At 58.2% G+C, this 57,671-nt stretch carries 43 protein-coding genes (2 of these 43 cut by a window edge); 29 read left to right on the top strand and 14 right to left on the bottom strand.

From position 1 onward, the window contains the following. Window positions 1–1,745, bottom strand: the 5' portion of a protein-coding gene (ligA, locus tag AB1805_00790; GenBank protein MEW5743962.1) for an NAD-dependent DNA ligase LigA. Its footprint begins 304 nt before the window's first position; 1,745 of the gene's 2,049 nt are visible here — the first part of the coding sequence; the start codon lies at window positions 1,743–1,745; its stop codon lies beyond the left edge, outside the window. A gap of 37 nt (window positions 1,746–1,782) precedes the next feature. Then, on the bottom strand, window positions 1,783–2,277 hold the full coding sequence (locus AB1805_00785; protein MEW5743961.1) for a CinA family protein: 495 nt from the start codon (window positions 2,275–2,277) through the stop codon (window positions 1,783–1,785). A 151-nt stretch (window positions 2,278–2,428) separates the two neighbouring features. Here AB1805_00785 and AB1805_00780 point away from each other — a divergent pair, with 151 nt between their 5' ends. The 4 genes from AB1805_00780 (at window position 2,429) to AB1805_00765 (ending at window position 8,085) form a co-directional block, all read left to right on the top strand. Further along, window positions 2,429–3,385, top strand: coding sequence for a 1-phosphofructokinase family hexose kinase (locus AB1805_00780; GenBank protein MEW5743960.1), 957 nt, complete (start codon window positions 2,429–2,431; stop codon window positions 3,383–3,385). A gap of 31 nt (window positions 3,386–3,416) precedes the next feature. Beyond that, on the top strand, window positions 3,417–5,354 hold the full coding sequence (ftsH, locus tag AB1805_00775; GenBank protein MEW5743959.1) for an ATP-dependent zinc metalloprotease FtsH: 1,938 nt from the start codon (window positions 3,417–3,419) through the stop codon (window positions 5,352–5,354). 210 nt (window positions 5,355–5,564) lie between these two features. Further along, window positions 5,565–6,779 carry an ABC transporter permease gene (locus AB1805_00770; GenBank protein MEW5743958.1) on the top strand — a complete coding sequence of 405 codons (1,215 nt, stop codon included), beginning with the start codon at window positions 5,565–5,567 and terminating at the stop codon, window positions 6,777–6,779. Window positions 6,780–6,855: 76 nt separating this feature from the next. Then, a complete protein-coding gene (locus AB1805_00765) occupies window positions 6,856–8,085 on the top strand; it encodes an ABC transporter permease (protein ID MEW5743957.1) in 1,230 nt (409 codons plus the stop codon). A 7-nt stretch (window positions 8,086–8,092) separates the two neighbouring features. Here the strand turns inward: AB1805_00765 and AB1805_00760 are convergent, their stop codons facing one another. Next, entirely contained in the window at window positions 8,093–8,944 is an 852-nt protein-coding gene (locus AB1805_00760; protein ID MEW5743956.1) for an EamA family transporter, read from the bottom strand. A 79-nt stretch (window positions 8,945–9,023) separates the two neighbouring features. Between AB1805_00760 and AB1805_00755 the strand changes: the two genes are divergently transcribed. Both AB1805_00755 and AB1805_00750 read left to right on the top strand, forming a co-directional pair. Beyond that, entirely contained in the window at window positions 9,024–10,265 is a 1,242-nt protein-coding gene (locus AB1805_00755) for an HD-GYP domain-containing protein (protein ID MEW5743955.1), read from the top strand. 100 nt (window positions 10,266–10,365) lie between these two features. Further along, the gene (locus AB1805_00750) at window positions 10,366–11,619 is read left to right on the top strand and encodes a replication-associated recombination protein A (protein ID MEW5743954.1); all 1,254 of its coding nucleotides are present in this window, start codon (window positions 10,366–10,368) and stop codon (window positions 11,617–11,619) included. Window positions 11,620–11,830: 211 nt separating this feature from the next. Here AB1805_00750 and AB1805_00745 read toward each other — a convergent pair whose 3' ends face one another. Beyond that, window positions 11,831–13,447: an AarF/ABC1/UbiB kinase family protein gene (locus AB1805_00745; protein MEW5743953.1), complete on the bottom strand. Its 1,617-nt coding sequence runs from the start codon at window positions 13,445–13,447 to the stop codon at window positions 11,831–11,833. A 350-nt stretch (window positions 13,448–13,797) separates the two neighbouring features. On the opposite strand from AB1805_00745, the gene AB1805_00740 reads away from it, so the two are divergent. The 3 genes from AB1805_00740 (at window position 13,798) to AB1805_00730 (ending at window position 17,299) form a co-directional block, all read left to right on the top strand. Continuing rightward, a complete protein-coding gene (locus AB1805_00740) occupies window positions 13,798–14,646 on the top strand; it encodes a 4Fe-4S binding protein (protein ID MEW5743952.1) in 849 nt (282 codons plus the stop codon). Window positions 14,647–14,807: 161 nt separating this feature from the next. Next, window positions 14,808–15,461, top strand: coding sequence for a response regulator transcription factor (locus AB1805_00735; protein ID MEW5743951.1), 654 nt, complete (start codon window positions 14,808–14,810; stop codon window positions 15,459–15,461). Between the two features lie 233 nt (window positions 15,462–15,694). Beyond that, window positions 15,695–17,299, top strand: a complete 1,605-nt coding sequence (locus AB1805_00730) for a methyl-accepting chemotaxis protein (protein MEW5743950.1) — start codon at window positions 15,695–15,697, stop codon at window positions 17,297–17,299. A 47-nt stretch (window positions 17,300–17,346) separates the two neighbouring features. Here the strand turns inward: AB1805_00730 and AB1805_00725 are convergent, their stop codons facing one another. Further along, on the bottom strand, window positions 17,347–18,165 hold the full coding sequence (locus tag AB1805_00725; GenBank protein MEW5743949.1) for an ion transporter: 819 nt from the start codon (window positions 18,163–18,165) through the stop codon (window positions 17,347–17,349). Window positions 18,166–18,430: 265 nt separating this feature from the next. Here AB1805_00725 and AB1805_00720 point away from each other — a divergent pair, with 265 nt between their 5' ends. The 10 genes from AB1805_00720 to AB1805_00675 all read left to right on the top strand — a co-directional run bounded on the left by AB1805_00720 (window position 18,431) and on the right by AB1805_00675 (window position 28,984). Further along, window positions 18,431–19,222 carry a metallophosphoesterase gene (locus AB1805_00720; GenBank protein ID MEW5743948.1) on the top strand — a complete coding sequence of 264 codons (792 nt, stop codon included), beginning with the start codon at window positions 18,431–18,433 and terminating at the stop codon, window positions 19,220–19,222. A gap of 22 nt (window positions 19,223–19,244) precedes the next feature. Further along, the gene (locus AB1805_00715) at window positions 19,245–20,003 is read left to right on the top strand and encodes a hypothetical protein (GenBank protein MEW5743947.1); all 759 of its coding nucleotides are present in this window, start codon (window positions 19,245–19,247) and stop codon (window positions 20,001–20,003) included. Between the two features lie 58 nt (window positions 20,004–20,061). After that, entirely contained in the window at window positions 20,062–20,592 is a 531-nt protein-coding gene (locus tag AB1805_00710) for a hypothetical protein (protein ID MEW5743946.1), read from the top strand. A 186-nt stretch (window positions 20,593–20,778) separates the two neighbouring features. Further along, window positions 20,779–21,789 carry an ABC transporter substrate-binding protein gene (locus AB1805_00705; GenBank protein MEW5743945.1) on the top strand — a complete coding sequence of 337 codons (1,011 nt, stop codon included), beginning with the start codon at window positions 20,779–20,781 and terminating at the stop codon, window positions 21,787–21,789. 7 nt (window positions 21,790–21,796) lie between these two features. After that, complete coding sequence (locus AB1805_00700; GenBank protein ID MEW5743944.1) at window positions 21,797–23,335, top strand: ATP-binding protein; 1,539 nt, start codon at window positions 21,797–21,799, stop codon at window positions 23,333–23,335. Then, window positions 23,308–23,760 carry a response regulator gene (locus AB1805_00695; protein ID MEW5743943.1) on the top strand — a complete coding sequence of 151 codons (453 nt, stop codon included), beginning with the start codon at window positions 23,308–23,310 and terminating at the stop codon, window positions 23,758–23,760. The genes AB1805_00700 and AB1805_00695 overlap by 28 nt, the downstream gene beginning before the upstream one ends. Before the next feature lie 10 nt (window positions 23,761–23,770). Further along, on the top strand, window positions 23,771–26,242 hold the full coding sequence (locus tag AB1805_00690) for an EAL domain-containing protein (protein ID MEW5743942.1): 2,472 nt from the start codon (window positions 23,771–23,773) through the stop codon (window positions 26,240–26,242). 86 nt (window positions 26,243–26,328) lie between these two features. Further along, window positions 26,329–26,739, top strand: coding sequence for an HIT family protein (locus tag AB1805_00685; GenBank protein ID MEW5743941.1), 411 nt, complete (start codon window positions 26,329–26,331; stop codon window positions 26,737–26,739). A 1-nt stretch (window position 26,740) separates the two neighbouring features. Then, on the top strand, window positions 26,741–27,061 hold the full coding sequence (locus AB1805_00680) for a hypothetical protein (protein MEW5743940.1): 321 nt from the start codon (window positions 26,741–26,743) through the stop codon (window positions 27,059–27,061). Between the two features lie 33 nt (window positions 27,062–27,094). After that, window positions 27,095–28,984 (top strand): ATP-binding cassette domain-containing protein, encoded by a 1,890-nt coding sequence (locus AB1805_00675; protein ID MEW5743939.1) that lies wholly within the window; start codon window positions 27,095–27,097, stop codon window positions 28,982–28,984. A 14-nt stretch (window positions 28,985–28,998) separates the two neighbouring features. Here AB1805_00675 and AB1805_00670 read toward each other — a convergent pair whose 3' ends face one another. The 4 genes from AB1805_00670 to AB1805_00655 form a co-directional block, all read right to left on the bottom strand. Further along, window positions 28,999–35,886, bottom strand: a complete 6,888-nt coding sequence (locus tag AB1805_00670) for a chitobiase/beta-hexosaminidase C-terminal domain-containing protein (GenBank protein ID MEW5743938.1) — start codon at window positions 35,884–35,886, stop codon at window positions 28,999–29,001. Window positions 35,887–36,306: 420 nt separating this feature from the next. Continuing rightward, window positions 36,307–36,906 (bottom strand): tetratricopeptide repeat protein, encoded by a 600-nt coding sequence (locus tag AB1805_00665; GenBank protein ID MEW5743937.1) that lies wholly within the window; start codon window positions 36,904–36,906, stop codon window positions 36,307–36,309. Next, window positions 36,903–43,280 (bottom strand): C1 family peptidase, encoded by a 6,378-nt coding sequence (locus tag AB1805_00660; GenBank protein ID MEW5743936.1) that lies wholly within the window; start codon window positions 43,278–43,280, stop codon window positions 36,903–36,905. The genes AB1805_00665 and AB1805_00660 overlap by 4 nt, the downstream gene beginning before the upstream one ends. Before the next feature lie 176 nt (window positions 43,281–43,456). Next, complete coding sequence (locus tag AB1805_00655) at window positions 43,457–44,233, bottom strand: DNA-binding response regulator (protein MEW5743935.1); 777 nt, start codon at window positions 44,231–44,233, stop codon at window positions 43,457–43,459. A 217-nt stretch (window positions 44,234–44,450) separates the two neighbouring features. Between AB1805_00655 and AB1805_00650 the strand changes: the two genes are divergently transcribed. The 3 genes from AB1805_00650 to AB1805_00640 all read left to right on the top strand — a co-directional run bounded on the left by AB1805_00650 (window position 44,451) and on the right by AB1805_00640 (window position 46,476). Beyond that, window positions 44,451–45,602, top strand: a complete 1,152-nt coding sequence (locus AB1805_00650) for an FAD-dependent oxidoreductase (GenBank protein ID MEW5743934.1) — start codon at window positions 44,451–44,453, stop codon at window positions 45,600–45,602. 16 nt (window positions 45,603–45,618) lie between these two features. Beyond that, window positions 45,619–45,840, top strand: coding sequence for a rhodanese-like domain-containing protein (locus AB1805_00645; protein MEW5743933.1), 222 nt, complete (start codon window positions 45,619–45,621; stop codon window positions 45,838–45,840). A 69-nt stretch (window positions 45,841–45,909) separates the two neighbouring features. Further along, a complete protein-coding gene (locus tag AB1805_00640; protein MEW5743932.1) occupies window positions 45,910–46,476 on the top strand; it encodes a ferritin family protein in 567 nt (188 codons plus the stop codon). 60 nt (window positions 46,477–46,536) lie between these two features. Here the strand turns inward: AB1805_00640 and AB1805_00635 are convergent, their stop codons facing one another. After that, window positions 46,537–48,090, bottom strand: a complete 1,554-nt coding sequence (locus AB1805_00635) for a S1 RNA-binding domain-containing protein (protein MEW5743931.1) — start codon at window positions 48,088–48,090, stop codon at window positions 46,537–46,539. Between the two features lie 203 nt (window positions 48,091–48,293). Here AB1805_00635 and AB1805_00630 point away from each other — a divergent pair, with 203 nt between their 5' ends. The 7 genes from AB1805_00630 (at window position 48,294) to AB1805_00600 (ending at window position 54,235) form a co-directional block, all read left to right on the top strand. Next, the gene (locus AB1805_00630; protein ID MEW5743930.1) at window positions 48,294–48,461 is read left to right on the top strand and encodes a hypothetical protein; all 168 of its coding nucleotides are present in this window, start codon (window positions 48,294–48,296) and stop codon (window positions 48,459–48,461) included. A 163-nt stretch (window positions 48,462–48,624) separates the two neighbouring features. After that, window positions 48,625–49,329 carry an FKBP-type peptidyl-prolyl cis-trans isomerase gene (locus tag AB1805_00625; GenBank protein MEW5743929.1) on the top strand — a complete coding sequence of 235 codons (705 nt, stop codon included), beginning with the start codon at window positions 48,625–48,627 and terminating at the stop codon, window positions 49,327–49,329. A gap of 133 nt (window positions 49,330–49,462) precedes the next feature. Continuing rightward, the gene (locus AB1805_00620) at window positions 49,463–50,695 is read left to right on the top strand and encodes an HD domain-containing phosphohydrolase (protein MEW5743928.1); all 1,233 of its coding nucleotides are present in this window, start codon (window positions 49,463–49,465) and stop codon (window positions 50,693–50,695) included. A gap of 7 nt (window positions 50,696–50,702) precedes the next feature. Continuing rightward, window positions 50,703–51,413, top strand: coding sequence for a 16S rRNA (uracil(1498)-N(3))-methyltransferase (locus tag AB1805_00615; GenBank protein ID MEW5743927.1), 711 nt, complete (start codon window positions 50,703–50,705; stop codon window positions 51,411–51,413). A gap of 175 nt (window positions 51,414–51,588) precedes the next feature. After that, complete coding sequence (locus AB1805_00610; GenBank protein MEW5743926.1) at window positions 51,589–51,960, top strand: TraR/DksA family transcriptional regulator; 372 nt, start codon at window positions 51,589–51,591, stop codon at window positions 51,958–51,960. A 234-nt stretch (window positions 51,961–52,194) separates the two neighbouring features. Beyond that, entirely contained in the window at window positions 52,195–52,896 is a 702-nt protein-coding gene (locus AB1805_00605; protein MEW5743925.1) for a response regulator transcription factor, read from the top strand. After that, window positions 52,889–54,235, top strand: coding sequence for an ATP-binding protein (locus AB1805_00600; GenBank protein MEW5743924.1), 1,347 nt, complete (start codon window positions 52,889–52,891; stop codon window positions 54,233–54,235). Before AB1805_00605 ends, AB1805_00600 begins: the two co-directional genes overlap by 8 nt. A gap of 14 nt (window positions 54,236–54,249) precedes the next feature. Here the strand turns inward: AB1805_00600 and AB1805_00595 are convergent, their stop codons facing one another. From AB1805_00595 to AB1805_00580, 4 genes are all read right to left on the bottom strand, one after another. After that, window positions 54,250–54,405 (bottom strand): hypothetical protein, encoded by a 156-nt coding sequence (locus AB1805_00595; GenBank protein MEW5743923.1) that lies wholly within the window; start codon window positions 54,403–54,405, stop codon window positions 54,250–54,252. A 179-nt stretch (window positions 54,406–54,584) separates the two neighbouring features. Next, window positions 54,585–55,073, bottom strand: coding sequence for a signal peptidase I (gene lepB / locus AB1805_00590; GenBank protein ID MEW5743922.1), 489 nt, complete (start codon window positions 55,071–55,073; stop codon window positions 54,585–54,587). A 57-nt stretch (window positions 55,074–55,130) separates the two neighbouring features. After that, entirely contained in the window at window positions 55,131–56,993 is a 1,863-nt protein-coding gene (locus AB1805_00585) for a right-handed parallel beta-helix repeat-containing protein (GenBank protein ID MEW5743921.1), read from the bottom strand. A 130-nt stretch (window positions 56,994–57,123) separates the two neighbouring features. After that, window positions 57,124–57,671: the 3' portion of a hypothetical protein gene (locus AB1805_00580; GenBank protein MEW5743920.1), read on the bottom strand. The gene runs 253 nt beyond the window's last position; 548 of the gene's 801 nt are visible here — the last part of the coding sequence; its start codon lies off the right edge, out of view — the gene reads right to left on this strand; it ends in the stop codon at window positions 57,124–57,126.

The following is a 57,671-nucleotide window of genomic DNA, read 5'->3' as shown; positions in this document are numbered from 1 at the left end:
AGCTCCTTGAGGGTCTTGAGGGTATGGATATTGTCCCCGGTGTTGAAGAAGTCGGCTACCGAGCGGGCGGTCTTGTCCCCCATCTGTTTGATCGCGATGATCCGCTCGGGCTCGACATGGTAAAGATCCTCGAGCCTCTTGAAATGCTTCGCCAGCAGCCGCGCCGCATACTCCCCCACATGGATGATGCCGAGAGCGAAGAGGAAGCGGGCGAGCGTCGTTTTTTTGCTCCGCTCGATGGCAGCGATAAGATTGCGGGCCGATTTCTCGGCGAACCGGGGGAGCTCGAGAAGGGCCTCCTCTTTCAGCCGGTAGATATCGGTGAGCCTGCGGACGAGGCCCTGTTCATACAGCAGCTCGACATTCTTCTCGCCGAGGCCCTCGATATCCATGGCAGCCCTCGAGGCGAAATGCTTGATGCGCTCCTGCGCCTGGGCAGGGCACTCGAGCGAGACGCACCGGACCGCCACCTCGCCGGGCTCGCGCACCAGGCCGGAGCCGCAGGCAGGGCACGTTTCAGGAAGGCGAATCGGCCGCTCCTTCCCGGTCCTCTTCTCTTTGACCACGCCGGCGATATGGGGGATCACGTCGCCCGCCCGCTCGACGATCACCATATCGCCGATCCGCACATCCTTCCGCTCGATCTCGTCCCAGTTATGGAGCGTCGAGCGTGAGACGATGACCCCGCCGATCCGGACCGGTTCGAGCACCGCGATCGGGGTGACCACGCCGGTCCTGCCCACGCTGGGAATGATATCGAGCAGCTTCGTCGTCCCCTGATGCGCGGGGAACTTGTAGGCGATCGCCCACCGCGGCTCCCTGGTCTTTGCTCCCAGGAGCTTCTGGAGCCCGAAGTCGTTCACCTTTATTACGGCGCCGTCGGTCTCGAAGGGAAAGAGCCGCCGTTTTTCCTCGATCTCCCTGATGACCTCGATGGCCCGGCCGATTCCCCTGACCAGGCGCACGTTGACGGGAATGGGGAGACGCACGCGCTTCAGCCAGGCGAGGAGCTCGTCCTGGCTCCCGAAGGTCATGCCGCTCACGGCGCCTGCTCCGTAGCAGGTGAGATAGAGTCTCCTCGCCGCGGTGATCGAGGGATCGAGCTGGCGTACCGACCCTGCCGCAGCATTCCTCGGATTGGCGAAGAGCGGTTTGCCCTCCTTCTGCCGCTCCCTGTTGATGGCTTCGAACTCATCGATATTCATGTAGACCTCGCCGCGCACATCGATCCTCTCCGGGACCGCAGCGGCCCCCTCGAGCTTCAGCGGCACGGCGCGTATGGTCCTGATATTCTGCGTAACGTCTTCCCCTTCGTAGCCGTCGCCCCTCGTCGAGGCGCGTTCGAGGAGCCCGTCCCGGTAGGTGAGCTCGATCGCGAGGCCGTCGTACTTCGGCTCCACCGTATACTCGATCTCGCCCTCGGTCCTGAGGAGCCGCTTTATTCTCTTCTCGAACTCTTCGACCTCCGCGTACGAGAAGGCGTTGTCGAGGGAGAGCATCGGCTCCTCATGCCGCACCTTCCCGAACTTCTCGAGAGGCGGGGCGCCGACCCGCCGCGTCGGGGAGTCGGGAGGCACATAGCGGTAGCGCTCCTCGAGTCCTTTGAGCTTGTGATACAGCCGGTCGTACTCGGCATCGGAGATGACCGGCGCATCGAGGACGTAATAGAGATAAGAGTGGTAGTTGAGCTCCCTCGCGAGCTTCTCGATCTCGTGCTTTATCTCTTTCGGCAACGCTTCAGACATACCCTCTCCGCAAAGTCGAAACCCGGAATTCGAAACCCTAATCCGCCCGAGGCGGACTCGCACTTTCAAGAAGAAATCTCAGCGCCTCGAGGGCAGCCGCCTCCTTGTTCTCCGTCCGGTCGCCCGCGAGATGCAGCGTTTTCGAGAATGTGCCGCTGCCGCTGCTGACGGCGAGATAGACGAGCCCCCGCTCCTTGCCTTCGAGCGCTTCGGGGCCGAGGTTTCCGGTGGTCGAAAGCCCGAAGCCGGCGCCCAGCAGACGCCGCACCCGCTCCGCCATCTCCCGCGCCGCCTCCCCGCTCACGGCGCCGTACCGCGCAATCAGGTCCGGCGCAATGCCGAGAACCATCTGCTTTGCCGCGTCCGCGTAGGTCACCAGGCCGGCAATGAAAAAGAGGCTTGCGCCCGGGATCTCGGTAAGGCAGTGGCTCACCAGGCCCCCGGTACAGGATTCGGCGACGGCAAGGGTCGATTCCCTTTCCTTGAAATATGCATGGACCAGCGCCGCAGCTTCCCGCAGTTCACTCCTCATCCCTTACCGCTCCCTCCACGCAGAGAATATACTATAAAAATGATACCGGCACAACCGAAAAATTTCCTCTCCTGTCGAGGAGTTCTCGAATCGTCCCTTGTTTGACAAGGTGGGGGAAATGGGCTACCCTTGAGGTAGGAGAGGGACCGTCATGAAGACTATCGTCACCCTTACCATGAATCCCGCCATTGATACGAGCACCTCTGTCGATCAGGTACTTCCCGAGAGAAAGCTGCGCTGTGCTCCTCCTCATTACGATCCGGGCGGCGGCGGTATCAACGTATCGCGCGCCATGCACCGGCTGGGAGGCGAATCGGCAGCGCTGTTTACCGCCGGCGGGCCGACGGGGCAGATGCTCAAGGGCCTGCTCGACAGCGAGGGAATCATCAATTACCCTGTCCCGGTGCAGGGATGGACGCGGGAGAACATGATCGTCCTCGAGACGGGCTCGGGCAGGCAGTACCGCTTCGGCATGCCCGGTCCCCGGCTCACTCCCGAAGAGAGCGAGCGCTGCCTCGAACGGCTCTCCTCGTTTACTCCCGCTCCCGACTGCATCGTCGCGAGCGGCAGCCTCCCTCCGGGGATGAATGACGATTTCTATGCTGCAGTGGCGCGCCAGGCAGCCATACTCGGCAGCACGTTCATTCTCGACACTTCGGGAAGCGCCCTCGAAAAAGCGGTGCGCGAAGGGGTCTACCTGCTGAAACCGAACCGCCGGGAGCTCGGCGAGCTCGTTGGCCGGGACATCATCGATGATGAGGACGTAATGGCAGCAGCGCGCGGCCTCGTCGATGAGGGATTCTGTACCGCTGTCGTCGTCTCACTCGGCGCCGAAGGCGCCGTACTGGTCACTGCCGAACAGCAGGAACGTGCCAGCGCCCCTCCCGTGCCTGTCGTAAGCGCCGTGGGCGCGGGCGACAGCATGCTCGCCGGCATCGTGCTCGGTCTTGCGAGGGGGCGTCCCTTATCCGATGCGTTCAGGTTCGGCATCGCCGCCGGCGCCGCAGCCGTCATGACCCCCGGCACCGAGCTCTGCCGCAGGGAGGATACGGAGCGTCTCTTCGCGGAGATGCTCAAGCAGACTCCCGCCCCTGCCGGACAGGCATAGCCCGGCGTTCAAATTCCCCTCAGGAAGTACCATGAATCAGCAAAATACCGACAACCGTAACAATAAAGAGCAGAATTCCGAAAGCATGGGTAGTCCCCTGTGGCGGCTCGTTATCGTCTCCCTCGTCATCATCGCCATCATCTATATGTGGCAGCAGCGGACGAACGTGGCAGAGAATCCCCCGTACCAGACCATCACCTACAGCAGGTTCATCAGCGAGCTCGACGCAGGGAATATCCAGTCCGTAACCATCAAAGAGCTGAATGTCCAGGGAGAGCTCATCAAACCGATTTCCGTTACCCCGCCGGAGCAGCAGCGGTCGGTTACGATAAAACAGTTCCAGACCTATCTTCCGGCATTCCAGGGAGAAGAGCTCCTCGACCGGCTCCAGAAAAGAAACGTCGACATAAGCGTGAGGCCTGCGGAACGCACTTCCTTCTTCTGGCAGCTGGTGCTGGGCATCCTCCCCTGGGTGCTGATCATCGGTTTCTGGATACTGATAATGCGCCGGGCGCAGCAGCAGATCCATGGAGGGGCCGGCGGGCTCTTCAGCTTCGGGGCGAGCAAGGCGAAGCTCTATGACGTGAAGAATCCCAAGGTGACCTTCAGGGATGTAGCGGGCATGGAGAATGTAAAACAGGAGCTGCGCGAGACCATAGAGTTCCTCAAGAATCCCGCACGGTTCAAGGTGTTCGGCGCCAAGGTCCCCCGTGGGATACTCCTCGTTGGTCCACCGGGCACGGGCAAGACGCTCCTTGCGCGGGCGACGGCCGGGGAGGCGGGGGTGCCGTTCTTCAGCATCAGCGGCTCGGAGTTCATCGAGATGTTCGTGGGAGTGGGCGCCTCACGGGTGAGGGACATGTTCCAGAAGGCCAAGGCAGCGCAGCCCAGCATCATCTTCATCGACGAGATCGACGCAGTGGGACGCACCAGGGGGGCCGGACTGGGCGGAGGACACGACGAGCGGGAGCAGACCCTTAACCAGCTCCTGAGCGAGATGGACGGATTCGCCCCTCATGAGGAGGTCATCATCATGGCCGCTACGAACAGGCCCGATGTGCTCGACCCTGCCCTGCTGAGGCCGGGACGGTTCGACCGCCATATCGTCGTCGACAGGCCGGGCTGGAAAGAGCGAAAATCGATTCTCGAGGTGCATACGAGAAACAAACGACTGGATGCGGATGTCAATCTCGAGCGGATAGCGAAAGGCACCCCCGGCATGACCGGCGCCGACCTCGAAAATCTCGCCAACGAAGCGGCCCTCATCGCGATCAGAAAGGGGAAGGACCGCATCTATATGGAGGACTTCGAGGAGGCGAGGGACATTATCCTGATGGGCTCGGTAAAGGAAGAGGCGATGAGCGACCTCGAGAAGAAGATCACCGCATACCACGAGGCGGGCCATACGCTGGTGGCATGGGAGCTCCCGAATACCGACCCTATCCATAAAGTCAGCATCATTCCCCGGGGCATGGCGATGGGAGTGACACAGCTCCTGCCCGAAGAGGACCGCCACTACTATCCCCGCTCGTACCTCATCAACAAGCTCAGCGTCGCGCTCGCGGGCAGGGTCGCCGAGCTCCTCGTCTTCAACGACCTCAGCACCGGCGCACAGAACGACCTGAAGGAGGCGACCGCCCTCGCCGAAAAGATGGTCGCCCAGTGGGGCATGAGCGAGAAGGTCGGACCGATCAATCTCGGCAGGGGAGAGGAGCACCCCTTTCTCGGCAGGGAGCTCTCGCAGCAGAAGCGGTACAGCGACGAGATGGCCTGGCTCATGGACCAGGAGATCCGGAGGATCATGAACGAAGCCGAATCGAGGGCCGGGGAGGTGCTGAAGAGGCATATGCCCGTTCTCAACGATCTTGCCGGGGCGCTGATAAAAGAGGAGGTGCTCGACCGCGAGAGCATCGAGCATATCATCGGCGAATCGAAAAAGAGAACCGAAGAATCCCTCGCGCCGGCATAGCACTCAACCATCAGCAATCAGCAATCAGCAATCAGCAATCAGCAATCAGCTATCAGCTATCAGCTATCAGCCGTCAGTGTAACTGGCCCGCCGTCCACCGCCGGAAGTATTTACTTGTCGACCATAACGTTATGCTGTTTCTTACTGCCGTTTGCTGATGGCTGAGAGCTGACGGCTGACAGCTGACAGCTGTCTTTTGTAATATACTGAATGGACCGGCTCTCGATGATCCTTTCACAGTCCTGGCGTGCGGTGCGGTCGTTCAAGCTCCGCACGCTCTTCTGCCTGGTCAGTGTCGCCCTCGGTATCGCCTCGATCACAATCATCGTCGCCGCCACGGAAGGGGCCTACGAGAGGGCGCTCCGGATGGTCGCCCGCTTCGGCCACGATTCGCTGCTCGTCTTCGGCGGCAGCGAGGAGGCGCGCGCGACCGGCATGCGGCCCAAAACCCTGACGCTGGACGATCTCGAGGCGGTGCGGCAGAGCTTCCCGACCATCTACATCGCCATACCGATGGTTTCCGAGAGAGAGGTCACGGTCTCCTACAGGGATAAAAAGTACCAGACGCAGGTCATAGGCTCGACGAGCGACTACAGCCGTGCCTGGACCTGGCCGGTCATCCAGGGCTCGGACTTCAGCGACGATGACGTGCGGGGGCTCCGCAACAGGGGGCTCATGGGGCAGCACCTGCTCAAAGAGCTCTTCGGCGAGGAGGACCCGGTCGGGAAGTATGTCCTGGTGAAGGGGATCCCGGTACAGATCGTCGGCGTTCTTTCGGAGCGGGGGACCGCTGCCGCGGGGCAGAACCTCGACGACCGGATCGTGATGCCCCTCACCACGGTGATGCGCAAGATCCAGAACGAGACGACCTATGTCTCGGCATTCAGGGTGCGCTTCCTCGACCAGGAGCAGCTCTATACCCGCGCGGAAGAGCTCCGGACCTTTCTCAGGCAGCGCCACAGAATCCCTGCCGGAGAGCCCGATGACTTCACGATCGTGACGCCCAAGGAGATCGTCAAGTTCCTCGTGGCGCTCACCGGCTCCCTCGTGCTCTTTCTCGGCGTTACCGGGACCATATCGCTCGTGGTCGCCGGGTTTGTCCTCGCCAACCTCTTCCTCCTTTCGGTAAAGGAAAGGACTTCCGAGGTCGGCATCAGGAGGGCTGCCGGAGCGAAACGTCGCGATATCCTGTTCCAGTTCCTCGGCGAGGCGGTGATCATTACCACGGCGGGCGGCCTCATGGGGTTCGTGCTCGGGCTCGTCTCCTCCCGGCTCCTGATGCTGGTAGCGGAGTTCCCCCTCCGCTTCTCCTGGCGCGCCTTTGCCGCAGGCGTCGTGCTTTCGTGGATCGTCGGCATCGTCTTCGGCCTCCAGCCGGCGCGGCGCGCAGCCTACCTCAATCCCATCGAGGCGATACGGGGGTAAAACCGTGATGCGTAATCCGTAACGAGTAATCGGTAACCACTTCTTTAACTCGTTACACATCACGAATAACAGATTTATGAAGAGAGTATCCATTAATCTCAAGATAGCGACGCGCTCGCTCTGCAGCTTCAGGGTACGGTCGCTGCTCGCCGTCTTCGGCGTCTTCCTCGGGACGCTCTCCCTCATCGTCGTATCGAATCTCTCGGGAGCGCTCGCAAAGAAGACCGAAGCGGAGATCTCGAGCCTCGGCAACAACCTGCTCATCGTCCGGAGCGGGGTGGTCAGGCGTTTCGGCTCGGGCACGCGCCTCCTGAGCGAGGCGACGAACCTCACCCGCGAGGACGCCGATGCGATCGCCCGGGGCTCCCGCTTCATCAACGAAGTCTCTCCGTCGGGCAACAAGAACTTCCCGGTGCGGTACCGGCATACGCTCCTCTCGTCGGTGCTCGTGACCGGCGCTATGCCGAACTTTACCGACGTGCGGAACTTCCGTGTACAGGCGGGGAGCTTCATCACCGATGACGATAACCGGGGGCTCCGCAAAGTCGCGGTGCTCGGCAGCCGGGTCGCCGAGAAACTCTTCGGCAGCGAAGAACCCCTGGGCAAATATATTCTCATCTTCCGGGTGCCCTGCCAGGTCATCGGCATCATGGAGGGGAAAGGCGTCGATATCTCGGGCGTGGACCAGGACAACCAGATATTCGTCCCCCTTGCGACGTTCCAGCGCAGGCTCGTGAACAAAGACTTCCTCAACAGCGTCTACGTGCAGACCGTCGATGCCCGGGCCATACCCGCGGCCAAGGCCGAGATAGAAGAAATCATCAGGAAACGCCACAAGATAGGGCCGGGACAGAAAGACGACTTCACCGTCATCGATCTGAAAGACGTCCTCTCGCTCAAGACCCAGGCCATGTCGATGATCACCGTGCTGGGGAGGATCTCCGCAGGGGTCTCTTTCCTGATCGGCGGGCTCGGGATCCTCTCGATCATGATCCTCATCGTCAACGAACGGAAGGTCGAAATCGGCATCAGGAGGGCCGCGGGCTCCAGGAAGCGGGACATCGTCCTGCAGTTCCTCCTCGAATCGTCCTTCATCTCCCTCACCGGCGGCATCGCAGGAGCCGTTGCCGGCTTCATCATCAGCGCCGTTATCTTTGCCGCCTCCGACCTCCCCTTCAGCATGTCCTTCGCCGGCGTGCTCCTCTCCTTTGCCGCTTCGGTGACGGTGGGCGCCCTCGCAGGAATATACCCGTCGAAGAGGGCGATAGCGATTCAGCCGGTGGACATTATCCGGGGCATCAAATAACCGGACCTCAGCTCCCCCGCTCCCTTACGATGAGATACCCTGAGAGGAGGATCAACGCCCCGCCGGCGACGACGCGGAGAGTGACCGTTTCGTTCAGGAAGAGCATCCCGAGGAGAATGGCGCAGAGGGGTTCGAGATAGCCGAGGATCGCCGCCCTGCTCGAGGTCACCTGCTGCAGCCCCTTGAAGTAGAGGAGCGGCGCGACCGTCGAATGGACCGTTCCCGTAAGCAGCAGGAGCCACAGCTCGGACAGCGGTACCGCGGACCATGCGGCGAACGGCAGCAGCAGCAGGCAGACGACGATATTCTGGAACAACGTCATGATCAGAGGCCGGGAGCTCAGGGCGACCTTCCTGAAGACGATGATAAGGACCGCGTAGGCGAATCCCGAAAAGAGGCCGGCCACGATCCCGGCGGTATTGCGATCACCGGCGAGAAGGAGTCCGATGAACGTCCGGGCCGAAAGGTCGAGCATGATCCATAAGCCGGCGCCGCCGGCGAGTATCGCAAAAAGAATCCTCCTCGTCACCTTCTCCTTGAGAAAGACCGGGGCGAGGAACGCGACGAAGAGCGGCGCCGTGTAGTGGGTCAACACGGCATTGGCGATCGTCGTCGTTCGATAGGCGTAGAAGAAGGAGAAGGTGTTCACCAGTGCTATGGGCCCCAGTACCAGGAGGACGCGCCTGTTTCCTATGCGGGTGACCTCATCCCGCTGCGGGGATGCCGCAACCAGGAGCCCCAGAAGGAGGGAGGATATGAGGTTCGAATAGAATATCAGGACATGGACCGGGAGAGCGGAGAGCCTGATGACAAGGCCGAGAGAGCTCCAGAGGATTATGGCGGTGATTATGTAGGCCATCGTTCAGCGGTTAGTATAGCACGGAGCCGGCGCTGAGGAGACTCAAAGTTTCTGCCGGGGCACCGATAATATAGTATCCATGGGGACGAAGGTCAAGGAGATCGAAGAGCCTGACGTGCCGGTTCAGGCTGAACACCTGGTCATAGGCACGCGGCTGCCCTGCACCCTGTTCATTACGGACAAAGGCGAGAGGAAACCGATCTTCAGCAGGGATATGCTGTTCACTGCCATCTCGAAGAGTCTCCTCAAGGAAAAAGGGATAGCCGAGCTCTATATTTACCTCAAGGATGTCCCTGATTTTGAATCGTATGTGGCACGGCACCTCCCCGGCAAGGGCGCCCGCTACACCGATACCATCCGCGTCTACAGGGAGTACGCCTTCTCGAAGGAACAGTACCACCAGGTGGACCGGGCGCTCATCATCCCCGGATCGAAGATTCCCTTCACCCTCTATCTCCTTAACAGGTTCAGCTTCATCCCTCTTTACGAGATTGCGGGAGGGGTCGCTGCAGAGGTGGATCAGTCAGTCCTTTCCGCAGACGGCGATCTGGTAATAAGAAACTCCGATATTCCTCTTTATCATGACTATATCAAGTCCCTGTGGCAGGCCGCTGCCCCGCTCCGTGAACACCATCTGAAGATGAAGTCCCTGGCAGTAAAGGAGACCTCGAAGATAATCCTGAAAGACCTCCTCGACGACCCCCGAAGCGGTGAAAAGATAAAGCAGATCGATCCCCTCGTCAACGAGATGATCGACTGCATCCTCGAGAACAGGGACGCGATCTACGATCTGCTATCCCTGGGGGGGTACGACTACTACACCTACACCCACTCGGTGAACGTGGCGGCCCTCAGCATCGGCCTGGCCATCGGGGCCGACGTGAGACGGCAGGAGGTCGAGAAGCTCGGCATCGGGGCGATGCTCCACGATGTCGGCAAGAGCGCCATCTCCCACGAGATCCTCCATAAGCAGGGCAAGCTCGATGACGCCGAGTACAGGACCATCCAGAACCATGTCATTGAAGGGGAGCGCATCCTGAAGACCCATAAGGAGTTCCCCCGGGAAGCCTTCAGCGCCGTGCTGCAGCACCACGAGAAGCTGTCGGGCAAGGGCTATCCCCTGAAGCTGTCGGGTGAGCAGATCGACCTCTTCGGCCGGATCACAGCCATTGCGGACTGCTACGACGCCCTCACCACGCGGCGGCCCTACAAGCCCGCCCTGACTCCCTTCTACTCCCTCTCCATTATCGCCAAGGAGACCGGCGACTACGATCCCGACCTCCTCAAAGTCTTCATCAAGATGCTCGGCAAAATCAAATAGCTCATTGCTGACAGCTGATAGCTGACGGCTAATGGCTGAAGAGTTTTTTACGGATTCCGGTCTTTTGCAATTTGGAATCCGGTTATTGTAACGTAAAGAGGTGGATCTCTTTGACCGTGAAGAAGCAGGAAATGATGGTCCCGACCGTAACGCCCCCCTCGCCTACCGGATGGCGCCGCGGGCGCTCGAGGAGTACGCAGGCCAGGGCCACCTCCTCGGCGAAGGCAAGCTGCTCCGCCGTGCTGTCGAGGCAGACCGGATCACCTCGCTCATCCTCTTCGGCCCGCCCGGCACGGGAAAGACCGCGCTCGCCCGCGTCATCGCAGCAAAGACAAAGGCGCATTTCGAGTGGCTCAACGCCGCCACCGCAGGGCTCGACGACATCAGGAAGGTCATTACGGCTGCCAAGATGCGCAGGGCCAACGGGGTCCGCACCATTCTCTTTCTCGACGAGATCCATCGCTTCAACAAGCTCCAGCAGGATGTGCTGCTTCCCGACGTGGAGGAAGGCACGATCGTGCTGATCGCGGCCACGGTCGAGAATCCTTTCTTCTATGTGAATGCAGCCCTCCTCTCGCGGAGCCAGGTCTTCGAGCTCAAGCCGCTCACCGAACAGGATCTGGTAGCGATTCTGCGCAGAGCGCTCGCGGATAGGGAGCGTGGATTGGGCATGCTCCCGGTCGCTGCCGATGACGCCGCCCTGCACCATATCGCGAAGATCGCGGACGGCGATGCGCGCAGGGCGCTCTCCGCACTCGAAATCGCCGTGCTCACTACCGCCCCCGACGAGGAAGGGGCCATCGCGGTCACACTCGCTATAGCAGAAGAATCGATTCAGAAGAAGGCGGTCCTTTATGACAAGAAGGGAGACCATCATTACGATACCATTTCGGCCTTCATAAAGAGCATGCGCGGCTCAGACCCCGATGCCGCAGTCTACTACCTCGCCAAAATGCTCTATGCCGGAGAGGACCCGCGCTTCATCGCCCGCCGGATCGTCATCTGCGCCTCTGAAGATGTGGGGAACGCCGACCCCATGGCCCTCGTGCTGGCCACCTCGGCGTTAAAGGCGGTCGAGTTCGTCGGCATGCCCGAGGCGCGCATCCCCCTCGCCCAGGCGGCGATCCATGTCGCCCTGGCGCCGAAGAGCAACGCGAGCTACAAAGCGATCGAGGCGGCCATGGCGGATGTGGAGCATGAGCCGGCCCGGCAGGTCCCCGACCATCTGAAGAACGCGCCCCATCCGGGCATGAAGAAGCTGGGAAGGGGCGAAGGATACAAATACCCTCATGATTACGGCGGCCGCGTCGAACAGGAATACCTGCCGAAGAAAAAGAAGTACTACAACCCCTGATCCCGTTTCTAAGAGCGTCTGACAAAATGAAAGAACTTAGAGTCGGACGAGGCATAGTACATGAGCGGCTTGGGCAGCCCGAGCGGAGCCAGGATGGCGGAGCGGGCTGCCCCGCCTCGGAACAAGGCGTGGATGCCTTGCGAGAATGAGCGAATGTACTGTGCCTTGTCTGACTCTCTGTGCTCATTCTATTAGACGCTCTAAGTCGGGCTCATCCCCTCATCAACTTGATGACCGCGAGCAGACCGAGGAAGATCGATGTCCCTGCGGCGAGAAGGGTGAGCGGCCTGTTGTCGAGGATGATGAAGAGGAGGGACGAGGTCGCGGTCGTTACCGTCAGGACCACGAGCATCATCACCGAGGTCATCGTCTTCAGCTGCCCCGTAAGGTGGTGCATCTCCCCCCTGGGCAGTCTGAAGAGAAGCTCTCCCCTGTTCGCCTTCGAGAGGAAGTCGCCGAGCAGGCCGGGGAGCTTCCAGAGGTCGATCAGCCGGTCCCGGAGTCCGGCAAGGAGGTGCCCGACCTCTTCGCGCCGCGTCCCCCTGAGGAATTGGCGTATATAGGGAGTGCCGATCTCGATAATATTGATATCGGGGTTCAGCTGAAAGGCGATGCCGTTGAGCATGCTGATGGTCCTGCCGAGGAGGATGAAGTTGTTCGGGATCTGGAGGTAGTCGACCACACCGATAATGCGCTCGATCTCCGCGCCGATATCGTCGACAGTGAGGGCTTTCAGCGCGGTCGGACTGATATCGCGGTAGCGCTCGAACAGCGACCGGGCCACCTCCCGCACCGCGCTGTAGTCGGCGCCCGCAATGATGAACCCCATCCGCTCCATGGTATCGAGTATGCCCGCCACATCGCGTTCCACCACGGCGAGGGCGAACCGCCGCAAGAGCCTCCTGGTCTCCCCGGGGATGGCCTGGACCATGCCGAAGTCGACAAAGACGAGCTTCGGCCCCTCCCGGACAAAGATATTTCCGGGATGCGGGTCGCCGTGGAAAAAGCCGTGGACAAAGATCATCGTTGCGTACGTCTCGGCGAGGAGGTTGACGACCTCCTTGCAGTCGAGCCCGGGCTCTCGTGCAGCGCCGCAATCGGTGATCTTGACGCCCTCGACGAATTCGAGGGTCAGGACCTGGGAGGTCGTATGCTCCCATTTCACCTCGGGGATGACGACCCGATCGTCGTCCTTGAAGTTATCCCCGAAGCGCTCGGCGTTCCTCCCCTCCTGGAGGTAGTCGAGCTCGCTCCGGACAATACGCGAGAACTCGTCGTGGAGGACTTTGAGGTCTATCCTGCCGTAGCGTCCTCCCAGCAGGGCGACGAGGCTCCGGAGCATCCTGATATCGGTCTCGATGATCGGACCGATAGCGGGGTACTGCACCTTCACGGCCACGGGCTCGCCGCTCTTCAGCACCGCGCGGTGGACCTGTCCCAATGAGGCGGCGGCGAGGGGCGTTTCGTCGAACTGCAGGAAGACCGTCTCGGGCGGAGCGCCGAGGGAGCGGACAAGCTGCTGCCGTATCTCGGCGTAGTCGTGCGGAGGGACCCGATCCTGGAGCTGGGAGAGCTCTGCAATATACTCGTCGGGAAGAAAGTCGATCCGCGAGCTGAGGAATTGCCCCACCTTGATCATGAGGCCCTTCATCTCGAGCGCCTTCTCCCTGAGCAGAACGGCATTGCGCCGGTGAAGTCTGCCGAGGAATGCCGACGACCGTTCCGGGGACATGAAGGCGGTTATCGCCGAGGCGAGCTTGTAGGACAGGACTATCCTCAGCGCGATGACAAGGCCCTTAAGGAATCGTGTGCAGTAGCGGATCTTCATGGCGGCGCCGGTGTACGTACCTTTCTAAAGAATACATCACTTTGCCCTCACGCGCTATTGAAAATCCGGATACGTACGTAATCCCGGAGGGGGCGAGGCGGGGCATTTGGAGCGGCACGGGCAGCCCGAGCGGAGCCAGGACGGCGGAGCGGGCTGCCCCGCCTCGGAGACGGGCTGGATGCCCGTCGAGAATGAGCGCAAATGCCCCGCCTCGCCCCCTCCGGGATTACACTATTTCCCTGCACTTTTTTGTTCGGCACTCGCAGGCAATCTGTTAAAGTAGTAGACGGGAAGCGCACAGGCGCTTTCGTCATGGGCAGAGCAGTTGCCCCGGAGGAGAGCTTTCTATCGTGTGTGAATTCTGCACAAAGCACGGCGAGGGGCAGATATGGTACCGCAATGCCGCCAATTATGCGCAGGACCTCCTTGCCGACCTGAACAGGCGCCGCTTCATCGAGCAGTTCCTCGAACAGACGATCAACGAGGGCTTCGTGACGCTCGGGAGGCTCGAAGCGCTCGTTAAAAAGAGAGGGCGCCTGCCCGATGCACTGAAGCGCTCCATGGAGGAGCGGGCCAGGGTCGAACACTTCGGCCAGGTGCTGCCGGTCGAGGAGATCGCCGGGCTGGTCCGCAAGGCCGCGACGATCGTGCGCATGCCCTGCGCCTGCCGCTGGACCGAGGGGCGGAAAGAGCTGCGCTGCTGCTACGGCATCAGCCTCGGCCCCGAGGCCTGGTACTCATCGATCGATATGGGCTACTTCGGCAAGACTCCGTCGGAAGGGCTCGAATCGGTATCGTCCGAAGAGGCGGTCCGCCACATGGAAGCGCTCGAGGAACAGGGCGCCGTCCATACCATCTGGACCATGGTGACCCCTTTCATCGGCGCGATATGCAACTGCTCAGCCATGGAGTGCATGGCCCTGAGGATGCTCCGGAGCATAAAGGTAGAGACCCTGGCCCGGGCCGAGTTCGTCGCGTCCGTGGATGCCGGGCGCTGCGAGGGATGCGGGCTCTGCGCCCTTAGCTGCCAGTTCGATGCGATCGGGAGCAGTCATGAGAGCGGGCTCGCCAAAGCGGTCATCAACCCCGAAAAGTGCTTCGGCTGCGGCCTCTGCCGCAAGGCCTGTGCTGCCGGGGCCATAACCCTCGTGCTCAGGCATCGTCCGGAGACCGGCCCGTTCTGCGCCCCTTCTGCATGACTCCCCGTAAACAGCCGGGCATCACTTGCCATAAATCGCACAAATACTTATTATAAGCTTGTAATTCGCTCCGACGGCAACACTCGTGGCGCCCTTCGTTTCCGGACATGCGCCGGAATATACGCCGGAAGATATGCCGGAAGATATGGTGGAGTGGTGATATGACGATACGGATCATCCTCGTCGACGACCATACCATTGTCCGCACGGGACTCAGGAGCCTGCTCGACAAGCTGCCCGGCCTGGAGGTTGTTGCCGAGGCGGAGAACGGGCGAAAGGCACTGGAGCTGGTACGGACGATAGCGCCCGACATCGTCATCATGGATGTCTCCATGCCCGACATGAACGGCATCGAGGCCGCGCGGCGGATCGTCGCCGAAACGCCCGGCGTCAAGATCCTCGCCCTCTCCATGCATTCCGACAAGTACTTCGTTGCCGAAATGCTCAAGGCAGGGGCCTCGGGATATCTGCTGAAGGACTGCATATTCGAGGAGCTGGCCCATGCCATCCATACGGTTGCCGCGGGTCACACGTACCTGAGCCCGGGGATCACCGGAGTGATGGTCAGGGACTACGTCTACCTTTCGGCGAAGGGCCCCCCTTCGGCGTTCTCGACGCTGACCGCGCGCGAACGGGAGGTCCTCCAGCTTCTTGCCGAGGGGAAGACCGCACGGGACATCGCGGCGCTGCTCAAGGTCAGCATCAAGACCGTAGAGACCTACCGCCAGCACCTCATGGACAAGCTCGATCTCCACAGCATTGCGGAGCTCACGAAGTACGCGATCCGCGAAGGCCTCACCTCCCTCGGTTCCTGACCGCTCCCTTCAGGTATTTCGAAGCCGGATATCAGGGTCTCCCCGATTGTTTTATCCCGCACCGATAGACCATCTTAAATCGGCATAGAAAAGCGCTCCACGAACCGTGGCAAGTCGGGCCGCGGTGCGGAAACAGAAGAGGCGCCGTCCACGAGGCGACAGGGGAATGCGATATACCGGACGAAGGGCCGGGTAAGGGGCCGGACAAAGGCCCACGCAAAGGGGAGGGAACCATGCAGCTGACCATTGCAGGCAAGATCTATATCGGGATAGGGGGCTTGGCCGTTGTACTGGTCATACTCGCGCTGTTCGCGCAGCTCACCATCAGGAAGACCGCAGCGCAGCTCCAGCATATCCATGAAAGTGCCGAGCTCGTCGACCAGTTGGGAGAAAGAATCGCCGACCATTTCCTCTGGGCTCAGTCGCTCGCTGCGGAGAGCATCATGTCCGGCAGGGAGTTTACCGGGCAGCTCGATCCCACCCAATGCAAGTTCGGGAAGTGGTACCACTCCTACACGCCCGGCAGGGAGCTCGAAACCGCCTTTAAAAAGATCGAGGAGCCGCACCGGCATCTGCATGCGACGGCGGCAAAAATAACCCTTGCCGTAAAGGAAGGGAAGCTGGATGCTGCGCGGACGGTCTACCGGGAAGAGACGCTCCCGTTATTGAGCGAGACGCAGGCGGCGATCAGGGAGCTGAAGTCAGCAGCGGGCAAAACGATGAAAGAGGAGAACCGGCGTACGGCAGCAGTCCAGGCACGCATGGGAACCGTCTCGTTGATCGTCTATCTGGCGCTCCTGGGGGTGCTCGTCGCCGGCGCCCTCGTGTTCATTGCCCGGCCCATCAAACGGGAACTGTCCCACCTCAACGAGCAGGTGGAGCTGCTCGCCTCCGGGGATATGAGAGCGGCTATCGAAATCAACGGCACGGAGGAGATAAGGACGCTCGCAGAAAACCTGAACAAAATGGTGCTCTCTTTCAGGGGCGCCGTAGGAAGCATCATCTCGGCAGCGAACAGTGTCGTGCAGACCGTGGATGCGGTGCAGAAGCGGACCGACAAGACCACCGAGGGAGCGCGGAACCAGTCGCTCCAGGCGTCGCAGATAGCGACCGCAGCCGAAGAGATGAGCCAGACCATCACGGATATCGCGCGCAATGCTTCAGTGGCGTCGGATTCTTCCACGGAGGCGATGGAGACGGCCGCAAAGGGTAAGGAGGTCGCCGAGGGGGCGGTGACCACCACGAACAGCGTTTATACCGCTACCGTGGAGCTCTCCTCGATGGTCCAGAAGCTGAACAACCGCGTGGGAGAGATCGGGGACATCGTGACGGTCATCAAGGATATCGCCGACCAGACCAACCTCCTCGCGTTGAATGCGGCGATCGAGGCGGCCAGGGCAGGCGAGCAGGGGCAGGGCTTTGCGGTGGTCGCCGATGAAGTGAGGAGGCTGGCGGAGCGCACCATAAAGGCGACGGCCGAGATATCGGACAAGATAGGGGCCGTTCAGGCCGAGTCGGCGCAGACCGCCCGGTCGATGGGCGATGCATCGGGGAAAGTGACCGAGGCGACCGGCTCCATCCGGCAGGTCGGGGACTCCCTGACCCATATCGTAGGTTCGGTCGAAAAAGTGCGTGACCAGATACTCCAGATCGCGACAGCCGTGGACCAGCAGTCCGCTGCCTCGGAACAGGTAGCGAAGAGCATAGAGAAGACCTCGGAGATAGCCAAGGATATGGAACGGATGGCCGATGAGGTGGCGCACGAGATCATCGCGCTCTCCCGTATAGCGGAGGCGCTGAGGAGCTCGACAGCGGGCTTCACGATAGCCGGGGCATGAGCCTCGACAGCATCAGGAGAGAGTGCCGGTAGCCGCCCTGACGGAGCTCACCCTTCTTCATGCCGCTCCCCGGGTGCGGCGCGCGCCCGCAGCATGCTCCGCAGCTCGGTTATCTCCTGCCGCAGCATCTCGATCTCCCGCATCTCGAGGGGCGGTTCCTCCTCCCGGTCCAGGCCGACAAAGAAGGTCGCCAGCATGGCGGTCACATAGCCGAAGACCGTAAAGGCGTAGACGGCGAGGAGCAGACAGAGGATCTTGCCTTCGGGGGTCGCGGGCCAGTATTGGGAGCCCATGGTGGTCATGATCATGGCTGTCCACCAGAGGGCGGTGCCGTAATCCTTGAAGCCCGCCTCGGCCGGCGCGCCCTTCTCGAAGGAATACATGCCCGCAGCGCCGGTAACGGTAATGATCAGGGTGAGCAGCAGTACATAGCCGAATCCCCGGCGGCCCATCGTCCTCCGGAGTGTGCGCATGCCCCTGTTGAGAGAGGTGATGAACCGCAGGAGCCTGAGCCCGCGGGCACCTCTGAGCAGCTTCATCACGCGCAGGGCGCGTGCGATGCGGATGATGCGCAAGGCGGGCACGGTGAGCGACAGCGCGGTGATCCAGTTGCGCTTCATGTAGGCTCCCTTGCGGGGAGCGAGCATGAATTCCACCGCGAAGTCGAGGATGAAGAGCGCCCATACGATAGTGTTCACCAGGGCGAGAAAGGGGCTCAATCCCCGCAGCAGGTCGATGACCAGCAGGACGAGCCAGAGAAACCCCAGCACGATCATGGGGACCTCGAGCCACTCTTCGAGCTGGCTCACTACCGCGTTGCGCTCCTCATCCAGCTTCTGCCGCTCCGCTTCATCGTTCTCCCTCATGCCGCCCCTCCCGTTCTCTTTACTGCAGCAGTACATGCCCGCCTCTCTAAATAGTCGCACTGTTTGAGCGGTGACGCAATCCAGAGGCGGCAGGCGTCTTGCTGCGCCCTGCCCGGCAACGGCATTTTCCGGTTGACGGCGGCTGCATATCATGCTAATTTTGAAATAGAAACCGCGCCCGAGCTTCATTCCGCCCCTCTTGTCCCTTTCTCGCTCATCGGCACAACCGTCATCACGACATCAACGGCAGAGGTGAAACAATACCGTGAAGACAGTAAAAAACACCGTACTCATCGCGGCAGTCGCCGACATCCACTACACCAAGACATCCCAGGGGTCGCTCCAGAAGGTCTTTACCCAGGTCACCGACAGCGCCGATATCTTCCTGCTCTGCGGTGATATCACCGACACCGGCATGCCGGACGAAGCGCGTGTCCTGGCGAAGGACCTCACCTCGTACGTAAAAGTCCCGATCATCGCCGTGCTCGGCAATCACGATCACGAGAGCGGCAGGAGCGCCGAAGTCGAAGCGATACTCCGCGACGCCGGGGTGACGCTGCTCGACGGCACCGCCTGCGAGTTCAACGGCATCGGGTTCGTGGGGGTCAAGGGATTTGCCGGGGGCTTTACCAACAGGATGCTGCAGCCCTGGGGAGAAGAGATCATCAAGCACTTTGTCCAGGCGGCGATCGACGATGCGCTCAGGCTCGATTCCGCGCTGGCGAAGCTGCATACCACGGAACGGATCGCGCTGCTCCACTACTCCCCGATCCGTGCGACCGTAGAGGGAGAGCACCCCGAAATATTTCCCTTCCTCGGTTCGAGCCGCTTCGAGGAGCCGCTCAACCGGTACCAGGTGACCGCAGCGTTCCACGGCCATGCGCACGCAGGGAGTCTCGAGGGACGCACGCGGGGAGATATCCCGGTCTACAATGTAGCGATGCCGCTGCTGCACCGCTCCTTCCCCGACCGGCCGCCCTTCAAATTGATCGAGGTACAGGCAGGCGAGCGCACGTCGGGGTCAAGTGCTTCGGTCTCGTGCCAGAGCCTGACCTGAGGAAAAGGGAAAAGGAGCGGCCATGAAAGAGTGTGACCATCTCAGGAACGACCCCGGACCGTCGGCGCGCGAGGTGTATTACAAGGCGCTGACGATGGCCAACAAGTCGAAAGTCCCCTACCTCGTGGGCGGCGCCTATGCCCTGAAGAGCTACACCGGCATATCGCGGGATACCAAGGACCTCGACCTCTTCGCCCGGCCCGGGGAGGTGGAGGCCCTCCTGAAGGTCTTCTCCTCCGAGGGGTACGAGACCGAAATTACGTCGGAGTACTGGCTCGGGAAGATCTTTTTCGGAAACTACTTTATCGACGTGATCTTCAATTCAGGCAACGGGACGAGCGTGGTGGACGACGAGTGGTTCGCCTTTGCCGGCGATGACGAGATACTGGGGATACCCGTCAGGATATGCCCTGCCGAGGAGATTATCGTACAGAAGGCGTTCATCAAGGAGCGCGAGCGTTACGACGGCGCCGACGTGGCCCATCTCCTGCGGGCACTCGCCGAACGGCTCGACTGGGACCGCCTCCTCCGCCGGTTCGAGCCGCACTGGCAGGTCCTGCTCGTTCATCTCATCCTCTTCGGCTTCATATACCCCTCGGAGCGCCACCGCATCCCGCGCCGTATCTTGCGGGAGCTTCTCGACCGCCAGGAGCACGAGCTCTCCGCGCCCCCGGACGGACAGCGGATATGCCGGGGGCCCTTCCTCTCACGGACCCAGTACCGGATCGATATCGAGTGCTGGGGCTACAAGGACCCGGTGCAGCTGGTACGGACATGGTAACCGCGAGCCCCTCTTCGATTAACCGCTCCGGCCATATCTGGTATAATTAAGTACCGTGATGAGCAACGAGGAAGTCATCATCCGCGAGATCCGCGAGATCAGCACGCGCTACAAGAGCATGGTAGTGAGCGGCGAGGAGGGCGTCGGGAAGATCACCAACACCCTGTCTGCGCTCCGGAACAACGACCACGTCTACTACATCGGCAATCCCGTCGATTACATAGGAAAGCCCCGTCCCAAAGGCTACGACAAGTACATCAACTACATCACCACCCTGAAGCACGATATGACGATCATGGCCGAGGAGAGCGAGATACTGGCGCTCCCTTCCCTTCTGCCGTCCGATCGCGAAGCGACCCTGATCATCGATGAGGTCTTCGGAAGGAGCGAGGCGCAGTACGATACGCTGAGCGAGCTCCTCGGCAGGGATCCGGTGAAGGCCTTTCTCATTACCGGCTGCCTCAAGAATATCGGCAGGCTTGTCCATCATATCGATGCGGTCCTCATGCTCACCCAGGACGGCGTCCTCGTCTTCGACAAGGAGTTCGCCAGGCAGGTCTGCGCGGTCCTCAGACCCGAAGCATTGTAGGATTCCCTCCCTTCGCAGTGGCAGGTGTACTGCCGCCCTCGCGTCACCCCCTCGCCTCACCATAGTTGCATTCGCTGCATTTTGGAGTACAATTAAGATAACACGCTCTCTTCATCTCGTTGTAATACTTTCTTTTATTTTCCCCTTCGGCAGTCAGGGCCGGCTCGACGATACGGGAGAACAGGTATGCGACGGCCGCTTAGGACAGCACGCATCATTGCCGCTCTGCTCCTGGGCGCCGCTTTCCTTGCAGGGTGCGACCAGGGCTCCCGCAGGCCGGGCGGCGCAGCCCGGGAACAGGTAACGTTCGCGGTCGTGCCCTTGCCGCTCTCCGCACCGGTATACGTTGCGGCGGAGAAAGGCTACTTCAGGGACGAGGGGCTGAACGTCACCCTCGCCGCCTATTCATCGGGGAAAGAGGCGCTCACCGCGGTGATCGCCGGCACGGCGGCGTTCGGCGTCACTGCGGAGACGCCGGTCGTCTACGCCGTCCTGCAGGGGGCAGCGGTGTCGGTTATCGCCACCATTGCCGAGACCGACAGCAGCACCAAGATCGTCGCGCGCAAGGACCGGGGCATCCACGCTCCGGAAGACCTCAGGGGGAAGAGGATCGGGGTGACCTCAGGCACCAATAACGAGTTTTTCCTCTATTCCTTCCTGCTCTTCAACGAGATGAGCAGCAGGGAGGTCAGGACGGTCGATATAGGAGCCGATCAGATACCCGGGGCGCTGCTTCGGGGAGAGGTGGATGCCGTATCCATCTGGGAACCGCACGTCAGCGTTCTCGAAGAAAAGTTGGGCGACAAAGCCCTGGTGTTCCACAGCAAGGCTCTTTATGTCATGAGCTGGAATGTCGTCTCGCGGCAGGAGCTCGTTGCGCGGAGTCCCGGGACGGTCAGAAAGATACTCCACGCCCTCAGCAGGGCGGAAGAGCTCATTGCGGCGAACGGAGAGGAAGCGCGGAAGATTACTGCGTCCGCCGCCGGCACCGACCTCCGCATACTCGCGAGGCAATGGAACGCCTATACGTTCAACCTGAGCTTGAGCCAGACCCTGCTCCTTTCGCTCGAGGAGCAGGCCCGCTGGGCCCTGGCCGGATGCTGCCCCGAGGCGGAGATGCCGAACTTCCTGACCTTCATGCACGCGGAAGCGCTGACGACAGTGGCGCCGGAGGCGGTGACGCTTATCCACGAATAGGCATGCCATGAGGATCAGCACACGGCTGAAGATCACGACGCTCCTGCCCCTCGGCATAGCGCTCGTCATAGGAGTGATCATCACCTACGCCTTTATCCGGACGGACGAAGCGCTGAAGAGGGGCGAGGTCGCGGAAGAGATAGTCCTCGACGTCTCGGAGCTGAATGCGTTGACCTTGTACTACCTGCTGCACCACGAGGAACGGCCGAAACTGCAGTGGCGTATGAAATACAGCTCTCTCACCAAAACGCTCGAAAGGATCGGCTTCAGCGACCGGGAATCCCGCGCCCTGTTTGACCGTATCCGCGATAACCTCACGGCGATGGGAGAGCTCTTCTCCCGCCTCGTCGCGAGCTACGAGGCGCGCCCGGGGAGCGGCAGCCGGGCCGTGCGAGCGCCGCTCCAGGAGCGTCTCGCGGACCAGCTGGTGCTCCGGTCGAGGGCGGTCAGCTCGGACGCCCGCAGGCTGGCGCTCATGAGCACCGCCTCCCTGGAGACCACCCAGCAGAGGGCGTACCTTCTCACCTTCCTGTTCACCGTGCTCCTCGCCCTGGTGGTCGCCGCTACTTCGTCATATATGAGCAGGACGATCTCACGGTCGATCGAGCGCCTCCGCAGCGGCACCGAGATCATCGGCTCGGGGGACCTCGACTACCGCATCGGCATGCAGGCTGACGACGAGATCGGGGAGCTCGCAAAAGCCTTTGACGCCATGACCGCGAAGCTCGAGACGACGACCGTATCGAGAGACGAGCTCGCCCGTGAGGTGGCGGCGCGCAAGAGCACGGAGGAACGGCTCAAGGAGACGCTCGCGGACCTGGAGCGCTCCAACAAAGAGCTCGAGCAGTTCGCCTATGTGGCGTCGCACGACCTCCAGGAGCCCCTGCGCATGGTGGCGAGTTACGTCCAGCTCCTCGAGCGCCGGTACCGGGACAGGCTCGACCGGGATGCCGATGAGTTCATCGCGTACGCCGTCGACGGCGCCGCGCGCATGCAGCGGCTGATCAACGATCTCCTGGCCTACTCACGGGTCGGCACCCGCGGAAAGCCATTGGCCCCCACGGACCTGAACAGTGTGCTCGGTCAGGCGGAGAGCAATCTGAAGGCCGCCATAGAAGAGAGCGGGGCGGCGATTACGCACGATACCCTGCCGGTCGTCATGGCGGACGAGACCCAGATGGTGCAGCTCTTCCAGAACCTGATCGGCAACGGCATAAAGTTCCGCGGCGCTGCTCCGCCGCGCATTCGCATCACGGCGGAGCGGAGCGGCGGTGAATGGCGCATCGGCGTCCACGACAACGGGATCGGCATCGATCCCCGCCATTTCGACCGCATCTTCGTCATATTCCAGCGCCTGCACGGCAGCGGCGACTACCCGGGCACCGGGATCGGCCTCGCCATCAGCAAGAAGATCGTGGAGCGGCACGGAGGCCGCATCTGGGTGGAGTCGCAGCCCGGCAAAGGCGCCTCTTTTTATTTCACTATCCCGGCTATTCCCGAGGAGGCACGCAACCCGTCATGGCAAACAACGATAACGCGCGGATGATCGAGGTCCTCCTGGTCGAGGACAACCCCGGCGACGTACGCCTGATGCAGGAGGCCCTCAAAGAAGCAAAGGTGGTCAACCACCTCACGATCGCCACCGACGGCGAGGAGGCGATGTCCTTTCTCCGGCGGGAGGGGAGGTTCAGCAGCGCGCCGCAGCCCGATGTCATCCTGCTCGACCTGAACCTCCCGAAGAAGGACGGACGGGAGGTGCTCTCCGAGATCAAGGAGGACCCGGCCCTGAAGCATATCCCGGTAGTGGTCGTGACGACCTCGAAGGCCGAGGAGGACATCCTCAGGAGCTACAATCTCCATGCAAACTGCTACATCACCAAACCGGTCGATCTCGACCAGTTCATCAAAGTGGTGAAGTCGATAGAAAACTTCTGGTTCTCCATAGTAAAGCTGCCCCCGAAGGAGCAGTAGAGGAACGGCAGTGGAACATCTGCGCATCGTGCTCATAGAAGACAATCCCGGCGACGCCCGGCTCATCCGCGAGCTCCTGTCGGAGTCGAGGACCACCGCTTTCGAGACCGTCTCCGCAGGCAGTCTCGCCGCGGGCATGGACCTGCTGGCCGGAGGGGAATTCGATCTCGTCCTGCTCGATCTCGGCCTCCCGGACAGCCGGGGATTCGGGTCCCTCGCAACGATCCATGAACGGTGGCCCGACATTCCGGTCATCATTCTCACCGGCCTCGCCGACGAAGAGCTTGCGGTAAAGGCCGTACAGATGAGCGCGCAGGACTACCTCGTCAAGGGGCATGTCGAGAGCGAGCTGCTCGTCCGGTCGATACGCTACGCCCTCGAGCGCAAGCGGGTACAAAGGGAGCTCGAGCGGATCAGCACCCAGAACGCGCTGATCCTCGAGTCCGCGGCAGAAGGGATATTCGGGGTCGATACCGGGGGAAACTTTACCTTCGTCAATACGGCGGCTGCAAGAATGCTCGGCTATGAGGTCGATGAGCTCATCGGCAGGCATAGCCATCCCCTCTGCCACGGCCTGCGGCCCGACGGCAGTCCCTATGCCGAACGCGAGTGCATCATCTATAAGACCATACGGGAGGGGACGCCCCAGACCTCCAGCGATGACGTGTTCGTCAGGAAAGACGGCGCCGTCTTTCCCGTCGAATATACCAGCATGCCGCTCATCGAGCACGGCCGCGTCACCGGCGCTGTCGTGACCTTCAGGGATATTGCCGAACGCAAAAGGGCCGAACAGGCCATCAGGGAGAGCGAGGAGAAGTACCGGGAGCTCGTCCAGAACGCCAGCAGCATCATCATCAAGGTCGACCGGCAGGGCAGGATCACCTTCTTCAACGAGTTCGCCCAGACCTTTTACGGATACGCCGAAAACGAAGTCGCCGGCAAGACGCTCGTCGAGACCCTGGCCCCCTACTCGGATATGGCCACCCGGGACATCGCGGCGATGGTCGATACGGCGCTCGCGAATCCCCGGGAATACCACCGCAGCGAGAGCGAGACGATGAGGAAGAGCGGCGAGCGCTCGTGGGTCTCGTGGACCACCAAGGCCATACTCAACCGCGACGGAGCGGTTACGGGCGTGCTCGTCGTGGGGCAGGACATCAGCGAGCGGAAGCGCATGGAAGACGCCATGTGGCGGCAGGCGTACCACGATATCCTCACCGACCTCCCCAACCGGATGCTCTTCCTCGACCACCTGAAACTGGCGCTCACGCAAGCGCGGCGGAACAGCTATATGCTCGCCGTGATGTTCCTGGACCTCGACCGGTTCAAGGCGATCAACGACTCCCTGGGCCACGTGATAGGCGACCGGCTCCTCCAGGCGGTCGCCTATCGCATGAACAGCGTCCTCCGTCAGGGCGATACGGTGGCGCGCATCGGCGGGGACGAATACACCATCCTCCTGCCGCAGGTGATGAGCGAGGCCGACGTGGTCAAGATCGTGCGCAAGCTCCTGGCCGAGTTCCAGCAGCCCTTTACGGTCGACGACCACGTGCTGCACATCACCGCGAGCATCGGCATAAGCCTCTATCCCGCCGACGGGAACGACGAAGAGACCCTCCTCAAGAACGCCGATATCGCCATGTACCACGCCAAGGGACAGGGGAGGAACAACTACCAGTTCTACAACCCCTCGATGAACGTCAGGATCCTCGAACGGATCATCCTCGAAAACAGCCTGCGCCATACCCTCGAACGGGGGGAGCTGACGCTCTTCTACCAGCCGCAGGTGCGCATCGACAGCCGCCGGATCGTCTGCGCCGAGGCCCTGATCCGCTGGAACCATCCCGACCTCGGCCTGCTGAGCCCGGCTCACTTCATCCCCATCGCCGAAGAGACCGGCCTCATCGTGCCGATCGGCGAATGGGTGCTCAAGACCGCCTGCGAACAGAATGTGCTCTGGCAGAGGGCGGGGCTTCCCTCCCTCTGCGTGACCGTAAACCTCTCGGCCCGGCAGTTCCAGCAGCCGGAGCTCGCGGATATCGTAGACCGGATACTGCGCGAGACCGGTCTCGATCCCCGGTGGCTCGAGCTCGAGATCACCGAGAGCACGGCGATGCAGAATCTCGACATAACGGTGCCCAACCTCGTCAGGCTGAACGGGATGGGGGTGAAAGTCGCCATCGACGACTTCGGCACCGGGTATTCCTCGCTCAGTTATCTCAAAAAACTGCCGATACAGAAGCTCAAGATCGACAAATCCTTTATCAGCGGCCTCACCGTCGATCCCGACTATGAGGCGATCGTCAACGCCGTGATCGGCCTGGCGCACAACCTCAAGATGAGGGTCATCGCCGAAGGGGTCGAGACCGAGGCGCAGCTCTCGTTCCTCCACTCGAGCAACTGCGACGAGATGCAGGGGTTCCTCTTCAGCGAGCCGCTCCCCCCCAGAGAGTTCGAAGAGCTTACCGCCGTCTGCCGGTAGGGATTGTTTACCGCCGCCCCCTCCCCCGCTCATTATAGTGGACGCTGTATGCCGGATCGTGTATGATCGGTTAAGGAGGTGATGTAATGTTCGCCCTTCATCCGCGCCTCAGAGAAGACACGCTCCCCGTATCGCGGCTGCAGCTGACACAGGTGCTCCTGATGAACGACCGCTCGCTCCCCTGGCTCATTCTCGTCCCCGAGCGGGAGAGGGTGCGCGAGATTCATGAGCTCCACGAGGCGGACCGCGCGCTGCTCATCGAGGAGATAGCCCTCGCCTCGCGGGTGGTGCAGCGCCTCTTCTCGCCCGATAAAATCAACCTGGGAGCGCTGGGCAACCTGGTTCCGCAGCTCCATATCCATATCATAGGGCGGTTTTCCACCGACCGCTCCTGGCCGGGACCGGTATGGGGGACAGGGCCGATCGAATCCTATACGCCGGAAGAGGCGGAGACCGTCTGCAGAAACATACGGCACGCCCTCGTGCAAGGAGGCTGATATGCGCCTGCTTTTAGCTGTCGCGGTTCTGCTCTCGCTCCTCTCATTAGAATACGCCAGCGCCGAGCAGCCGATGCTCCGGAAAGATGTGACGACGAGACTCGGCCAGCTCGAGAACCGTATCGAACGGGGCAGGATCACCGGCGAGCTGACCGGAAACGAACTATCCCGGCTCAGGACAAAGCTGGAGGCCCTCAGGTACCGGAAGTCGAGGCTGGAGCGGGACGGCATGCCCCCGCAGGGAGAGCGGGACCTCGATACGCAGCTGTACATGCTCGAAAGGGAGACGGAACGGATGCTGAACAACCTGGAGCGGAAGTAGCGGACGGCGTAGTATAATAGTGAAGTACGCATCATGATCCAGGTAAGCGCTCTACGAAAGGCCTATGGCCGGCAGGTTATCTTCGACGATGTCGGCTTCACGATCAATGCCGGGGAGCGGGTCGGGCTGGTGGGCCGCAACGGACACGGCAAGACGACGCTCTTCCGGCTGATCCTGGGAGAGGAGAGCCCCGATGCAGGGACGATCGGCATTCCCAGCGGCTATTCGATAGGGCACCTCTCGCAGCATCTCCACTTTACCCGGGATACGGTGCTCCAGGAGGGCTGCCTCGGCCTCGGTCCCTCGGAAGACGGGCGCGACGAGTCCTACAAGGTCAAGTCGATCCTGCTCGGCCTCGGCTTTACGCCCGGGGATTTCGACCGCCCTCCGGCGGAGCTCTCGGGAGGGTACCAGATACGCCTGAATCTCGGGAAGCTCCTCGTCTCCGAACCGAACCTCCTGCTGCTCGACGAGCCGACGAACTACCTCGATATCGTCTCGATCCGGTGGCTCGTACGGTTCCTCAGGAACTGGAAGAACGAGTTGATCCTCATCACCCACGACCGCGACCTCATGGACCGGGTCACGACCCACACCATGGGAATCCACCGCTGCAAAATACGGAAGGTGGCCGGGCCGACGCAGAAGCTCTACGACCAGCTCCTCATGGAGGAAGAGGTCTACGAAAAGACCCGCATCAACGACGAAAAGCGGCGCGCGGAAGTGGAACAGTTCATCACCCGCTTCAGGGCCAAGGCGACGAAGGCGCGGGCGGTGCAGTCGAAGATAAAGGCCCTCGAAAAGATGGACCGGCGCGAGAAGCTCGCGGATATGAAGAACCTCGACTTCTCGTTCAATGCCGCTCCGTTCACCGGGAAGTGGCTCCTCGAGGCGAGAGATATCTCCTTTTCCTTTGCCCCCGGCGGAGCTCCCCTCATCGAAGGACTGGACATCGCCATAGGCAAAAACGACCGTATCGCCGTGATCGGGAAGAACGGCAAGGGAAAGACAACGCTGCTCAATCTCCTTGCCGGCGAGCTGATCCCGCAGCAGGGCGCTCTCATACCCCATCAGCAGCTCAAGCTCGCCTATTTCGGACAGACCAACATACAGCGGCTGAAGCCCGAACAGACCGTGGAGGAGGAAATCCTCGACGTGATGCCCGAACATAACCGCAGAGCGGCCCGGACGATCTGCGGCATCATGATGTTCGAGGGCGACAACGCGCTCAAGAAGGTCGCGGTGCTCTCCGGCGGCGAGCGGAGCCGCGTGCTGCTCGGCAAACTGCTCGTCAGCCCGGCCAACCTGCTCCTCCTCGACGAGCCGACCAACCACCTCGACATGGATTCGATCGACTCCCTCATCGAGGCGATCGACGCCTTCGACGGCGCCGTGGTCATCGTCACCCATAGCGAGATGATCCTCCATGCGCTCGCAACCCGGCTCATCGTGTTCGACGACGGCGCCGTACAGGTCTTCGAGGGCGCCTACCAGGACTTCCTCGACCGCGTCGGGTGGAAGAGCGAAGAGGCGGAAAAGAGGAGCGAGCCCCAAAAGAGTGATGAGAAGAGTGATGGAAAAAACAACGGAGCTTCGAAAAGCGTTCTCCGCAAAGATATGCGCCGCCTCAAGGCCGAGCTGGTAGCCGAGCGCTCACGGACGCTCGGGGCGCTCCAGAAGAGGATCTCCGAGATCGAAGATACGATCGTGGAGCTCGAAGGACGGATAGAGCACGATACCGCAGCGCTCCTCGACGCCTCGGTCAACGGCAACGGCGAGGCGATCCGTTTGCTCTCCAAGTCGCTCCATGAGGCGAGAGCGAGCATCGATGCGCTCTTCGAGGAGCTGGCCCGAAAGACCGGCGAGCTCGAGGCCCGGTCGAAAGAGTTCGAAGAAAGGCTCACCGCCCTGCAGCAGGAATAGCGACAGCTCGCTCTTTATCGCTCGTCGGCGCCTATATCCCACCCGGTGCCTTGAGGACGAAGGGTGCCGTCGATATCATCGGTGACCTCCAGGTTCACATCAGAGGGGTTCACTCCGGCACCTCTGGCTGCGGTATCCGAGCTTGCCAGGTGGAAATCATCTCCTGCCTTATCTGCAAAGGTCACCACCGTCGAGTTCTTGGAACCGACCCCTGGAGCATCAGAGGCCAGATTGGAGATATTGTACACTGAAGAGGCGCTGAAAGTTCCATAGAACCCATCCGTACAGTCCTGTGCTATTGAGTTCTTACTGACCGTACCTGTACCCGTACGCACATAAAATCCCAGGGTGCAGTTATGGACGGTATTGTTATAGATGTAGCTTATTCCTTTTGTTTGGATGCCGGAACTGTTGCTTCCCTTCATGTCATAGATGATGTTGTTCCATGCTCTCAGGTACCCGTCATCGGCGGCATTGATGCCTTTTTTGTTGATTGCTATAGTCCCTGTATTGCCTTTGATGATACAGTGGCTGATCCGGTGGTCCTTGACTCCTGACGCGGTATCGGAGAAATCAACCCCTGCAGCATAGTTCTTTCCGTCGAAATTCATGAATATCTGCAGTCCCTCAATCCGAACATACTCTTCAGCAACAGCGATGATACCCTCTGTTGCAGGAGCAGTGCTTACCACGAGCCGGTATTTGGTATTGTCCCACCTCCCCTGATGCCTCGACTCAGGAGCCGTGTAGATCTTGATATGATATTGGGCACTCGTTATCCAGCCATCGAGGGCAACAGGAGCCGTATCAGGGTTTGTCCAGGTCCCCTCGATGCGTGCCACGGCGATTTTGCTGACGCAGGTCAGGTCCCCTTGCGCACAACCGGTGAAGTCTATGTTCCCCTTGTAGGCCTGCCAGTCAGCAAGAGACTGGAAGCACCTCGTGCTCGGTGAGTACCCGGTGCAATCTTGTCTGATGACACTTACATCTTCTCCGGGGTTGCCGGCCTGGGTCGTTACCAAGACTTCCGTCGATGGTGCCGAAGCATTGTTTGCCGCATCGTAGGACGCTACCCGGTAGGCATACGTTGTTGAATGAGTAAGCCCCGTGTCGGCGTATGAAGTCGCCGTCACCGTAGCTATCGGGGCCTGACTCCCGTCGCGATACACTCGATAGCCTGCCACTCCAACATCATCGGTCGAAGCACTCCAACTCAGATCAACCTGAGAGGCCGATACCGCTGTCCCCGTCAGCCCCGCCGGCACGCTCGGGGCCTGCGTGTCCGGTAGAGGCGTAGTCACTATGACATACTCCATACTTTTCACTGCTTCGTGATTACCCGCCTTGTCAACACCAAAAAACTTGAGCGTTGTTGTCTCTGCAATATAAATCTGACTTGCATACGTAGCGGAACTTGTTGTTGGCGTACTCCCGTCAGTCGTGTAGTGAATCGCTGCCTCCTCATTCGCGGTAAGCGCAATACTCTGCGGCTCGCTGTACGTCCCTTCCCCAATACTTGCGGTGGTTACCGGTGCAGCCGTATCGAGCGTGATCGTGTCGCTATAGACGCCAGACCAGTTGCCCGCATTATCACTGAACTTGGCATAGACGGTCTTGATGCCATCACCTGCGCTTACTGTCCATGTCTTTACCTGATTATACGCCTCCGGAGCAGTCCACTGATTATTATCGTTGCTGAAGCTCATATGCGAGCAGCCGCTGGCCCCGCTGCAGGAAAGTGACAGCGTGACAGAGGCGCTTCTCGTAGAGCCCGCGCCCTCATTGATGAGGACAGTACCAGCCGGTCCGCTTGCCAGAACATTCAACCATAGTTTCGCCATCGAGCGATATCCCATTCCGTTAGGATGATAGTTATCGAACAGCTCTTCGGGATAGGCAGAAAAATACTGGTAAAAGTCGGGTCCGTCCATTATTAGCCGGTTCTCCAGTACAAGCTCGTCAATGACCTGATTGTACTCTCTGATCAGGGCGTTTCGGGGCTCATAATGGGGGTCGGAATATGAACCGCAGTTCTCGGGCTCAGCACAGTCACCGTATACAGGGGGGAGCTTCGCCAGTATAGGCGTTTTACCTGCATTGAGAACGGCAGTTATTATGCGCTGCATATTCTCCTTGTACGAGCCCGTGTATCCCGCAGTTCCTGAGCGGTGTCCGAGACCGCTCGGAACATCCGCTTTTGAGTCATTCGTTCCGTACATGAGCAGTATGAATTCCGAACGGGGATGTTTTGACAAGACGCCGGAGATGTATGATACGCCGTCGCGGGACTTCGCGCCCCCTATCCCTTCATTCGCTACAACGTGCGGATAACCCCGCGTGCTGGCGAGCATATCACTCAGGACAGGCTCAAACCCTCCATTGCGACTGCGACGATCGTTCGATACGTCATCAAGAGAATAATCATCGTACTCCCCTGGATAACTATGGGTAATACTATCTCCCACTGCGACAAGATAAGTACCGACACCGATATGCTCTTGTCTGTCATGGACAAAACTCCCTGCTATAACGTTGCCCCCGTTATCGACCGCAAAGGCATCAAGGGTATGCTCTCCTCTCGCCGGAGAGGAGAAAGTCGCTCGGTAGGGAGCTGCCGTATCGATTACAACCTGCTCACCTGGAGTATTCATATCAAGGATGAATTTAACTCCTCCTGCTGCCAGTCCTCCCGCGACAGCCTCAACAGTGAGGTCACCCGTTCCTTGGAGATGAAAATTATCCGGGGTGGAAATGCTCACGAACGGATCACCCTTGTATACGAGCTTAACGGCATCAGCATTATAGTAATAGGAACTTTCAGCAGTAAGAGTAACTGACGCACTCCCCCCTGCATCAAAAATATAGGTTCCGAGCTTGTTCCATCTCCCGCCATTCATCCTCTGGTTGATACGGACCCGGTGTAATCCCTGGCTGTCTGCAATATCAACCGGAGCATTATCTGAGTTGGTCGGATTCTCCGTCCACCACATGAACACATCGTAAATTCCGGGGCGCGCTATCACAGGCTGCCACGAATAGGTTGATCCGTTGCTGTTACTCGAAAGAGACTTATTACCGTAGTAACCGATATTTCCCGATACGAGCCAGGTTCCGGTATAGGCGGCAGCAGCACTGCCGTTGTCGACTACCAGATCTCCCGGTACGGCGGTATCAATGACATACTCTGCCGTCCTGATTTTCTCCACATTTCCCCTCTTGTCAACAGCATAAAACTTGATTATTGTCGTTGCTGGAACTGATATAGGATTATCGGGCATGTAGACGGATGAGGTCGGCACAGGATCTGTCCCGTCGACTGTATAGTAGATATTGTCGCACCCCGAGCCGGCCCCGTCACTGCACGTCAGACGTACCGCCTGCGCTGATGAGTACGAGCCCCTTTCCGGTTCAGCTGTGGTCACAGGGGTAGCAGCATCGATTCTGCTAAGCAGGATATTTGTACTGATGACGCCCGACCAGTTACCGGCCCCGTCCCTGTATTTGATGGATACCGTTTTATTGCCGTTTTCCGGAGGTACAATCAGTTTAAGGTTATCAAGATAGGCATTCTGCCTGCCGAACGACATACTGACTTTACTTACGGCAATGCTGTCTTTATTGCTCCCTAACGTAATTGTCTTCCCGAAGGCCTCTACGATCAGTACCGCAGGATGATATGTCACCTTTATAGGGTAAGTAACACCTGAGCTATACTTAGTGCCGAACGAAACGCTTTCTACCACTATTCCGTTTACAATCTTCTCCACCCGCCCGTTAGTATACACATCAGAGTTGTACACCTTGTAGTAGGTGTTATCATCCTGCATCAGCTCCAGCCAGAACATCCCGGCAGTGCCGTAATGGCTTGTAGGTGTAAAATCGACACTATAGCTTCCATCCGGAGATACCGGCAGGCTCCGTGAGACCGCCATGATATTCTCTCCCGGTACAATCGCAACTTCTGCTCTCTGGTTCGGCCAGTCGTAGATGAACTGCCCCCCTGCGGTACCATCCAAGTCAATGGCCGTGTACTGTCCCGTGGTATCGGTGATGAAGTCGTCGAGCATGGTATCGCCCAGGAGCCATACTTTTGTCTGCGTGTACGGTTCCGGATCTGACCAGCTGAAACCGTCATTGCTCAGCTGCATCTGCACCACGCCGCTGCCGTTATTATCGCTGGCCGAGAGATTTAATCGCACCACTCCGATATCAGTCGTCCCGTCTCCTGTTACCGTTATTGAGCCCGAAGGAGCTGTTGGATCGATGATATAGTACGCCTCGTTTGGGACTTCTCTATTGCCAAACCTGTCCACTGAAAAAAACCGTATGGTCGCGTTCGTATCCACAGGGATCGGGCTGCTTGAGCTATAGACCAGGGGCGTTAACGCCGGGTCGGCAGGATCTGAGCCGTCGAGGGTATAGTAGATATTGTCACAGCCCGAGCCGGTCCCGTCACTGCACGTCAGCCGTACCGTCTGCGGGGTCGTGTATGCCCCCGGCACCGGCGATACCGTCGTCACCGGAGCAGTAACGTCGATGATATCCAGTACGATACTGTCGTTGTACACCGGCGACCAATTACCGGCCCCGTCCTTGTACTTCACATAAACCGTCTTATTCCCATTGGCCGGAGGCACCATCGCCCTGATGTTATCAATGTAGGAGGGCTGCCTGCCGAACCCCATCTCAACCTTATTCACCATGATTGCCGTGTTGTTCACCTTCAAGGTGATCGTCTTGCCGAAGGCCGTGACGGTCGTCTCTGCCGGGCTGTACGCTACCGTGACCGGGTACGTAGTCCCCTGAACATACTTGGCATTGAAGTTTATCTTCTCCACCACTGCTCCGTTGATGACCTTCTCCACCCGCCCATCAGTGTAAACATCGGAGTTGTACACCTTGTAGTAGGTGCTCTCATCCTGGATCAGTCTCAGCCAGAACATCCCGGCAGTGCCGTAGTGCAAAACAGGTTTGAAATCAACGCTGAACATACCGCTGGTCACCGGGGCGAGGTCGCGGATGATGTCCACCGCATTCTGACCATCCCTGATGACTACCTCTCCCCTCTGGTTCTGCCAGTCATAAACGAGCTCCCCGCCCTCACCGGCATCGACAACGGCCCTGTACAGTCCCGTGGTGTCGGCACTGAAGTCGTCAAGGATAGTGTCGTACAACCTCCAGTCCTTCACCGCCTGATAGGCCTCCTGAGCCGACCAGTTGGTCCCGTCATTGCTCAACTGCATCTGAGCCACCCCGGTGCCCGTTGCATCGCTGGCCATAAGGCTCAGATGTACCAGGGTGTTATCCGTCGCCGGGGCATCGTCGTTGATCACTATGGAGCCGGTCGGCGCCAGGCCGTCTATGGCATAGCTTGCCATCTTTGAGGGCTGTTCACGATTGCCCGCCTTGTCCACCGAGAAGTACCGGATGGTCGTGCTCGTGTCCACAGGGATCGGGCTGCTTGAGCTGTAGACCAGGGGCGTTAACGCCGGGTCGGCAGGATCTGAGCCGTCGAGGGTATAGTAGATATTGTCGCAGCCCGAGCCGGTCCCGTCACTGCACGTCAGCCGTACCGTCTGCGGGGTCGTGTATGCCCCCGGCACCGGCGATACCGTCGTCACCGGAGCAGTAACGTCGATGTACACTATCGAATCATTGTAAGTCTCCGACCAGTTCTCTAAGGTATCCTTGTAGCGTACATAAACTGTCTTGGTGCCGACGGGAGCGGAGACGAGTGCACGGACGTTGTCTATATAGGCATCCTGCCTGCCCAGCCCGATCCTCGCTTTTTTGACAGTGATGATACTATTGTTCGCCTGCAGGACGATAGTCTGGCCAAACGCCGATATCGTCGTCTGCGAGGGACTATAGGTAACCTTGATCGGGTAAGTACCGCCTTGCGTATAGTTTCTCGTAAAGGAAACCTTTTGTACCTGAACGCCATTCACGTATTTTTCGACGTAACCCGGGTTATATCCCTCGGCATTGTATATTCTGTAGTAGTTTTTATCATCCTGCATCAGGTACAACCAGAACATACCGGCAGCACCATATCGGGCGGTGGGCGTGAAGTCCATACCGAAGCTGCCGCTGCTCAGAGGCGCAAGAGGGAGTGATATGTTCATTGAGTTCTCTCCTTCACCCACCACAGCCCGGCCCCTCTGCCCTTCCGGATCGTGAAAGAAGATGCCTCCGGCGCCGTCTCCATTGGCAACTGCATACTGTCCCGTACTGTCCGTTCTAAAGTCATCGAAAAACATGGCGCTCAGCACCCAGTCCCGCCTCGTTGCATACGCCTCCGGAGCCGCCCAGTTGGCCCCGTCGTTGCTCAGCTGCATCTCGGCAACACCGTCAGGATCAGCGGCCGAAAGCGACAGGTGCAGCACAGGATTATCGGTCGTCTCCGCACCCTCATTGATTATTACTGAACCTTCAGGAGCTGTATAGTCCAGCAGAGCAGTTACGCTCGTATCGGCATTCAGTGCAAAGGTGCAATTTCCGGCTCCGGTGCAGCCTCCTCCTGACCATCCGAGGAACACCGAGCCGGGACCCGGCACAACAGTAAGCGTCACTTCTGTTCCCTGGTTGAACCTCTCGGTACAATCCGTCCCGCAATTGATGCCCGCAGCGACGGGGGACGTGGTGACAATCCCTTTTCCGGTGCCCGTTTTAGAAACGGTTAGGGCATATTGAACAATATCGGAAGAGGCTTTCTGAGTTCTGTTCCCCACCTCATCATAGATGTATTCGATCGCCGTCCCCCCGTACTCAACACGGATCAAGCAGTTCAGGTCATCGTAAACATACTTGATGACCTCCGCATGGGAGGCAAAGCCAAGCGCCAGGCTTAATGCTACGATGACGAGACCTGCGACAACCGTTGGGGACAGTTTTAACGACATTGTCTCTACCCTCCGCATTCTATGATTGAGTTTTCTATCTGCCCTTATCACTTCTCGTTCTCTTTAGTTCTAAGTTCCTTAATCGCACTTTTAACGGGCTCGGAAAGAATCATCGTTTTCTCATCCAAACGATCAAGCCCGCTAGTGACACCACAGGGTCAAGTGACACCACAGGGTCAAACCTTCATTATTCATTTACTATTCTTTTCCTCAAGCACTTATTTACCTTTTGGGCCTTTTCTATTGCTCTCAACTTTTGTCGCTGTTAAATGACTTTTGAAGGTTTGACCCCGCCAGTCTCTTCTCGATGCCTTCCTCGGTAGCGAGAAGGCAAAGAAGAACTGAGCTTTAATAGGCTCTGTCCCTTTCAGGCCGATGCTATGGGCGTTGCCAAGAAGGCGAGGAAGGAACCGGCCTAATTTAATTCCCTCTTCGGTCAAGAAGCTCTATTTTCTCATCCATCTTTTTTACAGCAGCATGATCGCCAATTGATTCGTAATAATCTCGCAGCATAAGATAAGCATCGCGAAGAACAAGACCCTTCTCTATGGCACTCTCAAGAAGCTTGGCAGTATCTGCATATTTCCCCCAAATGCTGTATATGTGAGCTAAGTGATACATGGCTATGTAATTATTTCTGTCGATCTCAAGTGCTCTCTTCAAAGAGCTTTCAGCTTTGGTATAGTCGCTATTATCCATTTCTATCTGAGCAAGTCCAACATGCGCCTGATCCATTGTGCTATCTACAGATAACGCCTTCATGTAAAGTTCTTGGGCCTTCCCCTTATCCCCCATTTTGTAATAACACTCGCCCATCATTGTAAAGGCTACAGGAGGACAGTGCTTCTCTATTTTCTTGAGCATGGACAGCGCTTCTTCACATTTGTCCTCTGCTATGAGATCATGAATTTCTGAAACTTGTTTTACTTTTTTATAGCCTCTCCTTTTTTTATACATCTCCCAAAGTATGATGATAAGCACATTAATCGATATAACGATCAATACATACCCAACGCTCATTTCGAACATCTCGAATTAGTGTGCGTATTGTAATAGTTCCGAAGCATTGCATCCTCATTCTCATTGGCAACATCGGGGTGTAAAAGTATCCCCAAATAGGTCGTTGCTCCAAGCAGCTTTGCAGCAGCTCCTTTCAGGATCGTTTTCTCTGTCCATTCTATTGCTTTATTTACAAACTTAATTTTATCGAGAGTATTTTTTAATGCATTTATTGCCTTGCTGTTGTCCTTAAGGTTATTCGGATTGAACCTATCAAACGGTTTGTTAGGATCAACATTAGGGAGAAGACCGGAAGGGTCTGTAAAGTTCACGGGGTTCGCACCGACGTATTGGTAGAGGTTTATGTCACCTCCGTCGAATCCTATCGGGTCTTCGCTTATGAACCTCCCGACTTGAGGATCATAGTACCGTGCTCTCATATAGTAGTAGCCATTGGGCTCCGTCATTACTCCGAACTGGCCCACGAACGTGAACGGCTGATAGACTGTCTCCTGCTGGTTGGCAACGGTGCCGAACTCGTCATAGGCGTACCTGTTCACCATAGTCTGGCTTTCATCCGTCATCCCTACCGTGCTGCCGATCGCATCGAAGTGGTAGCAGTACACCCTGTCTGCCGGCGCCGAAGGCTCCACCATGGCGATCAGTCCCATGCCGTGGAGATAATATCTCGTGATGACATTATTGCCATCCGCCTCCGCCAGCAGATTCCCTGCTGCATCATAGATGTATCTCGTCTCCACTCCGTTACGTACCGCCCTGAGGCGGCTGTCGCTGCCGTCGTAGAAGTACTGCGATGTCCCGGCCCTGGTTAGCCGATGCTCATGGTCAAAGGTGTTTGCCGCAGCTCCGTTGATGGTGGTCAGCTGCCCCTCATTGTCATACCCATAGCTGTTTGCCCCTGCACTAAGCAGACGGTTCCTCTTCGGATCGTTGTACCCATACATGACCGGGCTCTTATCCAGCAGGGGCGTCAGCGGCTCGATCTTTGCCGTCTCCACCCTGTTGCCGTTTCCGTCAAGAGCGAAGTGATATTGCGCTATCGGGCTGCTGAAGCCGGTAAGCCGGTTGGCAGCATCATAACTGTAGACCGTCTCGATTCCGTTGAAACCGGTAAATGCAGTAACGCGCCCTGCCTCATCGTACGTATAGGAGGCGACCTGATCGAGCCAGTTGACCACCGCCACCAGGTGGTTCAAGACATCATAGAAGTATAAAACCTTTTTATCGCCCGGATAGGTAAGCTCTATGAGATTGCCCGCCTCATCATATTTGTACTTCACCGTAAAACCATAGGTGTTGGTGTGAGAGGTCAACTGACCGGCCGCATCATAGGAGTAGCTCGCAGCGCCTGTCGGGTCGGACATCCTGACAAGCCGGTCGTGCTTATCATAGGTTAAGGTGACGGTCGAGCCGTCATGATAGGTGATACGCTCCACCTTGTCAGTCGCCGTGTATGCGAACGTCGTTATGGCGCTGTTCCGGTCGGTGATAGAAGTAAGCCTGCCTGCATCATCGTAGCCGAAAAGGGTCTTCCTGCCGAGCGGATCGGTCTTCTCCTTGAGCAATCCCCGCTTATCATAGACGAAGCTTGTGCTTGAGCCCACCTGATCTCTGAGCTCCGTCATCCTGCCGATGAAGTCGTAGGTATAGGTGACTGCCGGACGCGCAGCGGTCTTTGTCGTCCGGGGATTTCCATACGTATCGTAGGTCAGGGCTGTTATAATAGCGCGGGCATCGGTAGCGGATTCCTTTAACCCGTTCGCATAGTATGCCGAGCCTGCCGTGTTGCCGAGCGCGTCCCTGGTCTGGATAAGATGGTGCTCGGCGTCATACTCAAAATGGGTTGTGTGCTCAAGAGGATCTATGGTAGCGGTGAGCCTGAACTGAGAGTCATATACATTGGTAACGGTGTAGCCGAGCGGGTTTATCGCCTTCTCGAGGTTTTGATTACCGTCGTAAAGATAGCTGACAGAAAAAATGAAAGGAAACCTCGCGCTGCCCGACCGTGGATCAGTTATAACCGTGACATGGTTCTGCCCGTCATATCTCTTATACGTCCTGCGGCCGAGCTCGTTGATCTGGAGTATCGTCCTTCCCTTGTGATCGTAATAGTCGACAAGGGTGTTTCCGTCGGGGTCCTCTTCAACGCTCCGGTAACCCGAGAAGTAGAAGTTATAAACAGCATTGGACACTCCCTGGCGGGGCACGGCCTGTGTCTTTACCCTTCCGAGTGCATCGTAGGTATTTGTTGCCGTAGTGACAGCAAGCGGATTGATGAGCGTGGTCATGAGATGGTTAGCATACCCGTATCGCCATATCTTGCCTTCCGGATCGGTATAACTGGTGAGGTCGCCATTGACATCGTAGCCATAGTATACTGACCGGTACGACGCCGAGTTTTTATCCATGTCATAGACCCTGCCGATTCTGCTGCCGGAATACTCGAAATTAAGACTGCGGCCGAAAGCATCGATCACTTTGGACAGGTTATTGCCGCCGTCATACGAAAAGGTCATAGCATTGCCGTCCCCATCAGTTAAACGACTGACTTTCTTGCTTGCATTAAAATCGATACGCGTTCCGAACCGCTCCTTTAAATTGTAGGTTCCATCACCGTTCTTGACCAGCTGTGCGGTAATTCCGGGGGGGGCAGAAAAGGTCCCGTCTGCTTGTTGTACGTACACCAGGGTCTTGCTTCCCATATAGACGGTAACTGTATTATCGATCAGCTGATCTATAGCCCATTTGCTCGTGAGGGACGCCGTCACCCAGCCGGTTTTATCGTTCCTGCTCTTCATGATATCCGCAGTTGCATAGAGTGCCGCAATAAGAGAGGCGGCATCGACTGCCTGGCGTTTGCCCAAGCCGGGATCGGCGTTGCTGCTCGGCACCAGGTAAATATCGTAGCTATGGGTCCAGCCGTAGCCGAGAGGACGCTCATAGCCGACAGGCCTCTTCTGAAGAGACTGGCTGCTGTTATATGAGCGAACAAGCGATAGCCCTAAGGGCGCCTCATCGCCGATATCGATATCCGTATGATCATAGAGAAAGGCGCCGCTTGCCATATCGACAGGGTCTTTAGAGCGTCGGGGCGGAGCGGTAGTGACTTGTTTGTTTATCGTTTTGGGACTGGAAGTGCTCCACTGAGCGGTAGTGACATTCCGTGTTACCGTAGGGATATGAACAGGGGTTCTTGCGCTGCAGTACCCTCCGTAATACTCACCGCCGATAATCATGCCCATCGAGCCGGAAGATAATGATATGTAGCCTTTTCCTTTCCACCTGTCCAGGCCGAGCGATCCATTTTCAGGTAGTATAAACGTATACCCGCTATTCGCCTTGGACTTATAGTAGCTGCGGTCTTCCGATGAGTAGTTCTTGAGCTGGTCAATCCTGTAGGTGTTTTCACTCGTCACTTTGAATATTCTCTCGCCGGTGGCATTGGCGATCTGGAGCAGCTTTATCGTCGACAGACCCGGTTTGTCCGAGCCCATCAGCTGCTCCAGGATACCATGTTCATAGGCGCTCGAAATCAGAGCAATTGCATGAAAATGCAGGGAACTGTTGTCCACTGCATTATGTCGAGGGCGCGTGTTTATGAATGCAGCGGGCACATCAATATAATATCCGGTCTCCTGCGCCACCATCCCTATGATATGATGATAAAAAGAGAGGGTATCGTTCAGCTCGGATAAGAGATCGCTGGTCAGCATGACTTCTTTTATCCAGGTGAGCCCCATGACATTCAGTGTTTCCCCAAGGACCGCCTCGGAAGAATCGGACAGTCCTTGTGCCTGAGAGCTCTCGAGCTGCTGCTGTCGCTTATGCAAAAGGCCATCGCCTAGCGTGCCAAAAGAGTAGAAAACAGCATAGGTGCTGCCGCTGATGGCTTTAAACGTTACTGTCTGATCAGCGTACGTAGCAAACGGTTTAACATAAGGGTGATTGATGTAGACCTTGAAATCATTGTAGTATCCCGATTCGGCATATGTCGACCCCGTTACCTGGACAACTCCGTCCAGACGGATCTGCGGGTAGCCGTTCGAATAGGTGAGAGTAAGGCGTCCGCCGTTAAGGTCCGGTGTGTTAAATGTATGATCAATGCCCAAATGCCTGATGTTGAGCTGAGCGGTGTACTCGAGAGGGATATCATCCCATAGAGCGCTGACCGTTGTTGTGAAAGGCAGTGCCGAAGAATAGCTTTGCAACTCTGTCCTGAGAATGGTGCGACCGCCGATAATCTCTTTTAGTTCGCTGTTGGGGTACTGGGCACGTATATGGTTGGAGAGATTCGTGGAGTATGTCGCAAGTTTGCTTCTGATGTTTGCCTCGTTCATGTGCTGGACGTAATCGCTGCCCACAGTTGCCCCGGCTGTCGCGACGGCAAGAAAGTCGCTCTGGTCATATCCCATCGCCTCACCGATATTGACAGACTTGTTTTTATAAATGTATGTTTTAAAGGCCGGATCAAATAGGTACTCCGTACCGTTGACGGTCGCTTTGACCCAGACACGACTTACGCTCGAGGTCCCGATATCTTTTCCCCACGTTGATATAACAGTGAATGGAATACCGCCGTATTGAAGCGCCAAGCTGATCGGCCTCGTGTCCTGCTCCACTCCAAGCCAGCTGGCGAGCTCCCTGCCTGGGATCGTCATTCTACCGTAGACGTACTGAACAGGACCGATGCTGCTGTTATGCCTGCCGCTCTCCCTTAAGAGTGCTACCATCAAGGATGCCTGATCGAAATCATTGCCCTTGCCGTCGAGAAGCGTAGCTGTTGCTCCTTTATGGAATCCGAAGTAAGGGATGTAGTCAATGTAGTTATGCACATAATCGTAGATCAGCTTAGGATCGTACTTGAGCGCACGGGCGAGCTCCTGGATCTCGGTTGTCGTGGATATCCCCGATGCGGCAAGGGGCACTGTGTTCAATTTTGCCTGACGCTCGGCCCTTCTCTTGGAAAAGTATGCCTCTGCTTCCTCATGGCTCACGGGATCCGCTTCAAATTTGAACCATCCCGGACCCACAGCCTGATCCTGGTTGTCCGTGTCATTCTTTGGATTGTTGGGGCCCTCTTTCCCGTCAGGGTCCTTGTCTTTTGAGCTATCGGAAGCAGGAGAAAACGTAAGGGTAAAATCTTTAGTTATGGCCGTGGTTGAAGGTATTATGACGTTTTCACTCAGTGTTACATATCCTGTTTTGCGAACTGTTACTACATAGCTTCCGACGGGGATGCTGCCGATACGGTACTGCCCGTTTACATTGGTAATCGACGAATAGTTCCCGCTCTTCACCTCGGCGCCTGCAAGAGGAACTCCTTTCTCGTCACGAACGGCGCCTATGAGCAAAGCAGCGTCTTCAGATGTAACACTGTTCTCCTGTCCGTTCCCCGACCCCCCCGGGTTCGAATTATCGGTATCTCGCGGAATGCCGTCAAGACTCGGGAAGTCGGCCGGAACAGGATTCTCGTACGCAATGGTCCAATGACCGAGCAGAGAGTCTCCATTCACCTCGCTGTAAGCGATCATGAAATACCCTGACTCTCCCCAGTCAGTGCCCCAGCTGCTTTTGACAATGAAGTACTGTTCCGCATCGTTATATCCGACAATTGCCGCTGCATGATATCCCTCGAAGCTCCCCCAGCTATGCGTATATATGCCGGAGCTGTAGTAGAAAAAGTCCGTGTGTACTGCTATGAGGGTTACCAGGGGGCCGTAGTTGTACAGGGCATGCTTGACGGCATCGACAGTCGGCTCGACTTTATACCAATTATCAATCTTGTAAGCCTCACCCTGCCAGTTGGAGCAGGCGCCCACGCAGCCACCCTCGATGGCGAGGTAAGGGAAACAGCCTTCGGACGGCAGTCCTATATTACTGATGAAATCGGATGCGCTGTCGATAAGGCCGCCGTAGCAGGAACCTGCGCCGCTGCACGAGAGCGCTGTTTGTTCCGAGAGATCGAGATCGATACCCGGCATATTTTTAGATATGAGTGTTGATGATTCAAGAGCCGCTGTTGTCGCGAATGCCCAGCAGCTCCCGCAGGCGCCCTGGTCCTTGATCGGCGTTACATAGCTGCTGCCTCCGTAATTCCTCCAATCGAGGGCGGCAGGGAGCGCACTATACGGAGTGGCCACTATTTTCTCCTGTCCGGTAGGCGCCGGCACACGCCCGCCGAGACGCCTTTTCCGATCTTCGGGTCTCAATTTCGAAACAGCGGTATCCTTAGCAGACCATCGGGCTTTCTTCTCTTTAACGGCCTTCGATACCTCACCGAGCTCACCGGCATGCACCAGAGAAACCATCGCGCACACTAAGAAAAGAACGAAGAAGCCCGAAACTCTGCCGATTCGAGTCAGTCTCTTCTGCATTTCCTTACTCCTCTTCATAATATTTTAATCTCTCATCACTCGAAGTAGTGCCGCTTTTACCTACGGCACCGCCTTAGCGGCGCGCACTGCAACGGCAGGAACAGACCACAATCTGTCCGATACGGAAGGTACGGTTCCCCCAAGCTAAAGATTAGCAGGACTGAAGAGAACTTTCCTTAATTTTCTTCCAAATCTTCTTTGTTTTTTTCCAAAAGTTTGCAGGTGAGTTGAAACTGCTTCGGGGAGAGACCGGTCTCTTTTTTGAAGAGTGCAGAGAAGTAGTTCGAATCGTTGTAACCGACCAACTCTGCGGCTTTCTTGACGGAAACGCCTTGGTGCTTGATGATATCCTCAGCTTTCTGAATTCTGATCTTGTTGTGATAGCTCTTAAGGGAGCAGCCTGCAACACGTTTGAAGAAATAGCTGAAATATGTTTTGCTGAGCGAAGCCAATCTGCAGGCTTCGGCGAGGCCTAACGGCTCTTTATAGTTCCTGCAAATGAATTCCATTACGGCTAAAACCCCTTCACGCTTATCGGGATCAATCTCGCCATGCAGGCTTTCGTTGCCCTTAGTTGGCAGGGACAGGTGTCTTCGATTGTGAACAGTATTTTCGACAGTTGACAACAGCTCGACCGCCCGAAACACCTCCTCTGCGTTGAGAGGCTTCTTCAGGTAAAACCGTGCGCCTGCCATGAAAGCGCTCAGGCACTTTTCCTCAGTGCCGTGGGCCGTGGTTGCGATTACAGGAATAGAGGGGTGGGTCTCTTTGATCCGGCGGATGAGGACAGCACTATCTATCCCGGATACCGAGAGGTCGAGAAAGATGAGGTTAACCATCTCCGAGAGGGCATCAAGTCCCTCCCGATCCGTTGAGACACAGAGCAACTCGTAACTGTCCCCCAGGATAGTCGATAGGGTCTCTTTTGCGACCGGACAAGTGTCGATGATCAAGATGCTGTGGATAGCGCGTCCGATGTCTCTATCCCCCCTTTAAAGAACTAAAGACAGCAGATAAGGCGTTCAGCTATAAAGCAACTGACGAATTGTATCTTATACCGTTTTCGAAAATGTTGTAAAGGTGAGCCCTGCCGGGGGTCTTGCATCCTGCGTCTCCAGAGCCTAGAATTATAGTGTACGCTTTTTCGATCCGAAAGCAGAGGCGGAGCTCATGGCACGACACCTTGTCTTTGTCGGCGGCGGTCACGCGCATATGACCGCACTTCTGAAATGCAGCGAGTATGTGCAGCGCGGCCACCGGGTGACGCTCGTCAGTCCCGATGCCTACCACTACTATTCGGGGATGGGTCCCGGCATGCTCTCCGGCATCTACCGGCCCCGGGACATCCGTTTCAATATCAGGAAAATGGCCGGAGACCGCGGCGCCTCGTTCATCGAGGACAGGGTGGTGCGGGTCGATCCTGCCCGGCGCTCGCTTATGCTGCAGTCGGGAAAGACGGTATCCTACGATGTCGCCTCTTTCAATACCGGCAGCTCCGTTCCTGCCGGAGCTCTCTCCGGAGCCGTCGGGGGCTCCGGAGAGAACGTATATCCCGTAAAGCCGATCATCAATCTCCTGAAAGCGCGGCAGCGCATTCTCGAGGCCCTGTCGTCCTCCTCGTCTCCCGGAGCGCTCGATATCGTGGTTATCGGCGGAGGACCCGCCGGGGTCGAGATCGCTGCGAATGCCTGGAGGCTCGTGCATGACAACGGCGGAGCGGCCCGCATCACGATCGTAGCAGGCAAACGCCTGATGGGCGGTCTCCCCGAGAAGGTCTGCTCGCTCGTAAGGCAGTCGTTCCTGAAAAGGGGCATCTCGGTCATCGAGGGCTTGCGGGCCGAGAGGGTAGAGAAAGATACGGTGCTTCTGTCAGGCGGAGGGGAGCTCCCCTTCGATATCGCGTTCATTGCGACCGGCGTCAGGCCGTCGTCGCTCTTCAGGGATTCCGGCCTCCCGACAGGAAAAGACGGCGGGCTGCTGGTGAACGACCGCCTGCAGTGCGTCGATTACCCCGAGCTCTTCGGCGGCGGCGACTGCATCAGCCTGCAGGGCCATGACCTCGCCAAGGTCGGCGTCTATGCGGTAAGGGAAAATGAAATTCTGTTCCACAATCTCCTGGCAGCGCTCGAGGGGGGTACTATGAGGCGCTTCGAGCCGCAAAAGACGTATATGCTCATCTTCAACATGGGAAACGGCAAGGGCATACTCTGGAGAGATACGACGGTGCTCGACGGCAGGCTCGCGTTCATACTCAAGAATTATATCGATAACAAATTCATGAAAAAATTCCAGGTCTCGGGAGAACGGAAAGAAACGGGATAAGGGAAGGCGACAGGATATGGGAATACTCGACTATTTCAGACCGGTAGAGACGATGACTGCGGAAGAGGTGAGGAAGCTCTTGAAGGAGAAACGGCCGGACGAATACAATCTCGTCGACGTGCGCCAGCCTAAGGAGTACGAGCGGGGCCATCTCCCCGGAGCGCAGCTGATACCTGTCGGGGAGCTGCCGGAACGCCTCGGCGAGATCGACCGCAGCAAACCCACAATCGCCTATTGAGGATCGGGCGTACGCAGCCGTGCCGCTGCGTCGGTCCTGGCGAACGCCGGTTTTACGGAAGTCTACAGCATGGAAGGAGGCATCAGGGCATGGGAGGGGTTGACTGCTGCGGGAGCGCCCGATTCGGGCATGGCCTATTTCGGCGGAGCGACCCGTCCCGACGAGCTCATCGCCCTCGCCTGGGTGCTCGAGGAGGGCTCGCGGAAATTCTATTCAGAGGTCTCCGTTCTCCTTGGCGATCACGAAGCGCGTCAACTCTTTACCGATCTCGCCGCTGCGGAAGAGCACCACAAGGAAGCGCTTTCGCGCCTGTACCGGGAGCGCTCGGGCAGAGCTCCCGGCCCCGGCTTCCCCGGGGAGCTCCTGCCGGCCGGGGCATCGACGCCGGAGACATCGATAAATGATCTCATGGAAGGGGGCATGAGGATAAGCGACGCCCTGTCATGGGCAAAGGGGAGCGACGCCGGAGGGATCCTCGAGCTCGCCATTTCCCTCGAGACGAATTCCTACGATCTTTACCTGAAAATGGGGCGTGAGGCTGCCGACGAGGAGTCGAAAAAGGTCTTCACCGCCCTGTACACCGAAGAGAAGGGCCACCTGAGCAGACTCGCGGGATTATTGGACAAGAAGTTCTAATAAAAAAGCCGGGAGCCGGAATTCGGAATGAATTCCGGCTCCCGGCTTCTGAACTCTTCTTTATTTGAAGGTTATATTCTTTTCCTTCATCTTCGCCTGGAGCATCTCGCCGAGGGTCCCCATGCCGCCCGAGGACTTCTCCTCTTTCTTGACCGACTCGCGGTACTGCTTGTATTCATCCTCTTCGACCCTGTCCATGATCTTCTTGCGGCTCAACAGCACTTTGCCCTTGTCGGTATCCACTTCGAGGACTACCGCCTGCATGGCCGACCCTGCAGGGAACATCGAGCCGTGGTCCGCTCCCCGCGCAGTGCCCATCTCGGAATTCGGCACGAGCCCGCTCAGGCCATCGCTGTTCTTCACGAAGATACCGAACGGCATCACCTTCTCGACGGTCCCTTCGAAGCGCTCCCCTGCAGCGGGCAGGACGACCTTCTTCGGCTCCTGCTTCGGCTGGAGCGAGAGCGAGAGCTTCCTGCTCTGGGGATCGACGGCGATCACGTATGCTTCGACCTGCTGACCGGTCTGGACCACCTCTTTGGGATGGTTGATTCTCCTGCCGGCGCCGAGGTTCGAGACATGAACGAGCCCGTCGAGCCCGGGCTCGAGCGCGACAAACGCGCCGAACGGCGCAAGCCTCACGATAGTGCCGTTCACCTTGCTCCCTACGGGATACCGCTCTGCCGCAGCAGCCCAGGGGTCTGCCTGGAGCGCTTTGAGACTCAGGGTAAGGCGGTTGGCCTCCCAATCGATGGCGATCACCTTCGCCGTCACTTCCTGTCCCGCAGCGAGCATATCTCCCGCCTTGTCCACCCTGCCCCAGGAGAGCTCGCTCATCGGGATCAGGCCGTCGATGCCGCCGAGGTCTACGAAGGCGCCGAACTTCTGGAGCGACCGCACCCTGCCGGGCACTTCCATTCCCACGGCGAGCGTCTCTTTCAACGCAGCGACGCGGGCCGCCCGCTCCTGCTCCAGCACGGCGCGCCGCGATACGACCACGTTGCGGCCGTCATTCTTGTACTCGATCACCTTGAAGGGAAACGTCTGCTTCAGGTAGGAGCCGCTCTCCTGCCGTCCCCTGCCGTCGATCTGGGATGCGGGGCAGAAGCACCGGACACCCCCGATCGAGACCTCGAAGCCGCCCTTGACCTCGGCCTTGACCTCTCCCATGATCGGCATTCCGGACTCGTAAGCCTCGCGTACCGCGGTGAGCTTCACCGAGGAATAGCCGTTCACGAGCGTCGTCAGGTGCTTGACGCCGTCCTGGACGGAAAGGAAGAAGGCCTCGATCTCGTCGCCTTCCTTCACTTTGGGAGCGCCCTGCTCGTCGAGGAGCTCGCTCAGCGCGATGACTCCCTCGCTCTTGCCGCCGAGGTCGATGTAAACCGAATCGCCGGCGACGCTGATGACCTTTGCCTTTATCTTTGCACCCGGCTCGAGCCGCACGGCAGGCTTGGTGCTCTGCTCGAACAGCGCTGCGAAGCTCTCCTCCTGTCGGGGTTCGGAGCTCTCCGCCGGGGGAGCATCGTTCATGGTGATCGGACCGGCCTGCTGCGGAGCCTCGGCTGACGGGCCCGCAGGCAGCGCCTCATTGGTAATGGTTTCTTCTGACATGGTGTTACCTCTCAGTTAGTTTTAGCATGTATGGCTTGATCCCGCCACTGCAGCGGCGATACTGCCCGCACAGGGGAGTTTCGCTGATCGAAACGGTAATCTAAAGTTTAATGTATTTGAGCATATCGAGTCAAATGCGCGCGCGACCCGCTGCCCCGCGCTCCTCTTGAGTACGGGAAAAAGTAGTGTATAATTGAGAGAGCATGGACAAAAAAGAGCAGGAGCCCCGGAAGAAAAACCCCTGTCCCGACTGCACCTTCTGCCAGTGCTGCAGCGAGTCGCGCTGCGCCCTGTGCCGTCCTCCGGGAGATAAAAAGAAGAAGCGGGAGCAGAGGCCGAAGGTGCACCGGCCGCTCTTTCGCTCCTCGTGAGCAGCGCCTGCCCGCGGCATGCGGCGGGCAGGCTTGCAAATTTGTTCCCGCACTCTTTACTATGGGGAGAACGGCCGCGATACCGGCGTCCGCAGCGCAGCAGCAGCCGATCAGAAAGAAGGACTTTGTATACACGATCCACCACCAAACGAAAGGAGAAACTATGAAACGTCTCATCACCGCAGTCGTCGCCGTCGGCCTCATGGCATCGCAGGCCTGTGCAGAAGAAAAGACGGTGCTGAAGGACCAGAAGGACAAGGTCAGCTACAGCATCGGCCTCGACATCGGCAAGAGCTTCAAGAAACAGTCGATCGAGGTGAATTCCGATCTCCTGTTCAGGGGCATCAAGGACGGCCTCGCCGAAGCGAAGCCGCTCATGACCGACGAGGAGATGCGCGCCGCCATGATGGCCTTCCAGCAGGAGCTCATGGCGAAGCACACCGAAATGCAGACGAAGCTCGCAGAGAAGAACAAGAAGGAGGGCGAGGCCTTCCTGGAAGCGAACAGGAAGAAGGAGGGCATCAAAACGACGCCGAGCGGCCTCCAGTACAAGGTCGTCAAGGAGGGTGACGGCCCGACGCCGAAACCGACCGATACGGTCACCGTGCACTATACCGGCACCCTGATCGACGGCACCGAGTTCGACAGCTCCTACAAGCGCGGGCAGCCCGCGTCGTTCCCGGTCAACGGCGTCATCCCCGGATGGACCGAAGCGCTGCAGCTCATGAAGTCCGGCGCGAAGTGGCAGCTCGTCATCCCCGCAGACCTCGCCTACGGCGAACGCGGCGCCGGTCAGCAGATCGGTCCCAACGCGGTGCTCGTATTCGATGTAGAGCTCCTTTCGGTCAAAGAGGACAAGCACCCGTAACCGCAGTACACCCGCTGAAGACAGCAGGAGCCGGAGAGCGGCCTCCTGCTGTCTTCAGGCGCTCCCGCCCTTCCCTTTTTAGACCGGACCTTTTACAATAAGTCATGCTCAGGGCAGGTGCAGGGTCGCGTCGATGATTACGAAGCTCAAGAAAGACGGCAGAGCATACCTCGCCATACATCCCGAGCTGCTCATCATCGGCTCATCCCTTCCGTTCGACGTCTATGTACGGGTGGACGACGTCATCAAGCCGCTCTTCAAGAAGGGGATGCGCCTCGCGCCGACCACCCGGACGATCCTGAAACAGAAGGGCATCGCCGAAATCTATGTCGACAATTCCCAGAGCGCGGCCCTGCTCCTCTATCTCAGGAACAAGCTCAGAGGAAACCTTCCCGATTTCGATCTCCGCGAGTTCCTCCGCTATTCGTCGCTCAAGGAGGAGCACCACCAGATCGAACGGGCGCTGCTCTCTCCCGGAACGCAGATCACCTTCAGCCTCTTCCTCCTGAGCGGGCTCTCGGTCATTCCCCTCGTCGAGGCGACCGTCGCGAATCCCGCGAAGATCGACAAAAGGACCGTCAGCGCGCAGGGAGACCTCATCATCAAAAAATCGGATATCCCCCTCTACAATAAATTCATCGATACTGTTCTGTCCTCAGCGCTGGTATCGGAACGGGGGGAGTGGAGCGTTAAGGAGATCGCCCTCAGGGAGAAGTCGAAGATCGTCATACGGAATGTCATCGACGATCCCCGGAGCGGCGAACGCATCAAAGAGGCGCATGTCCTCGTGACGAGCATCGTCGATTGCATCCTGAACAGGAGAAGCGCCCTCTACAACCTCCTCTCGATCGAGCAGTACGATTACTACACCTATACGCATTCGGTGAACGTCGGCGTGCTCTCGATCGGCCTCGGCATAGAGACCGGCATGGACAAGAAAGAGGCGCATTTCCTCGGGCTCGGCGCGCTCCTGCACGATGTCGGAAAGAATACGATCCCTCCCGAGATTCTGAACAAGGAGGGAAAACTGAGCGATATCGAGTACCAGCTCATACGGACCCATGTGGAAGAGGCGCGGAGGATACTGTCCGGGCAGAGGGCCTTCCCGCTCGAGTCCTTCTCTGCCGTGCTCGAGCACCACGAGCGCCTCTCCGGCAAGGGCTACCCGAGGGGACTGTCGGCCGACCGGATATCGCTCTTCGGCAGGATCACCGCCATAGCCGACTGCTATGACGCCCTCACCACGCAGCGCCCCTACCGGACCGCCTTTACTCCCTTCTACGCCCTCTCGGTCCTGGTCAACGAGATAGAGGATTACGACCCGGCGCTCCTGGAGCGGTTCGTGCTGATGCTCGGCAAGCTCTGAGCGCGCCGTGAACCTCATCCTCCTCTCCGAAGACGATTTTATCGAGCCGCCGCACCGCGTGCGGCTCCGGGGCCGGCGCTTCACCCATATCGCCGAGGTGCATCGCGCCGCTGCCGGCGACGAGCTCGCAGTCGGGCTCCTGAACGGTCCGGCCGGTACGGGCCGCATTGTTTCGGTTGCTCGCGATTCCATCGACATGGAGCTGCATCTCGACCGCACGCCGCCTCCTCCCCTGCCGGTGACGCTCGTCCTCGCCCTGCCGCGGCCCAAGGTGCTGAAGCGGGCGCTCGTCGCCGCAGCAACGCTCGGCATAAAGCGCATCTTCTTGATCAATGCCTATCGCGTCGAAAAGAGCTTCTGGAAAAGCCCCGTCATGAGCCGCGAGAACGTGCGCGAGTATCTGATGCTCGGGCTGGAGCAGGCGCGCGATACGGTCATGCCCGATGTTTCGCTGCGTCCGCGCTTCAAACCGTTCGTAGAGGACGAGTTGCCGGAGATCGCGCGGGGCAGCATCGCCCTTGTGGCCCATCCCGCTGCATCCGATCCCTGCCCCCGGTCCGTGCAGCGGCCCGTCGTCGCTGCGATCGGTCCCGAGGGGGGCTTCATCCCCTACGAGATCGACCTCTTGCGCGCATGCGGGTTTACCAGCGTCTCGCTCGGCGCACGCATCCTCCGCGTCGAGACAGCGCTCCCCTTTTTCATAGCAAAGCTGTTTTAAGCCTCCTTTAAGGCACTAATTCCTTGACATCATATTTTTTTCAAACCTCTGCGTCACTATATTGACAGTCACTATTTTTGTCTGTATAGTTTGTAAATATAGCCTCTGCAGAAGCTCGTGCATCTTCAGAATTCACCCAAACATCACTTCCGCCTCACCAAACAAGGAGACGACCATGGACCCCAAACGGAAATCAAACCTGATGGCTATTCTGCACCATAAAAAGGACGAGCTCCTGAGCAATTCGAAGAGGGAGATGACCAAGTTCATCAATGTGGACTGCCGGCAGTCGTACGGCTCCGGGACCGAGGACGGTGATGTTTCGGCGTCGCTCCAGATCGAGGATGTCAGCATCAGCACCATGAAGGTACGGAACCGGATGCTGCGGCAGATCGATAACTCGCTGCAGCGATTGAAAGAAGACAGGTACGGCATCTGCGAGGAGTGCGGCGAGGATATCGACGAGAAGCGGTTGAATGTCATGCCCTTCGCGCTCCTCTGTATCGATTGCCAGGAAAACCGGGAGATGATGGAAAGGATACGCTAGCGGTTCTCTCCATCAGGCACCCGGCAGGCATCCGGCATCACGGGACACAGCTCTGCAAGGCTTACCGCGTACCCGTCTCCACGCTGCCGTTGCAAACAGCATCTCAGGCATTCTTCTGCGCCGATGCAGTATAATGAGAACGTATGCTATTGCCTGCGCAGAGGAGCACACCGCCTGCTCACCGGACCGGTGGCCTTTGTGCCCTGAAGAGCTCCCGGAGAGGAGCGCGCTAGGGTGCTGCAGCCGGTCCTTATCATCGAAGACGATCATAAGATCGCCCGCGTCGTGAAGGTCTACCTCGAAGGCGCGGGATACCGCGTCATCCACGCCGGAACCGGCAGAGAGGGGCTCGCTGCAGCAGAACGGCAGACGCCGCTGCTCGTTATCCTCGACCTGATGCTCCCCGATACTACCGGAGAGGAGCTCTGCCAGAGCATTAAAGAGAGGGGGGATATCCCCGTCATCATGCTCACCTCCAAGGCTTCCGAAGAGGAGCGCGTGGCGGGCTTCGCCCTCGGCGCCGACGACTATGTGGTGAAGCCCTTCAGTCCCCGCGAGCTGGTCTACCGGGTGAAGGCTTTGCTGAAGAGAGTCCAGAAGGCCGACTTCGATGCCGCTGCGCCCCTGAGCTTCAACCGGGGGGCGCTCGTCATCGACGGCCAGACCTATGCGGTCACCCGGAACGGCGTCACGGTCGACCTGACGCCAACCGAGTTCAAGATCCTCCACACCATCGCCGCGCACCCGGGAAAAGTCTTTACCCGGGAAGAGCTCGTCGATAAGGCGCTCGGCTATCAGTTCGAAGGATACGAACGGAGCATCGATGCTCATATCAAGAATATCAGGCACAAGATCGAAGCAGACCCGCGAAACCCCTCGCTGATACTCACCATCTACGGCGTCGGTTATCGCTTCAGCGGAAAGCGGGATGATTAGAAGCCTCTGGATAAAGTTCTTCCTGCTCCTCGTCGCCGTCTCGCTCATCGCGATGTCCGCCTCGCTCCTCCTGCGCGAGCTCATGCTCAGGGACTTCCGCGAATACCTCGAAGGAGAGCGTGAGGACCGGGTATCCTGGGTCACCGCGGCCCTCGAAGGCGCCTACGAACAGCGGGCCGGCTGGGATCGCGAGCGTGTCGTCGACCATACCCTGTGGGCGCTCATGCTCGGCGTCACCATGCGGCTGTACGATGCCGACGGCGCGCTCATCACCGACACCGACCGGGCCGTCGCCTCGCTCTCGCCGCTCGTCAAAAAGAGAATCGCCTTCCTCTCGGCCCCGGACGGCCTTGGCAGGAGCGGCCGCTTCGTGCCCTATCCGCTCTTCCTCGGCGGCAGGGAGATAGGCAGGCTCGAAGTGCAGTTCCTTCCTCCCCGCAAGGAGGCGCTCTTCGTGAGGAGGTCCAACTGGTTTCTCCTCGCCTCGCTCGCCGCGCTCGGCGGCAGCGCCATACTCCTCAGCATCGTGTTCTCGAAGCGGCTTACCAATCCTGTCAAAGGGCTCACCGATGCGGTCACCTCGATCAGCGAGGGCAATCTCAAGAGCAGGGTCGTCGCCTCGGGAAGCGACGAGATCGCCCGCCTCTCCGACGCCTTCAACCGGATGGCGCACCGCCTCGAGATGCAGGAGTCGCTCAGGAAAAAACTGACCGCGAATATCGCCCATGAGCTGCGCACACCCCTGAGCGCCATGAGGGGAGAATTGGAGGGCATGGTCGACGGCCTCATTCCGGCGGACCGGGAGCACCTCCAGTCGCTCTATGCAGAGATCGGCAGGCTCAGAAACATCATCGAAGGCATCGAGGAGCTTTCCCGTGCCGAAGCGAGCAGCCTCACGCTCCACCGCCAATCCATCGAGCTCTGCCCGTTCCTCGCGAATATCGCGGAACGGTACAGGAAGATCTTCAGCGACAAGGGGATAACCCTCGAATGCCGCTGCCCTGATGCGATAACGCTTAACGCCGACCCCGAGAAGCTGAGCCAGATCGTGATCAACCTCCTGGGCAACGCGCTCAAAGCTACGGAGCGAGGCGGTACGGTCGCTGTTTCTGCTTTCGTTAGCAATGCGGCTGCCGTCATCGAGATCGCCGATACCGGATGCGGGATTGCCGGAGAAGACCTGCCGTATATCTTCGAGCGCTTTTACCGTGCGTCGAGAGGCGGCCTCGGACTCGGACTCACCATCGCCAAAGAGCTCGTCGAGGCCCACGACGGAACCATCGCCGCCCGGAGCGAGGCCGGAAAAGGATCGACCTTCACCGTAACACTGCCGCTATAATCATTATTGGGGGATTAGAGATAAAGCCACAGTAACGCCCCGAGCCCGAACAAGCAGGCGAGGACCACTGCTGCAAGGATAAAGAAGACGGACTGCCACCTGCCCGGCCTCTTTTTGAGCTTCGAGGGGTTCCCTACCATCCCGAAGGTTTCGTGCTGCTCCATCTTCATACCCGTAGTATATCCTATTCAGGCCGCTGTTGGGGTACTGTTTTATTAGTTCTTTATGTTACCAGGTCGAAGCGGAGGCATATAATCGCAGGCACGCAGCAGCCGAGGTGACCTCTCCTCACTATCGCGTACTAGGATTGCTTACTGAGGTGCGGACTGCCTTGAGAACTCTCCACTGCTTATGGCGCCTCATTATTGGAAAAGCTCTTCACTACTGAGACAACCCTCCCTTTGATGTGGTCCGAGGAGATGAGCCCGAGCCTGCCGCTGTCTCTGCTGTTGCGGGGATTGTCGCCGAGGATGAGATAGTACCCTTCGGGTATGCGATTGCCGAAATGCTCGATCTGTTTGATAGTCGATTGCCACCGCTGTCGATCGATTTCCCGGACCTTCTGCCCGTTTACCCACGCGGCATTGTCCCTGAACTCCACCCGGTCACCCGGAATCGCAGCTGCCCGCTTCACCATCGGAACCGGTGAGGCGGTGAAGCTGATCGCTACAAGATCGCCGCGCTGCACAGGGTCTTTTGCGTCGGTGTCGACGATGACTTTATCACCGGACACAAGGGCAGGGGACATCGAGTCCCCTGCCACCGTGTACTCTTTCACTTCCGCCCATGAGGCCAGCGGAAGGTGAAGCATCAGCGTGATCCACAAAAAGCATTTCATGACTGCTCGAACCGTTGACTGTCGTCTGCTTCTGTTTTCACCTTGCACGCTCAACAGCTATTTTACGTTCAAGCCGAATACGCACGTAGTGCAGGTGCTTATATTTGTGTAGCCGCCGTTCGAATCATTATTGCCGTACGCCGTATTGCCCTCGACAAGACTATGGCCTATTAGACGAATACCGTACTCACCGTTACCGTTCGCTGCGTTATTCCTTACAATTGAGGTGCTGCCTGCCGATATGCCGTCGCCGGAGTTGGATCTCGCCGTATTGCCGCTTACTGTTGAGCCCTCAGTTACATATATGCCGTCATTCCCATTACCATATGCTGTATTGCCGCTTACTGATGAGCCATCTCCTGTAGCTATGCCTATGCCCGTATTACTATATACCGTATTGCCGCTTACCACTGCTGCTCCATAAGCTGCATATATGCCATTTGCCCCATTGTCATTTGCAGTGTTGTTGCTTACAATTGAGCTCCTTCCTACTAATATGCCGTAAGTCCCATTACTATATACCGTATTGCCGCTTACTGTTGAGCCATCTCCTGCATATATGCCGGTAGTCCCATTACCGATAGCTAAGCACTCATGGATAAAATTAGCCCGCCCCTCTAAGAAAATACCATAAGCTCCGTTGTCCTGCACCCTCATACGTATGATCCGGTGTCCATATCCGTCAGTATATAGCCCAGATATTCCATTATTTCCAAATCTTACAACCGTCCCGTTTTTGATCTCGACATTGCGCGATACATTCAAAATACGGATTCCATTGAAGCTGTTGCCTGTTTTCCCGGGGCCGCTCATAGTGAATCCGTTGAAATCGATGGTCACATTGTGGACATATACAGTGATGCCCTCCACAGCAGAGGAGAGATTAGCTGTGAGATAGTATGAGCCGGGAGCGCTGATATTGTAGGGCAGGGAAGAGATCGGGGTCCTCACCTCATCAGAAGCAGCGGTAATGATGTCCGCTGCACGCTTCCCTTCCAGGGTAACTGCATTCACATTCGTGACATTCTTTCCATCACCGCTGAATGCATTCCCTGTAACGGTGCCGGTAATGGTAGCACTCCCTGTAATGGTAGCATTCCCCGTCACGGCAACGGTGCCCGTAACGTTAACATTCCCACTTGTCGTCTGGTCGCCATCAATATACGTATTGCCGAGAAAGTATCCTGCATAGCCGGTCGTTTTAGCAGCATAACCAAAGACACCGATGCCTTCTGTGGTAAAGCCGGTAACGCCATTGCCAACGGGAGATGTTCCCCGTATGGCGTCGCCGCCGCTATTATGGAGATAGAGGGCATCCTGACCACTTGCTATGTTTGCTGCATAAGGAAACGTCATAGTTCCTGCCGGTCCTTGCGGTCCTTCAGGCCCCATAGGACCCTGCGGGCCTGTCAATCCGGTATCTCCCTTCGGTCCTTGCACTCCCTGAGGTCCGGTCGGTCCAGCAGGACCTGTTAGACCCTGGATTCCTTGCTCTCCCTGAGGACCGGCCACTCCGGCTGCACTGAACAGGGCATAGGGCACTACGCCCAGCTTCTCCCTGGTCCCGATCACCGCTCCATTGCTCTCCACCTGTACCCATAACTGCTCTGAGAAGTCCACCATCTGTGAATCAAATGAAGCAGCATCTCCCAAATAGGTACTGATGAGCCGTGTCGTGTTCACTACCGCTATGTTCTTGCTCTCCACCCATACCCTCATGCCCCCTGTCTCCGCATCCCAGAGGCTGAAGGTGAAGACGACCGGTGTCGCCGTCGCGCTCGTGGTGGGAGCGCTGCTGAGCTTCTTCTGATAGTACAGCTGCTTCGTCACTGCCGCCGCATCCGCCTGTTCCACCGACCCTGTCATCATGACTGCACAAAGAATGAATAGACTGAGTAGTGCAATTACCTTCTGTCGCATCGTTCGTTTCTCCTTTTTCCTTCTCGTTGTATCTGTATCACTATATCTCTCAGTCATTGGGGCAACCACCCCATTTCTGCGGTGACTGCCCCAGACGTTTACTGCATGCTACCCTTTAGAGAAAACACCACTATGGCATGGGCGGTGTGCTTTGTCCATCGCTATTATAGCCCCAGCAGGCGACGGTGCCGTCGGTCTTCACTCCGCATGTATGGCTGGTACCAGCAGTCACCTGTAAGAAAGTGCCTGCACGCGGTGTGCTTTGACCATAGTTATCATTTCCCCAGCAATCGACGGTACGATCGGTCTTTACTCCACAAGAATGGGTACTGTAAGTAGCCACCTGTGTGAAAGCGCCCGCAGGCGGTGTGCTTACCCCATAGGCATTATTACCCCAGCAATCGACGGTGCCGTTGGTCCTCACGCCGCATGTATGGCTGCTCCCGGCAGCCACCTGTGTGAAAGTCCCCGCAGGCGGTGTGCTCTCGCCAGCTAAATTAGCTCCCCAGCAGGCGACGGTGCCGTTGATCCTCACGCCGCATGCGTGAAAATCACCAGTAGACACTTGTGTGAATGTACCCGTAGGCGGTGTGCTTTGACCATAGTTATCATTTCCCCAGCAATCGACGGTGCCGTTGGTCCTCACGCCGCATGTATTGCCAATACCAGCAGACACCT

It is taken from the genome of Nitrospirota bacterium (assembly GCA_040752355.1).
Classification (GTDB): Bacteria; Nitrospirota; Thermodesulfovibrionia; order Thermodesulfovibrionales; family Dissulfurispiraceae; genus JBFMCP01.
This window is presented reverse-complemented; position numbering and strand designations above follow the sequence as displayed.

What these genes read in the sequence shown, in the direction of transcription:
- AB1805_00675 (MEW5743939.1), top strand. Translation starts at nt 27,095, where the DNA reads ATGATCCAGGTAAGCGCTCTACGAAAGGCCTATGGCCGGCAGGTTATC.
- AB1805_00620 (MEW5743928.1), top strand. Translation starts at nt 49,463, where the DNA reads ATGATTACGAAGCTCAAGAAAGACGGCAGAGCATACCTCGCCATACAT.
- AB1805_00595 (MEW5743923.1), bottom strand. Translation starts at nt 54,405, where the DNA reads ATGAAGATGGAGCAGCACGAAACCTTCGGGATGGTAGGGAACCCCTCG.
- AB1805_00610 (MEW5743926.1), top strand. Translation starts at nt 51,589, where the DNA reads ATGGACCCCAAACGGAAATCAAACCTGATGGCTATTCTGCACCATAAA.
- AB1805_00770 (MEW5743958.1), top strand. Translation starts at nt 5,565, where the DNA reads ATGGACCGGCTCTCGATGATCCTTTCACAGTCCTGGCGTGCGGTGCGG.
- AB1805_00650 (MEW5743934.1), top strand. Translation starts at nt 44,451, where the DNA reads ATGGCACGACACCTTGTCTTTGTCGGCGGCGGTCACGCGCATATGACC.
- AB1805_00695 (MEW5743943.1), top strand. Translation starts at nt 23,308, where the DNA reads ATGGCAAACAACGATAACGCGCGGATGATCGAGGTCCTCCTGGTCGAG.
- AB1805_00625 (MEW5743929.1), top strand. Translation starts at nt 48,625, where the DNA reads ATGAAACGTCTCATCACCGCAGTCGTCGCCGTCGGCCTCATGGCATCG.
- AB1805_00765 (MEW5743957.1), top strand. Translation starts at nt 6,856, where the DNA reads ATGAAGAGAGTATCCATTAATCTCAAGATAGCGACGCGCTCGCTCTGC.
- AB1805_00715 (MEW5743947.1), top strand. Translation starts at nt 19,245, where the DNA reads ATGAAAGAGTGTGACCATCTCAGGAACGACCCCGGACCGTCGGCGCGC.
- AB1805_00760 (MEW5743956.1), bottom strand. Translation starts at nt 8,944, where the DNA reads ATGGCCTACATAATCACCGCCATAATCCTCTGGAGCTCTCTCGGCCTT.
- AB1805_00665 (MEW5743937.1), bottom strand. Translation starts at nt 36,906, where the DNA reads ATGAGCGTTGGGTATGTATTGATCGTTATATCGATTAATGTGCTTATC.
- AB1805_00585 (MEW5743921.1), bottom strand. Translation starts at nt 56,993, where the DNA reads ATGCGACAGAAGGTAATTGCACTACTCAGTCTATTCATTCTTTGTGCA.
- AB1805_00710 (MEW5743946.1), top strand. Translation starts at nt 20,062, where the DNA reads ATGAGCAACGAGGAAGTCATCATCCGCGAGATCCGCGAGATCAGCACG.
- ftsH (MEW5743959.1), top strand. Translation starts at nt 3,417, where the DNA reads ATGAATCAGCAAAATACCGACAACCGTAACAATAAAGAGCAGAATTCC.
- AB1805_00670 (MEW5743938.1), bottom strand. Translation starts at nt 35,886, where the DNA reads ATGTCGTTAAAACTGTCCCCAACGGTTGTCGCAGGTCTCGTCATCGTA.
- AB1805_00635 (MEW5743931.1), bottom strand. Translation starts at nt 48,090, where the DNA reads ATGTCAGAAGAAACCATTACCAATGAGGCGCTGCCTGCGGGCCCGTCA.
- AB1805_00640 (MEW5743932.1), top strand. Translation starts at nt 45,910, where the DNA reads ATGGAAGGAGGCATCAGGGCATGGGAGGGGTTGACTGCTGCGGGAGCG.
- AB1805_00745 (MEW5743953.1), bottom strand. Translation starts at nt 13,447, where the DNA reads ATGAAGATCCGCTACTGCACACGATTCCTTAAGGGCCTTGTCATCGCG.
- AB1805_00700 (MEW5743944.1), top strand. Translation starts at nt 21,797, where the DNA reads ATGAGGATCAGCACACGGCTGAAGATCACGACGCTCCTGCCCCTCGGC.
- AB1805_00680 (MEW5743940.1), top strand. Translation starts at nt 26,741, where the DNA reads ATGCGCCTGCTTTTAGCTGTCGCGGTTCTGCTCTCGCTCCTCTCATTA.
- AB1805_00725 (MEW5743949.1), bottom strand. Translation starts at nt 18,165, where the DNA reads ATGAGGGAGAACGATGAAGCGGAGCGGCAGAAGCTGGATGAGGAGCGC.
- AB1805_00645 (MEW5743933.1), top strand. Translation starts at nt 45,619, where the DNA reads ATGGGAATACTCGACTATTTCAGACCGGTAGAGACGATGACTGCGGAA.
- AB1805_00735 (MEW5743951.1), top strand. Translation starts at nt 14,808, where the DNA reads ATGACGATACGGATCATCCTCGTCGACGACCATACCATTGTCCGCACG.
- AB1805_00630 (MEW5743930.1), top strand. Translation starts at nt 48,294, where the DNA reads ATGGACAAAAAAGAGCAGGAGCCCCGGAAGAAAAACCCCTGTCCCGAC.
- AB1805_00600 (MEW5743924.1), top strand. Translation starts at nt 52,889, where the DNA reads ATGATTAGAAGCCTCTGGATAAAGTTCTTCCTGCTCCTCGTCGCCGTC.
- AB1805_00705 (MEW5743945.1), top strand. Translation starts at nt 20,779, where the DNA reads ATGCGACGGCCGCTTAGGACAGCACGCATCATTGCCGCTCTGCTCCTG.
- AB1805_00785 (MEW5743961.1), bottom strand. Translation starts at nt 2,277, where the DNA reads ATGAGGAGTGAACTGCGGGAAGCTGCGGCGCTGGTCCATGCATATTTC.
- lepB (MEW5743922.1), bottom strand. Translation starts at nt 55,073, where the DNA reads ATGAAATGCTTTTTGTGGATCACGCTGATGCTTCACCTTCCGCTGGCC.
- AB1805_00780 (MEW5743960.1), top strand. Translation starts at nt 2,429, where the DNA reads ATGAAGACTATCGTCACCCTTACCATGAATCCCGCCATTGATACGAGC.
- AB1805_00730 (MEW5743950.1), top strand. Translation starts at nt 15,695, where the DNA reads ATGCAGCTGACCATTGCAGGCAAGATCTATATCGGGATAGGGGGCTTG.
- AB1805_00685 (MEW5743941.1), top strand. Translation starts at nt 26,329, where the DNA reads ATGTTCGCCCTTCATCCGCGCCTCAGAGAAGACACGCTCCCCGTATCG.
- AB1805_00660 (MEW5743936.1), bottom strand. Translation starts at nt 43,280, where the DNA reads ATGCAGAAGAGACTGACTCGAATCGGCAGAGTTTCGGGCTTCTTCGTT.
- AB1805_00755 (MEW5743955.1), top strand. Translation starts at nt 9,024, where the DNA reads ATGGGGACGAAGGTCAAGGAGATCGAAGAGCCTGACGTGCCGGTTCAG.